Raw genomic sequence first — 55,293 nt, forward strand, 5'->3', positions numbered from 1 at the left:
CACAAGCCGATCGGCGATGTCTCGGCGCTGCCTTAGCCAGCCAGTTTCGGCGCGCGTAAGCGCAGCTCCGAGGAGCAGCATTTCCGCTTCCCAGCTCGTGTAGAAGCCCCGCCGCCTTTCACGCCATTGGACGTACCAGTCCCAAACAGCAGGGAAGAGAAGCATGCCGAACGTCAGGTCGGCCGCAGGAAGGCCCAAGCCCCGAATGTCGCCCTCAGGGGCGGCTGCAAGCGCTCCAAAAAGGAGGCCGAAGTGTTCAGTCCTCTGAGCCGCCGTGGCTTCGTTCCAGACCCCGCTGCGCTTGAAGCCAGCCCTGGTGAGGGTGGAGCTTTTGAAGGCGGCGAGGTCCTTCATTTCCTCGTCTAGCTGCGGAGGCGCGTCGAGGTCGTTCTGCCTCCTGCTCGTGTCAAACCTCATCCCGAAGCGCTGCTTGACCGTCTCGCTGTGATATCGGCGATAGTCGGTGCTTCCCGAGATGATGACCCGGCGAACCCATTCGAGGATCTTCGCTCGCTCCGCTGCCGGCCGAGAGGCGAAGTCGTCAGGCAGGTGCCAAGCCAGTCGCCGAGACTCTGACGCGCTGAGCTCGGGGGTTTTTCCAGCGCTCGCCCGTGGCCGTGGCCCGAGCTTCTCCTGGAAGTATCCCTCCGGAAGTTGGTAGCGCTGCTCAATTCGATTGAGCAGCGCGAGACTTTCGACGGCTTGAGGCTGCTTCTGCCCCCGCCGCCAGGTTCGCAGCGTGCCTTTGTCGAGAAGGTCGTCGGGGCCGGTGATCGCAGCATGAAGTGTCCAACTGCTGTCTCCGTGGCGGCTCATTTCATGATTGAGCGCACGAGCGAAGGCTCCGGCCCCCCGTGGCAACGCCGATCGGCTGCGGCCGACTTCCTTGGCCGTAGCAGGAGGGATTGAGGAGGTCGCTGGCCTGGGCTGCTCAGTCAACGCGCGCTCATGTGCAGCGAGGAGCGGAACAATCATGTCCCTCCCAGCGAGGATCCGCTCATGGGAGACGCCCGACTTCCGGGCCAAATCAACCCAGTCGTAGCCGCGGCCACGCCGAGTCGGTCCCTCGGCTCGGTTCCATGCGCGGACTAGGTGGTCCTGAAGGCTTCGAGCCTCTTCGATCGTGAAAGCTCGAGGCAATCGAACGCGGCAGTACCGCGAGATAGCGAGAGCGAAGTCGCCCGGTTCAGTGTCCATGCCGGCCTCTCAAAACGCACACGGAAAGCGGACACGGTCGATAGTCGACAGGCACACAACGTGGCAGTGAACTGGGCTAGACGCTTGTGATCGTTGATCACCCTGAACGGCGCTCGGGCGTGGGGAGGTTTTGCCGTTCGGCACCCCGGAGGTTTGGACTTTTCAAGCGTAGCTGTACTGTTTTGCGCCTGCGCCAGCAGGGGGGGAACCGATGGCTAGTTCCGCGTACCTTGTGCGTACTGTTTCTGGACGATTCAAAACCCTCGCACTGGCAGTCGCATGTCTAGGTCTGGCCGAAACGGCGCGGGCTGATCCTTGCCACGCGATCCCGGACAACGGAGCCCTGCCTGGGTACCTCGCACCAGGCGTGAGCTTCTCTGGACCGGTCGTGTACGTCGGCGATGGCGACAGCCTCTGTGTAGATGTTGGGCCCACCGGATCGGAATGGGTTGAGGTTCGCCTGGCCGACTTCTTTGCGCCGGAACTCAGTTCCCCTGAAGGACCAGCGGCGAAGAGGGCGCTCGAGGGGCTTGCGATGCGCCGGGAGGTCGCCTGTGTCGCCGAGCATCAAAGCTACGATCGCATCGTAGCCCGTTGTGAACTCAATGGACGATCGCTTGGAGACCTGCTGCGCAGCGACGGTGGCCCTGAGGGCGGCAGAGGGTACTCGGGTGTTACCGCGTCCTCCTACTCCCGAAGCCCAATCGCGCCGTCCCTTGGTTCTGTCAGCCTTGGCAAGCAGACGGACGGCTGGATGATTCCTGCGGCCGCGTTCAGCGCGGCGGCGGCGGTGGGTGTCCTCTATGTTGGCTTCAAACCGCATCGACGTCGGCGAGGGCGCGCCCGTTGGGGCGGCGAGGAGAAGCGCTGGCGGCGACGGTGAGCCGGACCTAGTTCCAGGACTCTTCCGGCACCGAACTGTTGCGGTGACCTAAGCGCCCCGGTGGCCCGTGGCTAACACTCGAAAACCGGTCTGAGGACGGCGATCTACTGTGGCCACGCGCCCCCCACTCGCGCGGGTTGGCTGGACTTTCGGGGGCCGCCGACTTACACACTCTCTTACACACTCCCGGCAATTTTGAAAAATTGTCGAGAAAAATCAATGTGTTGGTGTTTCGATGCCGGACTCAAAATCCGGTTCCGAAAGGAGTGTCGGTTCGAGCCCGACCGCCCGCACCATCCTCTCAAAGCACTGGATCTCGGCCTGACGGCGCTCAGTCGCCGTCGGACGGCGGGTAGAGCAGAGTCATGATCTGGCAGAGCAGGTCGACCGCCTGATCGATGCTCTCGTCGTCCTGGCTGTAGAGCGCCTCGATCGAAAGCCCGCGCGCGGCGGCGACGACCAGGCGGTGAATCGCCGGGCCGCCGAGCGGCGAGGCGGCGACGCCGCTCTCGTTGCGGAACGCTTCGACCCGTTTTCGGGCGTTCTCGTCGATCCTGCTCTGTTGGTCCCGCAACCGTTCGGCCATGGCCGGGTCGGAGCGCGAGGCCATCATGATCTCGGTCACCGCCACCGCGGGCGGGCGGCTCAGCACCGTCCAGGTCCTGCGAGGGAAGTCGAAGAACGCCTGGCGCGACCGGCCGCCGCCGCTCAGCGCCTCATAGTCCTCGATCTCGCGGTCGTAGACCGTGGCGACCACCGCCTCCATCAGATCGACCTTGCTGGGAAACTGGTGGGTCATCGCCCCCCGGCTGACCCCGGCGCGCTCGACCACCATGCTGGTGGTGGTGGCCGCGTAGCCGACCTCGAACAGGCATTGGATCGCCGCGTCGATCACCGTCGACCGTGTCTCGGCGCTGCGCTCGGCCTGGGAGCGGCGACGGCCCTTCGGCCGACCTGCTTCAGTCATCTGCTTGTTTTCCGTGGCCGCGCGGACGCCCTGCGCGGCGGTGGTCGATTGTCGGTCTGATTCCACAAGGCCTTCCAGTTCCCCTGCCGCAGCGGCGCAACACCTGATGCGAAAAGGATGTAATCGATATTTACAGACAGAACGTTCTGTTTATTAGTACGCCGACCGTGATGAGTCCCGCAACGGGGCCGGCGGGGCAACCCAGGGGGGAACACGCGTAGGATTTGGGCAGCTTCGGCGAGCGTGATCGCTATCGCCGTCAGCGCGGGCGCCGCGCAGGCGGCCGAGCCGGTGGCGCTGGAAGAGGTCATCGTCACGGCGCAGAAGCGTGAGCAGCGTCTGCTCGACGTCCCGGTTGCGGTGACGGTGGTGGGCGCGGCCCAGATCGACCGCGGTGCGATCACCAATGTCGGCGAGCTGCAGTACGCCGTCCCGACCCTCAGCTTCAACGCCGGCCCCTCGACCTCGTATTCGATCCGCGGCGTCGGCACGAACACCTACACCCGCTCGGCCGAAAACGGCGTGGCCGTGGTGGTCGACGGCGTGGTTCAGGGGCAACTCGTGCCGCCCTCCGGCGCTCTGTTCGACGTCCAGCGCGTCGAAGTGCTGAGCGGCCCGCAGGGCATGCTGTTCGGCAAGAACGCCTCGGCCGGCGTCATCAACATCGTCACCGCCGAACCGCGTATGGGCCTGACCGAGTTCAGCGGCCGCGTCGACCTGGGTGAAGCCAACCTGCAGACCTATCGCGGCGTCGCCAACCTGCCGATCGGCGACAGCGCCGCCCTGCGGATCAGCGCCTTCAGCGACAGCCAGGACGGTCGCACCCGCAACCTCTACAAGGGCGGCGGCACGGTCGGCGACTACACCAACCTCGGCGTCCGCGCCCGCCTGCTCTGGGACGCGACCGAGAACATCAGCGTCAACCTGATCGCCGACTACGAAAAGGATCACGGCGGCAATTCCGTCTGGACCTCGCTCTCGGCCGGCGGCCTGACCCCGCTGCTGACGGCGTGCGGCGTCACGCCCGGACCGGAGAACACCAAGCTCTGCATCGACGGCGGTTTCGGGCGGCGGATTGAGAGCTACGGCGTCTCGGCCCAGGTCGACTGGAGCATCGGCGACTACACGGTGACCTCGATCACCGCCGACCGCCAGTTCTCGCGCTACAGCAACAACGACTCCGACGCGCTGCCGATCAACGCGCTCAACGTCAACATCTCGACCGACTTCGACAACCAGTTCAGCCAGGAGCTGCGTCTGGCCTCGCCGGCCGGCGGGCGGTTCGAGTACGTGCTCGGCGCCTACTACTACAACTACAACTACAAGGCCCGGACCAATCAGGCCGGTCAGCTCGGCAACGCCACCCTCATGGCGCTGGGCTTGAAGGCGAACCGGACCAACCTGTCGGTCGTCAACCAGATCAGCTACGCGCTGTTCGGCCAGGCGACGCTGAACCTCACCGACCAGTTCGCAATCGTTGCCGGCGCGCGCGAGACCTACGACCTGCTGCGCACCAACAACACCATCGGCGTCGATCCCAGCCAGGGGATCGCCATTCCGGGCTTCACCCAGCCGCTGGGCAAGAAGCCGACCGTGCGGGTCGCCGACGACAACTTCTCCTACCGGATCGGTCTGCAGTACAAGCCGAACACCGACACCCTGATCTTCGCGACCTATGCGAAGGGCTATAAGGGCGCGGCGACCAACACCGGCGAGACCAACGGCTCGCCGGTCATCAAGCCGGAAATTCCGATCAGCATCGACGTCGGCCTGAAGACCTCGCTGTTCGACCGACGCCTGATGCTCGACATCACCGCCTACGACCAGGACTTCCAGGACTTCCAGGCCCAGTTCTACCAACGGGTGGACGGCTTCACGACCTTCGTCTTCGGCAACGCCAGCCACCTCTATGTGCGCGGCGTCGAGGTCAACGCCTCGGGCAAGCCGACCGCGAACCTGCGTCTCGACGGCGGCGTGATCTACAACGACGCCACCTACGGCTCGTTCCTGGTGCCGTGCGTCGCCGGCGCTCCGGCGATCTGCGACGTCGATGGCAACCAGCTGGCCAACGCCCCGAAGTGGAAGTTCGTGCTGTCGGGCGAATACACCTGGGACGTCTCCTCGGACGTGCAGGGCTACGTCCAGTTCGCCGCAAACTACCGGACCGACATGCAAGCCTCATCCTCGCCGGATCCGAAGCTGCAGATGGACGGCTACGGCCTGCTGGACGGCCGGATCGGCTTCCGCGGCGCCGGCGATCGTTGGGGCGCGTCGGTGTTCGTGAAGAACCTGTTCGACGAGCGCTTCCCGGCCCTGGTGTTCGGCGATCCGCTGATCCCCGGCAACTACGACCAGGCGTTCTCGCCCAACTCGTTCCGGACGATCGGCGTCTCCCTGGAAGGCCGCTTCTAAGCGGTACGGAGTGGCGGAGGGGCCTGGCCCCTCCGCCGGCCTCGCTAGCCGGCGAAGGCCTTCTCGTAGACATAGGCCCCGGGCTCGGCGATCGAGCCCTCGGCGAAGCCACGTGCGTCGAGCAGGGTGCGCAGGTCGGCCAGCATCGGTGGGCCGCCGCAGACCATGATCCGGTCGTTCGAGGGATCCAGCGGCGGCAGGTCGAGGTCGGCGCTCATCTTCCCAGACTCGATCAGCTCGGTGATCCGCCCCTGGGTCCTGAACGCGCCGCGGGTGATCGTCGGATAGTAGCTCAGCCGCTCGCCGACGAACTCGCCCAGCTCAGGATGGGCGTGCAAGGTCTCCAGCATCTCGCGGTAGCCGAGGTCAGCCTCGGCGCGACAGGTGTGGGTGACCACCACCCGCTCGAAGCGGTCATAGACTTCCGGATCGCGCGTCAGGCTGAGGAACGGCGCGAGGCCCGTGCCGGTCGATAGCAGATAGAGCGTACGGCCCGGCAGCAGGGCGTCCAGCACCAGCGTCCCGGTCGGCTTGCGGCCGACCAGCACCTCGTCGCCGACCTGGATGTTCTGCAGCCGCGAGGTCAGCGGGCCGCCGGCGACCTTGATCGAATAGAACTCCAGCTCCTCGGCATAATGCGGGCTGGCGATCGAATAGGCGCGGACCAGCGGCTTGTCCTCGACCTGCAGTCCGATCATCACGAACTGGCCGCTCTGGAAGCGCAGGGCCGGCGAGCGGGTCGTGCGGAACGTGAACAGCTGGTCCGTCCAGTGATGGACGTGGGTGACGCGCTCGACGTTGAAGGCGGCGTTGGTCTTGGGCGCGGCGGTGACGGCGCTCATCGCGGGGACTCCTACTTGACCGACAGCAACAGGGCGCTGGCCAGCAGCATCGCGCCGACGAAGGCCGCGCCGGCGCCGGCCTGGGCGGCCTGCCGGGGGCGATAGGGCGCGACCAGGGTCAGGGTCAGCGCGGCCAGCGAGATCGCCCCGACCCACTCGACCGAACCGAACTTCCAGCCGTCGGCCAGCACCGCGCAGGCGTAGGCGGCGGCGAGGGCTGCAGCTCCGCCCCAGCGCACCTGGCGCTGGCGAACGGGCTCGAGCTTGGCGCCCAGCAGCTCAGGCTGATGCTTGGCCATCGAGGCGCAGATGCCGACGAAGCCGGCATAGGCGAACAGCAGCATGGCGAGGTGGGTCATGCGGCCTCCGAGGCGATGGCGGTGGCGCGGGCCTTGCGCTTGGGCTTGGCTGCCGGCTTGTAGCGGGCCGCTTTCCAGCCGCAGAAGGCCAGCAGCGCGCCCAGCGCCACCAGGGTCAGGTCGAAGGCGACCATCGCCCAGTCGCCGCGCATGGCGTTGGCGAAGAGGTTGCGTTGCGGCGTGGTGACGGCGCTGACGATCGGCAACGCCGCGACCATGACCGCGGCTAGGCCCAGGGTCTCCATCCAGGCTTTCTTGCTGGGCCGCAGGCAGGCGTAGAGGATCATCCCGCCCCAGAGGATGAACATGCTGTGCACCTCCCAGGGCGAGCGATTGGCCATCTCGGCCGGCAGCAGGCGGTTGGCCCACAGCATGGCGGCCATGCCGGCCGGGACCCCGGCGATCGTCCCGATGTTCAGCTTCTCGACCAGGCGGAAGCCGAAGTGCGGGCGTTCGGGATCGGGCAGCTTCTGGCGGCGGGCCACCGACCACAGCACCAGGCCCGTGCCGACCATGGCGCAGCCGGCCAGGCTGCAGAGGAAGTAGACCCAGCGCAGCACCGGCTCGGCGAAGCGGCCCATGTGCAGCCCGTACATCGCCCCGGCCGTGACGTTGGCCGGACCTGGCTCCGGCGAGCGCGACAGCAGCTTGCCGTTGGCGTCGAAGGTCAGCGAGCCGCCGCGGTACGACAGCTTGTCGCCTGAGTGCCGGGTCACCTCGATACGGGCCGACGCGTCGCCGGGATTGCTGACATTGATGATCCAGGGCCGGCCGCCGCCCCAAGCCTTGGAGGCTTCGTCGAGCACCTTGGGCAGGGGCGCAAGCGGGGAGGGCACGCCGCTGCGCTCGACCTCCTCGGCGCGCGGGAACACGGCTTTGAAGTAGGCGTCGTCGGAGGTGTAGTTCGCGAGCACGCCCCAGGGCATGTAGAGCGCCATCAGCGTGACCAACCCCGTGTAGGTGATCATCGCGTGGAACGGCAGCGCCAGCACCGCGGTCATGTTGTGGGCGTCCAGCCACGAGCGCTGCGCCGCCTTGGTCGGCCGAAACGTGAAGAAGTCTTTGAAAATGCGCTTGTGGGTGATCACCCCGGAGACGATCGCCACCAGCATGAACATCGCGCAGAGGCCGGCGAACCAGCGGCCCCAGATGACCGGCAGGTAGTGCATCTGGAAATGGAAGCGGTAGAAGAACTCGCCGCCGCGGGTGTCGCGCGGCTTGACCACCTCGCCGGTGACCGCGTCTAGGGTCGCCTGGGTGTCGCGGTTGCGGCCGCGGCGGCGCGGCTTTTCCTCTTCGCCCGGCTTGGGTTGCGGCTGCCAGGATACGTTCGCCGTCGCCTGGCGCTCGTTGGGCAGGGTGATCGACCAGCTCTTGGCGTCCGGCGCGACCTTCGACAGGTACGCCGCCGCGCCGGCCGCGGCGATGTGATAGTCCGCCGGCATGCCGGTTTCCGGCTCCATCCAGCGGGTGATCTCGGGGCGGAAGTAGGTCGCCGTTCCGGTCAGGAACATCGCCAGCAGCACCCAGCCGACCAGCAGGCCGCTCCAGGTGTGCAGCCAGGCCATCGATTGGCGGAAGGACCCGTTCATAGCCGCGGCTCCACGATCAGCGAGATCCACAGGACCGCGCCCAGCGCCGCGCAGCCGGCAGCCAGGCCCAGCCACACGCGCCAGGTCTTCGGGTCGGCGAAGGCCCAGACGACCACGGTGGTGTAGACGGCGAACGACAGCAGGGTGGCGGCGATGGTCGCTTCCTCCGGCCCGCCCGGCAGCAACCGGGCGAGCACGGCGGTCGAGAGCGCCGCGAAGACGTAGCCGACGACGATGGCCGCGACGGCTCTGGCGGCCACGTCCAGCCGCTGGCGCACGGTGGGGCCCTTCGGCCCCTTGCGCTTGGCCGCCGCCGGCGGCGCGGTCTGCGCGACGCTCATGCTCAGAACGCCGCCCGCAGGGTCAGCGTCACCTTGCGCGGCTCGCCGTAGTAGCCGCCGTTGTAGAAGCCGACACGGCGGTAGTAGGTCTCGTCGAACAGGTTATCGACATTGAGCGTGGCGCTGAGCTTCTCGTTGAAGCGGTAGCGGGCCATCAGGCTGGCGAGGATGTACGAACCCTGCGAGACGTTGGTCCGCAGCAGCGGCGGGTTGGTCCCCGGCGCGCTGGTGTTGCCCGGAACCGGGATGCTGGCGAGGGTGTAGATCTCGCTCTGCCAGTTCAGGCCGCCGCCGATCGTCAGTCCTTCGAACCGGCCGGACAGGTCGTAGCTGGTCTGGATGCGGGCGATGTTGCGCGGGTTGAGGGTGTTGATCCGCACCTTCGCCGCGCTCTCGGTGTAGGCGTAGGTGTAGCCGCCGGCCACGCGCCAGCGCGGGGTCAGCTGGCCGGTGATCTCGGCCTCGAAGCCGCGGGTCTCGGCGCCCGTCACCGCGCGGTAGGCGGTGCTGCCGTCCGGCAGCAGGAAGCCGTCGGGCACGGTCGGATCGACCTCGGCCAGATTGTCCTGCTGGACGTAGAAGCCGACCACGGCGGCGTAGAGCTGGCCGTCGAAGAACTCGCCCTTCAGGCCGCCTTCGTAGTTGGCGCCGATGACCGGCGGCAACTGGTCGTTGTTCTTGTCCTTGTTGCTCTGCGGCTTGAACAGGTCCGAGTAGCTGACATAGGCCGAGATCTGCGAGGTGATGTCGAAGATCGCCCCGAAGTACGGGGTGACCTTGTCCTCGGAGTAGGCGTTGGCCGTCCGGTCGTAGACGCCGGACAGCTTGTAGCGGTCGCTCTGGGTCTCGTACTGGCTGCTGCGGGCGCCGACGATGATCTTCAGCCGGTCGGTCGGGTTGAGGCGCACCGCGCCGTAGACGCCGGTCTCCTTGATGCGGTCGATCTGGGCCGGGGTGCCGTAGCGCAGCAGCACCGGCTCGGGAATGCGGCCATCCCAGGTGAAGATGTTCGGGATGGTCATCGCATAGGGGCGCTTCGAGGCGTCGATCGAGTCGTTCAGCGTCGTGCCGTCGCGGTCGTAGCCGTTGGCGCCGATGACCAGCTCATGCTTGCGGCCGAACAGCTCGAGCGGGCCGCTGGCGTAAACGTCGAACGCGGTCTCTTCCTGCTCGTAGACATTGAAGTAGTCGGCGACGGTCAGGCCGCTGCCGTTGTTCGGGTCCGGATAGCCGCCGAAGCCGTAGTAGAGCTTGGCCGTGGAATCGCTGTCGCGCTTGTTGTAGGCGGCGCGGAACTTCCAATCGCCCGGCAGGTCCTGTTCCAGCACCGCATAGTAGTTGGTGCTGTTGCGGTCCCAGGTGCTCCAGCGCGCGGCGGCGTTGTAGGAGCGGTCGAAGCTGGTCGGCGAACCGTCACGGTAATAGAGCGGCGTGGTGCCCCAGGTCGTGCCCTTCGGCGTCACCTCGGTGTAGTCGACGCCGACCCGCACCAGGGTGCTGTCGGTGATGTCAGCTTCGATCACCGCCAGGCCGATCTTCTTCTTCTCCTCGTAGAAGTCGATGTACGATTCCCGGTCCTCGAAGGCGCCGGCGATGCGCGCGCGCACCCGGCCGTCGGCGAAGATCGGGCCCGAGACGTCGGCCTCGATGCGGCCTCGGTTCCAGCTGCCGGCCACGGCGGCGACCGAGGCGGCGAAGTCGTGGGTCGGGGCTTTGCGCAGCAGGTTGACCGTCGCCGACGGGTCGCCCGAGCCGGTGACCAGACCGGTGGCGCCGCGCACGACCTCGACGCGGTCATAGAGGACGGTGTCGCCCATCACGCTGTTGCCCGACGAATAGGCCGTCGGCACGCCGTCGAGCTGGAAGTTGGAGATCGAGAAGCCGCGCGAGGTGAAGTTCACGCGGTTGGAGTCGTTCTCCTGCACCGTGATGCCGGTGGTCTGTTCCAGCACGTTGGCCACGGTGACCAACCCGAAGTCGTCCATGCGTTCGCGGGTGATGACGGTCACCGACTGCGGCGTCTCGCGCAGCGACAGCGGCAGCTTGGCGGCCGACTCGGTGATCTTGGCCCCATAGCCCTCCTTGACGCCGGCGACGACCACGCCCTCGACGGTGGCGTCGGCGGTCGCATCGTCGGCGAACGCAGGCGTGGTCAGGGCGGTGCCCGACAACAGGACCATGGCCAAGGCGGCCGGGCGGAACTTGGAACGCGTACTGGACAACGACTACCCCCGTTACTGGCCGCTCAAGGCGGCGGCTGTTTTCGGGGGGCGGCGTAAGCGCCCACGCTTCTAGTTGCAAGCGATTCTTAGTTTCATTCGCAATCTTGGGTCGGCGGCTCAGCCGGACCGGGTCGCCGAAAGCCCGTACATCAGCGGAATCCGCGGCATGTGATCGGGCGGCGCGAGCCGCCCGCCGCCGAGGTCGCGCATGCCCGCGAACCCGGCCCAACCGTTGGCGTAGGGGTACTCCTCGAGCCGCTCGATGGTCAGTCCGGCCTCGACCAGGGCGCTGACCACCTGGCCGATCCCCCAATAGAATTCGAAGGCCGGGTTCGGATTGCGGAAGTTCTCGACGCCGCGATGATAGGCGTCCAGCGCCAGGGTCTCGCGGGAATCGGCCACATAGTCGCCGACCCCGTCCGGTTCAGGGATCGCGCCGTCGACGAAGTAGTCGTGGCGTGGCGCCCACCGCGGGTCGAACACCATGGCGAAGGGGTGGAACTCGACCATGGCGAACCGTCCGCCCGGCGCCAGGACGCCGGCGACGCCGCGGGCCCAGGCCTTGAGGTCTGACAGCCAGCAGATCGTGCCATAGGAGGTGAACACCCGCTCGAACCTGCGTCCATCGGCCTGCGCCGCATCGAACCAGTCGAGCAGGTCGCTGCGCTCGAAATTCGCCGGCAGGCCGCTTTCGGCTGACAGCCGCTGGGCGAAGTTGATGGCCTCGTCGGAGATGTCGACCCCGGTCACCTGCGCGCCCAGCCGCGCCAGGCTGACGCTGTCCTGGCCGGAATTGCACTGCAGGTGCAGCAGGCTGCGCCCGGCGATGTCGCCGAGCATGTCGAGCTCTTCCGGATAGAGCGTCGAGCCGCCGGCGCGGAAGTACGCCGCCTGGTCGCCCTTATGGCTGTTGTGGGCGCGGGTGGCCTCGTTCCAGGAGAGGCGATTGGCTTCGTGCAGGTCGCGTTGCATGGTGTATTTCTCCACCGCCTCGGTGCAGCTTCGATGGAGGCCGCGTTCAGCCTCGTCGGGTCGACAGATACGCGCAGTAGCCCAGCGCTTGGTAGAGCCGGATCGGCTCGTCGAAACCCGCCGCGTCCAGCAGCTCGCTCAGCCTGGGCTCGTTGATCGGATGGAACTCGGCGGCCATGCGCTGCTCGGCCTTCGCCAACAGAGCAGGATCGAGCCCGGCCCCGGCGAGCCAGGCGCGATAGACCCCATGTGGTGCGACCTGGACCATCAGGTCGGCGCAGGCCAGCAGCCCACCAATCTTCAGCCGTGCGCTCACGTCGGCCAGGAAGCCGAGCCGCGCGCCGTCGTCGGGAAGGAAGTGGCCCACCAGCACTGCGGTCGCTGCGTCGAAGCCATCTTGAGATCGGCGGCGTAGCCGACATGAAACCGCACCCGCGATTCAACTCCCGCCGCCCGCGCCCGGCCGCGGGCCAGCGCGATCATGTCAGGCTCCGGGTCCAGCGCCGTGAACATCCAGCCTGGCGCGGCGCGCGCCAGGGCCAGCAGGTCCTCGCCGTCGCCGGCGCCGACTACCAGCACCTTGGCCGCGGACGGCAAGCTGGCCAGCAGGGCTGCGGCGATCACCTCGTGCATCGCCTCATAGCCGGGAACGCGCGTGCGGATCTTGGCGGCGTAGGCCTGCGCCTCAGGCCCCGTGAACATGCGCCCTCCGAGCCTTCGGCCTTGGCTCGGACGGCAGCGCGCCCTGGGTCAGGTCGGCCAGGATCGGGCAGTCGGGCCGGTCGTCACCGGCGCAGCAGTGCGACAGGTGGCGCAGGGTGTCGGCCATGGCCTGCATCTCGGCGATGCGGGCGTCGAGGTCGGCCAGGTGCCGGTCGGCGATCGCCTTGACCTCGCGGCTGGGCCGCCCGCGGTCGCGCCACAGCGACAGCAGTTGGGTGATCTCCGGCATCGAGAAGCCGAGCGAGCGGGCGCGGCGGATGAAGCGCAGCTCGTTGATCTCGCGCTCGTCGTACTCGCGGTAGTTGGCGTCGGTGCGCGCCGAGGGCCGCACCAACCCGATCTCGTCGTAGTAACGGATCATCTTGGTGCTCACGCCGGACGCCTTGGAGGCCTGGCCGATGTTCATGGGGATCTCCCTTATGCCGCGACCGGAGGCCGGAAGGCCTTCAGCCGCAGGGCGTTGGTGAGGACGCTGACGCTCGACAGCGCCATGGCGCCGGCCGCCACCATCGGCGACAGCAACAGGCCGAAGGTCGGGAAGAGCACGCCGGCCGCCACCGGGATCAGGATGACGTTGTAGCCGAACGCCCAGACCAGGTTTTGCTGGATGTTGCTCATCACCGCCCGGCTCAGCGACGCAGCGGTCGCCACCGCCCGCAGATCGCTGCGCATCAGCACCACGTCGGCGCTTTCGATGGCGACGTCGGTGCCCGCGCCCATCGCGATCCCGACGTCGGCCGCGGCCAGGGCCGGGGCGTCGTTGACCCCGTCGCCGACGAAGGCGATGGCCCCGAACCGCTCCCGCAGCGCCTTGATGGCCGCGACCTTGCCGTCGGGCAGCACCTCGGCCTCGACCTCGTCCAGGCCGAGCTTGGCGGCCGCCGCGCGGGCGGTGTGGGCGTTGTCGCCGGTGATCATCGCCACCTTCAGCCCCATGGCGTGCAGGGCGGCCAGCGCCTCCGGCGTCGTCGGCTTGATCGGGTCGGCCACCGCCAGCACCGCGGCGAGCTTGCCGTCGATGGCGACATAGAGCGGGCTCTTGGCCTCCGACCCCAGCCGCGCGGCGGTGTCGCTGAACACGCCGACGTCGAGGCCGAGCTTGGTCATGAAGCGGTCCGCTCCGACCTGCACCAGCTTGCCGCCAGCGCGGGCTTGGGCCCCGAAGCCGGGAACGGCCTCGAACGCCTGCGGGTCGGCGACGCTCAGCCCCTTGGTCTTGGCCGCCTCGACGATGGCCTCGGCGATCGGGTGCTCCGAACGGCTCTCCACCGCGGCGGTCAGGGCCAGGACTTCGTCCTCGTCGAAGTCGCTCGCGGTCTGCAGGTCGGTGAGGGCAGGGCGGCCCTCGGTCAGAGTGCCGGTCTTGTCGAAGGCCACGACCTTGACGTCGCGCAGCGCCTGCAGCGCCTCGCCGCGCCGGAACAGCACGCCGAGTTCGGCGGCCTTGCCGGTGCCGACCATGATCGAGGTCGGGGTCGCCAGGCCCATGGCGCACGGGCAGGCGATGATCAGGACGGCCACGGCGTTGACCAGGGCGAAGGCGAGCGCCGGGCTCGGCCCGAACACCATCCAGGCGGCGAAGGTCAGCAGTGCTGCGGCGATCACCGCCGGCACGAACCAGGCGGTGACCTTGTCGACCGTCGCCTGGATCGGCAGCTTCGAGCCCTGCGCGGCTTCGACCATGCGCACGATCTGCGCCAGCATGGTTTCGGAGCCGACCTTGGTGGCGCGGAACTGGAAGGCGCCGGTCTTGTTGACGGTGCCGCCGACGACGGTGTCGCCGGCCTTCTTCTCGACCGGGATCGGCTCGCCGGTGATCATCGATTCGTCGACGAAAGAGCCGCCGTCGATGACCTCGCCGTCGACGGCGATGCGCTCGCCCGGACGGACCACGACCGCGTCGCCGGCCACGACCTCGGCGATCGGAACCTCGACCGCCTCGCCGCCGCGCAGCACGCGGGCGGTCTTGGCCTGCAGGGTCATCAGCCGCTTGATCGCCTCGCTGGTGCGGCCCTTGGCCTGGGCCTCGAACAGCCGGCCCAGCAGGATCAGGGTCACGATGACCGCGGCGGCTTCGTAGTAGACGTGGTCGGCGCCGGCCGGCAGCAGGGACGGGACGAAGGTCGCCACCGCCGAATAGGCGAAGGCGGCGCTGGTTCCCAGCACCACCAGCGAGTTCATGTCCGGCGTGCGGCGGATCAGGTTCGGCACGCCCTTGCGGAAGAACCGCAGGCCCGGCCCGAACAACACGATCGCGGCCAGCACGAAGCTGATCAGCCGCCAGGGCTGCTCGCCGATGCTCGCCGCCAGCCAGTGGTGGACGCCGGGAATGAAGTGGCGGCCCATCTCGATCACGAACAGCGGCAGAGTGCCGGCCGCGGCGACCGCGACGGCGCGCTTCAGCCCGGTGATCTCGGTCTCGCGGGCCTCGCGTTCGCGGTCGGCCAGGTCCGGGGCGGCGGCCGGGTCGATCTCCTGGGCGCCATAGCCGATGGCCTCGACGGCGGCGATCATCTGGGCGGTTTCGGCGCCGCCGGCCAGGGCGCGGACCTGCGCTCGCTCGGTCGCCAGGTTCACCTGCGCGTCCAGCACGCCGGGCACCGACTTCAGCGCCTTCTCGACCTTGGCCACGCAGGACGCGCAGGTCATGCCCTCGATCTTGAGGTCGACGGTGCGGTCGAGCGGTTCGTAGCCGGCCTTGCGGATCGCCTCGACCACGGCGGCGGTGTCGCCCTCCGGGGTCAGCTCCACATGCGCCCGCTCGGCGGCGAGATTGACGCTGGCGGCGGCGACGCCCGGCACGGCGGCGATGGCTTTTTCCACGCGCCCGACGCACGAGGCGCAGGTCATCCCCAGCACGGGGATCTCCAGCGGCTTCAGGATGGTCTGCGACATGACGGGCTCCTCGAACTTCGATGCCCGCCGTTCATGAACTCTCCCATCATGGGAGGGTCAAGCGACGATTTTCGCGTTGACCTTCCCGTCGTGGGAAGGTGCAGAACCGCTCCAGAGTGATCCCCGAGGAGCAAATCCGATGATGAATTTCCAGGTTGAAGGCATGTCCTGCGGCCACTGCGTGCAGTCGGTGACCAAGGCCGTGCACGCCGTTGAACCCAAGGCCAAGGTCGCCGTCGACCTCGCGAGCGGCCGCGTCACCGTCGAAGGCGGCGAGCGCGAGGCCGTGGCGCAGGCGATCAAGGACGCCGGCTACAGCGTCGCGGCGGCCTGACCGTCAGTTGCGGCGGCTGCCGTCTTCCCAATAGTACCGGCGGGCGCCGGGGTCGTAGTAATAGTACCGCCCCGCGCGCTCGTCATAATACTGGCGGCGGTTGACGTTGTCGTTGTGCTTGGGCGTGGTCACGGCGCCCAGCGCCGCGCCCGCCGCGCCGCCGACCAGGGCGCCCGTCCAGGAGCTGTCGACAGCGGCGCCAAGCGCCGCCCCGGCCAGGCCGCCGGTCGCCGCGCGTTCGGTGGTGGTGGTGCCGCAGGCGGCCAGAAGCAGGACCGAGCCGACCGCGGCGGTCTTCAGACTGAGTGTCATCGCGAACCTCTCTGGGTTACGCCGTCCCGCTGGATCGAACGGGCGCGCCCCTGGGGAGTTCCCTAGTCCGGCCGGGCCCAGGCCTTGCCGGCGATCGCGTTGTCCTCGCCCAGCTTGAACAACCTGCGCATGCTTTCGGGTTCGAAGTTCAGGCTGCCGCTCTCGGCGTCGCGCGGCACCTCGGCGATCTCGAACTCCATGTTGTTGCGCGCGGCGAAGGCCCGGTTGGCGGCGATGTGGGCGCGCAGGTTGGTCTTCATCATGGTGTCGAAGGCGCGGCCTAGGATGGTCGGAGCGCGCCCGCGCACGACGGCGAAGCTGGGGTCCAGCTTGCCGTTGACCAGCACGAAGATACGGCCCGGCATCGTCGTCTGGCCTTCCGGGGCCTCCCAGAAGTAGAGGCCCTCCGGGATCGAGACGAACGGCGCGGTCACCCCGCCGTCGACGTGCATCTCGTCGATCTGGCGGCCGTCGGCGTCGCCGATCGGGATGATCACGGGCGGGAAAACCCCAGGGATGGCGGCGGACGCGACCAGCACGTCGCGGAACAGCTTCAGCGCGTCAGGGCCGCCGCGCGAAGCGATGGCCCCCATGTCCCAGACCACGGTCTGCTGGCTGTCGAGATTGGTGGTGGCGATCAGCAGCCGCCGGCCCTTGGCGTGCTCCTGGGCGACTTCGTGCAGCATCACCGAGGTGCAGTAGGTCTCGACCAGAGCGCGCAAGTACTCGGGGCTGTAGAGGCTCGATGAGAACAATACGCCCAGGCCCTGGCCCTTCAGCACCTGGCTGGCCTTGCCGCCGGCATAGGCCTCGAACAGCGTCTTGTCCCAGTGCGGGCCGAGGAAGGCGAACGGCGCGATCAGCGCCCCGGTGCTGACCCCGGTGACCACCTCGAAGCTCGGCCGCGTGCCGGCCTTGGTCCAGCCGACCATCACCCCGGCCCCATAGGCGCCGTCGGCGCCGCCGCCGGAGATCGCCAGCACGTCGACCCGCCGGTCGCCGGCGGCGGCCAGCTGGCGCTGGGTGCGGTTGGTGAAGGCCAGCGCCGAGGCCTGGTCCGAGGCGTCGAAGCGGATGTCGGCGGCGGTCGGCGGCAAGGCGCGATAGGCCTCGTCGGCGGTGAAGTCCTCGCGCGAGAACGAGGCGCAGCCGGCCAGCGGCGCGGCGAGCAGCGCCAGGGCGAACACGACCAGTACTGAACGACGCGACATCGACGCTCCTTGCCGCACGCCCTGCGTGCGGCGTCAAGCGCCCCTTCGTCCTAAGGCAGCAGGATCGCCTGGGCGATCATGCCGAGGCCGACGATGCTGACCAGCCAGACCAGCGAGCGGATCTGGCGCACGCCCCAGGCGTAGAGCGGCACATAGGCGACCCGCGCCCAGAAGTAGATCTGCGAGCCGAGGGCGGTGATCTCGCTCTCCTTGCCGGCGACGTGGGCGATCAGCACCGCGCCGAGAAACAGCGGCAGGGTCTCGAACAGGTTGTCCTGGGCGCGCTTGAGCCGCTGGGCCCGGTCGCTGAGCGGCGGCATCTCGCCATCGCGCGGGCCGGTGTTCCACTTCAGGCCGTACTGAGCGGTCCTGGCGATGTCGAAAAGCAGGATCTGCGCGAAGGCCAGGACCAGCGTCCAGGCCGCCATCATCAAACCGATCGTCATGCCGAATCTCCCCGAGTTTGACCCCCACTGTGGGGCCTGTGGCCCGTGGCGGCGAGTCGCAAGCGCCTCTGAGGGGGCCGGCGGCTATGGCGCTGGGCGGGCGGGGCCTCTATGCACGGCGGTTCCAAGGAGAGACCAGTGCCCGCCGACGCCCCGTCCCACGCCGTCACGCAGAGCAACGGCGCGGGGATCGCCCTGCGCGTCGCGGCGATGGCCTGCATGGCGGTGCTCGCGGCCCTGGTGAAGGCCTGCGCCGAGCGCGGCGCTCCGGTGCTGGAGATCATTTTCTTCCGCAACGCCTTCGCCTTCGTGCCGGTGCTGCTCTACGTCTCGCGCACGACCGGGTTTTCGGTGCTGAAGACCAACCGGCTGGGCGGTCACGCCACCCGCGCGGCGGTGGGTTTGGTCGGCATGGTCTGCGGCTTCACCGCGGTCTCGATGCTGCCGCTGACCGAGTCGACGGCGCTGTCCTTCGCCTCGCCGCTGTTCATGACGGCGCTGTCGGCGCTGATCCTCAAGGAGGTGGTCGGCGTCCACCGCTGGGCCGCCGTCGCCATCGGCTTCGTCGGCGTGCTGATCATGGTGCGACCCGATCCTGGGCACATGGCCAATCTGGGCACCGCCTTCGCGCTGCTGGGCGCGCTGGGGGCGGCCGGGGCGATGATCGCCATCCGCGAGATCGGCCGCACCGAGCCTGGCCCGACTATCGTCTTCTACTTCACCCTGGCCGGGATGCTGCTTGGCCTCTCCAGCCTGCCGTTCGGCGGCTGGACGATCCCCGACATGACCACCCTCGTCATGCTGGTCAGCGCCGGCCTGGTCGGCGGCACGGGGCAACTCCTGCTGACCGAGGCGCTGCGCCGCGCGCCGGTCGCGGTGGTCGCGCCGTTCGACTACAGCCAGCTGATCTGGGCCGGGATCATCGGCTATCTCGTCTGGGACGAGATCCCACGCGCCGCCACCATCGCCGGCGCGTTCGTCGTCGCCGGCAGCGGCGTCTATATCCTGTTCCGCGAGACCCGCCGCCTGCGTCGCGGCGTCTGAGCAAACCCACGCCTTCACATTGACAGACCCGCGTTACGGGAGGACTCTTTCCCCGTGCCGGCCGAACGCGTGTCGGGCCTTTCCCCGCCTGACCCGGCCGTCGCGGACGCAGGGAGGCCGAATATGCTCAAGGGGGTCCTGCTGGCGGTGATCGCGCTGGCGATGCTGGCGGTGGCGACTACGGCGGAAGGGGCGGTGACCGTGCTCGGCGGCGGGCTGGCCCAGGAGTGCGCCGACGCCGCCATCCGCGGCGAGGACGACCCGCAGTATCAGGACAGCTGCACCCTGGCGCTGGAGACCGAGCTGCTCGATCCGCGCGACCGGGCCGGCACCTTCGTCAACCGCGGGGTGCTCAAGCTGCGCCGCGCGGCCTATGCCGACGCTTCCCGCGACTTCGATTCCGCCGTCCGTCTGCAGCCCGAGATGGGCGAGGCCTACGTCAACCGCGGCGCCGCCTCGATCGGCCGCAAGCGCTATGCCGAGGGCCTCAGCGACATCAACCGCAGCATCGAGCTGGGCGTCAGCGAACCTGAAAAGGCCTACTACAACCGCGCCCTGGCGCACGAGGGGCTCGACGACCCGAAGTCGGCCTATTTTGACTACCAGAAGGCGTTGGAACTGGCCCCCGAATGGGCCGCTCCGCGCGAGCAATTGAGCCGCTTCACGGTTTCGCGTCGCTGATGCGGAGCCTTGCAGCCTATTGGAGCGTTCCATGTTTATGCGACCGATGCTCCTCGCCCTGGCCGTCTTCGCCGCGTCGGCTTCGCCGGCCCCGGCCCAGGCGCCGCGTGACCCCGTCGCCCGCGACCTGACGATCCGCAACCAGGAGCTCCAGGCCCAGCAGATGATCGACCGGCAGCGGTCGGTGGCGCTGGAGAACGATCTCAACAGCCTGGACGCGCGCGTGCAAAGCCAGGAGCGACTGCAGGGCCTGCAAGACCAGCGCGGCCCGACCCTGGCGCCGCTCGCTTCGGAGGTGAAGCCGCCGCCGCTCAACATGGGCAGCTACGCCTCGATTCCTGACGCCGCTCTGGCCGCTTCCAACGCCCGCGTGCGCGAGGCCTCGCAAAACAGGCGCTGACAGTCGCGCCGATAGGTCGCATCCTCCGACCGGGCTGGGGCGTTGAGGCGTCACTGGAAGGATCAGGACATGCGTTGGCAGGGCGGCCGTCGGGGCGGTAACATCGAGGATCGCCGCGGAATGAGCGCGGCTGGGGTCGGCGGCATCGGGCTGGGCGGTTTGGCCCTGGCGTTGATCGGCTACTTCGTGTTCGGCATCGATCCCTCGACGACCATGTCGGTGGTGCAGGGCGGCGGCGGCCAGGCCGAGCAGCAGGAGGGTGTACGCGGCACGACCCAGGACACCGGCGGCCAGTTCGTCGACGTCATCGAACAGTCGACCACCGATGTCTGGAGCCAGATCTTCGCCGCCGAGGGCCAGCGCTATCGCCGCCCGGCCGCGGTGGTGATCTATGACCAGGCGACCGGCACCGGGTGCGGCATGGGCCAGTCGGCCATGGGGCCGTTCTATTGCCCGGCCGACCAGAAGATCTATCTCGACCTGGCGTTCTGGAACGAGCTGGAGAGCCGCTTCGGCGCCAAGGGCGAGGCGGCCCGCGCCTATGTCATCGCCCATGAGGTCGGCCATCACGTCCAGAACCTGACCGGCGCCACCAACAATGTTGAGCGCGGATCGCGCGGCGCCGACTCCTCGGCCGTGCGGCTCGAACTGCAGGCCGACTGCTATGCCGGGGTCTGGGTCGCGCACGCGCCGGCCGCGTCCGGCGGCCAGGTGGCGCTCGATCCGGCCGACATCGAGGACGGCATCGCCGCCGCCGCGGCGGTCGGCGACGACGCCATCCAGAAGCAGTCCCAGGGCCGCGTCATGCCCGACGCCTTCACCCACGGCTCCAGCGAGCAGCGCATGCGCTGGTTCCGCATCGGCGTGGAAAAGGGCGACCCGGCCGCCTGCGACACGTTCCGCGCTGGGCGGCTCTGACGCCGCCTCAGTCGGGCGCCTTCAGAAACTCGACATAGAAGCGCACGGGGCCGGTCAGTGCGACATGGTGCTTGATCTCAGGTTCGACGACGCCGGGCGGTTCGTCCGGCGTCAGCAGGCGCTCGACCGCCTGTCGTCGAGGATCGGTGACGCGATAGAGCAGGGCGCCTTCGATCACCTGGATACGCCCCCAGACACCGGCCTTGGTGTTGTGCTCGCCGAGCAGACCGGGCGGAGTCGTGTCGGCGTCGAACTCCGGCGTGCGGCGGTAGGCGACCACGTCGTCAGGGAAGTCGTCGGCTGGCCTAGTCATGGCTTGATCCGTCTGCTTGCTCCGCTGAGACTGACATGACTTCCAGCCGGGCGCAGTGATCGTCGTCAATGGCGCGGGGGGCGAAGGGGGATCCATGAGCGTGTCGCGTCTTCGATCCTTCGGGCCCGAGATCTGGCTCGCGGACGGCGGTCAGGCGCAGGTCGCCGGGTTTCGCTATCCGACGCGGATGGCGGTGATGCGGCTGACGGGCGGCGGCCTGCTGGTCTGGTCGCCGGTGGCGCTCGGCGACGAGCTGGCCGCAGAGCTCGCGGCGCTGGGCGGGGTCCGTCTCCTGGTCGCGCCGAATTCGCTGCATGACCTGCATCTGACGCAGTGGCGCGCGGCGTTTCCGACAGCTCGGCTCTACGCAGCGCCGGGTCTGGCGACCAAGCGGCCGGACCTTCGCATCGATGTCGAACTGGGCGACGCCCCGCCGAGCGACTGGCCGGCCGACCTCGACTACGTGCTGATGCGCGGCAACGCGATCACCACCGAGGCGGTGTTCTTCCACCGTCCCAGCCGCACGGTGCTGTTCACCGACCTGCTGCAGCAGTTTCCGCCCGGCTGGTTCACCGGCTGGCGGGCGCTGGTCGCGCGGCTGGATCTGATGACGCAGCCGCAGCCCGCCGTACCCCGCAAGTTCCGGGTCGCGTTCACCGATCGCCGCGCGGGCAGGGCGGCGCTGGCGCGTGTTCTCGACTGGCCGAGCGACAAAGTGGTCATGGCCCACGGAACCCCGGTGGAGCGCGACGGCCGCGCCTTCATCGCCAGCGCGTTCCGCTGGCTCGGGGGCTCAAGGGCGAGCTAGGCCGCTCAGGTCCACCAGCAGGATGCCCAGGGCCATCACAAGGCCATAGACCAGCCCGAGGCTGCAGAAGACGAGCGTCGAAAGCTCCACAACCACAGCTCCCCGGGCGTCAGCGGATGTGAACGGGAACAACGGCCTCGGCCGGCCGCGCAGGCGCGCGTACACGGCACGGGTCGCAAACGCCGTCCCCAGGGCGCAGGGAACCACGAACAGTCCCGTCATCAGCAGGGCGATGAACAGCTTGACGCCTGCCGGGTCCATTTCGTGGATTGCGATGGGAGCAACAGAGACGGCCCCGAACATCAGGTCTGCTTGTTGCTTCGCTGTGCGAACAGGCCGTCCAGCATGACGTCCAGCAGCTGCGTCCCCGGCGACCAGCGGTGCTCGCTGACGGTGATCAGGTTGTGCGCCACGCCGATCATCATGCAGAGCAGCGCTTCGCCCTTGGCGGTCTTGTCGCCGGCGGCGATCTCGCCCGCCGCCTGGCATTCTGCGATGGCTTCCGAGAACACTGCATGGCGGCGCGCGGTATCGGGCAGGTGCGCGTAGAACACCTCGCCGTCCTCCACCCTGTCGTCGTTCAGATAGACCAGCCGATACTGGTCGGGATGCGCCAGCCAATAGGCGAGGTAGGCCTGGCACATGGCCCTTAGGCGCTGTTGCGGGCTCGCCGCCTGGGCGGCCGCCTCGTCGACCGAGGCGAACAGCGGGTCGAAGAACTGCTCCCAGATGTGGCGCAGCAACTCGTTCTTGTTGCGGAAGTAGCCATAGAGCGCCATCGGCGAGCAGCCGGCCTCGGCCGCGACCTTGCGCATCGAGACGCTCTGGAAGCCGTCGGCCGCGAACAGGGCGCGCGCGGTGGCGATGATGCGCTCGCGCATGGCGTCCACCTGCTCCGGCGAGCGCCGGGGCCGTCCCCTCCGAACCTGCGTCATCCATCCTCCGTGACCGAAAGAACCCTATTGCACGATCGCCGTTCCGCCATTTATTTATACGCGTATAATTAAATAATCGGAGGCGAGGATGCAGAACCAACCTGACCGGCGTGCGGTGCTCACGGCATCGATGGCCGGGGCGATGGCGGTCGGCGGATCGGCGGGGGCTTCGACGCCGGCGGCCCAGACCGCTGACGTGATCGTGGTCGGCGGCGGCTTTTCGGGCCTGGCCGCGGCCCGGGCGCTCAAGGCGGCCGGTCGCCGGGTGGTGGTGCTCGAGGCGCGCGACCGTGTCGGCGGACGGGTCAAGCCGGGCCGCATCGCCGGGGTGACCATCGACCTGGGCGGCATGTGGCTGGGCCCGACCCAGACCAAGTTGGCGGAGCTGGCCAAGGGCTATGGCGTCGCCACCTATCCGACCTTTCTGGAGGGCAAGAACCTCTTCGAGGTGAACGGCGTGCGCGGGACCGGGCGCGGCGAGGACTCGTTTTCCGCCCTGCCGCCCGACGCCCTGGCCGACTTCGCCGCCATGGTCGGCGAACTGGAGCAGTTGGCCGGCAAGCTTCCGGCCCAGGGGCCCTGGGCCTTGCCGGACGCTGAGCGGCTCGACGCGATCACCTTCGCCACCTGGCTCGACGGCCATGCCAAGACCAAGGGCGGGCGCGGCGTCTTCGAGATGCTGATCCCGGCTCTGCTCTGCGCCCAGCCGCACGACGTCTCGCTGCTGTTCGTCCTCTTCTATCTGCAGTCGGCCGGCGACCTCTCGACCCTGATCTCCTCGGGGCCCGGCGGGGCGCAGAACTTCCTGTTCGTCGGCGGGCTGCATCAGGTGGCCGCCAAGATGGCCGCCGATCTCGGTCCGGCGGTGAAGCTGAACACCGCCGTGCGCACGATCCGCCAGAACGCCACCGGCGTGGAGGTGATCTGCGAGGACGGGCGCTACACGGCCCCGCGGGTGATCGTCGCCCTGCCGCCGCCGCTCGCCGGCCGCATCGACTACGAGCCGCTGATGCCGCATGCGCGCGACGCCCTGACCCAGCGGATGCCGATGGGCTCGTGCATCAAGGTCTGGGTGGCCTACGAGACGCCGTTCTGGCGCAAGGAGGGCCTGAACGGTTCGCTGTTCAGCGACGCCTTTGCTTTCGGTCCGGCCTTCGACGTCAGTCCGCCCGGTCAGCCGCACGGCCTGATCGCCGGCTTCTTCGACGGCGCGCACGCCCGCGAGTGGAGCCCGCGTTCGCCGGCCGAGCGGCGCGCCGAGGTCCTGCGTCTGCTGGTCGAGGGGCTCGGCCCCAGGGCGGCGACGCCGATCGACTATGTCGAGCAGGACTGGTCGACGGAGCGCTGGTCGCGCGGTTGCTACGGGGCCTTCGCGCCGCCAGGCGTACTGTCGGCGCACGGCGCTTCGCTGCGCGCGCCGGTCGGGCGGGTGCATTGGGCGGGCACCGAGACCGCGGAGACCTGGACCGGCTATGTCGAAGGCGCGATCCGCGCCGGCGAACGCGCCGCCGCCGAGGCGGCCGCCGCGAGCTAGAGCGCGGGGACCGGTTCGAGGCCCAGGCAGACCGCCACGCAGCGGCGCGCCAGGGCTTCGCCGGCGTCGATGAAGGGCAGGCGGATGTCGTCGGCCCCCAGCACCAGCGGAACCTCGGTGCAGCCGGCGATGATCGCCTCGGCCCCGCCGGCCGCAAGGTCGGCGGTCAGGGCGGCCATGGCCTCGCGCACCTCCGGCCCGCGCTCGCCGCGCTTGATCCGATAGATCAGCGCCATGAACGCCTCCTGGCGCTCCGGCTCCAGGGTGACCATGCCCATGCCCTGGGCGGCCAGGTACTCGCGATAGAGCTTCAGCGCGTCGCGGGTGCCCAGCACCCCGGCCCGCCGCGCGCCGCTGTCGCGGGCGGCGGCCGAGGCCGTGCCGATCATGTCGATCAGCGGCAGGCCGCTCGCGCGGGTGATCACGTCGGCATAGGCGTGGGCGGTGTTGCAGGCGATGGCCAGCACGTCGGCGCCCGCTCCGTGCAAGGCGCCGGCCATCTCGGCCAAGACCGGGCCGGGCTTGTTCAGCGGATCGTTGCGGTCGGGCACCTGCGGGTTGATGTCGACCAGGGTGCGGATGTGGTCCTGGTCGCGCTCGGCGGGGGTCAGAGCCTGCAGCTTGGCGAGGAAGTCCAGCGTCGCCGCCGGCCCCATCCCGCCCAGCACGCCCAGGACCAGGCTCACGTCAGCGATCCTTCGAGTTCGCCGTGATAGCCGAACAGGCCCTGCGCGCCGCCGGTGTGCAGCAGCACCACTGTCTCGTCCTTGAAGGTCCCCTTGCGGGCCAGGTCGATCAGGCCCTTGACGGCCTTGCCGGTGTAGACCGGGTCGAACAGCAGCCCTTCGGTCCGCGCGGCCAGCTTCAGGGCGTCGATCACGCCCTCGTCGATCAGGCCGTAGCCGGCGCCGACATAGTCGCAATTGGCCACCGTCATCTCGCGGGTGACGCGATCGCCGTGGCCGAGCAGGGTCGCGGTCTCGACCGCCAGTTTGTGAACGTTGGCTTCCTGGACATCTTTCGGCGCCCGGACCCCGATGCCCAGAATCGGGATGTCGGCCCCCAGCAGGGCAAGGCCCGCGACCAGTCCGGCGTGCGTACCGGCGCTGCCGGTCGCCGTGACGATACGGTCGATGGTCAGGTTTTCGGCGTCGGCTTGGCGCACCAGCTCGAGCGCGCAGTCGACGTAGCCGAGGGCCCCGATCGGGTTCGAACCCCCGCCTGGAATAACGTACGGCTTGCCGCCGCGCTCGCGCACGGCCTGGGCCGACTTTTCGAGCTCGGCGTTCATGTCGGTCCCGCCCGGCACGTTCCTGATGGACGCGCCTAACAACCTGTCGAGAAGCACGTTGCCCGAGCCGTTGTAGTCGACCGCGTTCGACCCGGTGCGCTCCTCCAGGATGACCTCGCAGGCCAGGCCGAACCTGGCCGCGGCGGCCGCCGTCTGGCGCACGTGGTTGGACTGAACGGCGCCTTGGGTGATCAGCGTATCGGCGCCTTTCGCCAGCGCGTCGCCGACCAGGAATTCCAGCTTGCGGGTCTTGTTGCCGCCGCCGGCCAGGCCCGTGCAGTCGTCGCGCTTCACGTAGAGGCGCTTGATCCCCAGTTCGGCCGCCAGCCGCGGGGCCGGCTCCAGCGGGGTGGGGAGGTGCGCGAACCGCGCGCGCGGGAACTTGGCAAGCTGCATGGGGGTACTCCTTGGCCGCCTGCCTAGCACGCGGCCAAGGTCGCTCGCGAGCCCAGATTCTCTGCCGCGGCTAGGGCTTGATCTTGGGCGGCAGCGCGGCGGCCTGCTCGGGCGTCAGCTTCGTTATGTCCTTGATGATGCAAGGAGAAAGCATCCCTGGGCTGGTGTGGACCTTGAGGTCCAGGTCCAGCGGGCGGCAGATCAGGTCGACGCCCGCAGTCGGCGCCATGACCAGGGCGTCGTTGGAACTGGCTCCGGCCAGACAGTTGCCGGACATGTCCAGGCGATAGACGTCACGATGGCGCACCGAGAGGTAGACGGTCTGGTCGTCGCCCTTGGTGTGGTTGTCGATCTGGCTCATCCGGAAGCACTGATTGGACGCCGCGGCCGGTTTGGCGGGCTCCTGGGCGAGGGCCGGCGCAGCGAGCGCGGCGGTCAGGACGGCGGCGAGGACAAGGCGTTGCATGGCGATCCTCCTGAGAAGGCCAGTCTAGGCGCCAGATTGCGGCTGGACGGCGGCGCTTTCAATCGGCGGCGTTCGCGCCTATGACTGGCGCTTGTCCTCGGGGGGCCGCGCTTAGGCGGCTGAGAGGCGGGTGAGCCCGCGACCCGTAGAACCTGATCCGGGTCATGCCGGCGAAGGGAAGGCGTTCCGAGCATGCGCATGCCCGGATTCCCGGTCGCCGGCAGGCCTTCTGGCCGCATAGGAGCTTGCCGGTGAACATCCAGACGCCCGTCAAAGACGCCATTCCCACCGGTGAGCGCCCCGGCTCGCGCAAGGTCTATCAGCCTGGCGTGCTATGGCCCGACATCCGCGTGCCGTTCCGCGAGGTGGCGGTGCATCCCTCGGCCAACGAGCCGCCGGTGACCATCTACGATCCCTCCGGCCCCTACACCGATCCGAAGGTGAAGATCGACATCGATCAGGGCCTGGCGCGCGTGCGCGAGCCTTGGGTCGTTTCCCGCGGCGACATCGAAGTGGTTGAAAATCCTCGCGAAGTGAAGCCTGAGGACAACGGCTTCGCCAAGGGCGAGCACTTGGCCCCGCAGTTCTCCGCGCCGCGACGCGTCTATCGCGCCAAGGGTGGGGCGGCGGTCACGCAGCTGGAGTACGCGCGCCGCGGGATCATCACCCCGGAGATGGAATACGTCGCCATCCGCGAGAACCTGCGTCGCCAGGAGAACGACGGCGCGATCCGCGACGGCGAGGACTTCGGCGCCTCAATCCCCGACTTCGTGACGCCCGAGTTCGTCCGTGACGAGGTCGCCCGCGGCCGGGCGATCATCCCGGCCAACATCAACCACACCGAACTCGAGCCGATGGCCATCGGCCGAAACTTTCTGGTGAAGATCAACGCCAACATCGGCAACTCCGCCGTGCTGTCGACCGTCGCCGACGAGGTCGACAAGATGGTCTGGGCGATCCGCTGGGGCGCCGACACGGTCATGGACCTGTCTACCGGCAGGAACATCCACAACATCCGCGACTGGATCATCCGCAACAGCCCGGTCCCGATCGGCACGGTTCCGATCTACCAGGCGCTGGAAAAGGTGAACGGCGTCGCCGAGGACCTGAACTGGGAAGTCTTCCGCGACACCCTGATCGAGCAGGCCGAGCAGGGCGTCGACTATTTCACGATCCACGCAGGGGTGCGGCTGCCGTTCATTCCGCTGACCGCCAAGCGCGTCACCGGCATCGTCAGCCGCGGCGGTTCGATCATGGCCAAGTGGTGCCTGGCGCACCACAAGGAGAACTTCCTCTACGAGCACTTCGAAGAGATCTGCGAGATCATGCGGGCCTATGACGTCTCGTTCTCGCTGGGCGACGGCCTGCGTCCCGGCTCGATCGCCGACGCCAACGACGCGGCCCAGTTCGCGGAACTGGAGACCCTGGGCGAGCTGACGCCGATCGCCTGGAAGCATGGCGTGCAGGTGATGATCGAGGGGCCGGGCCACGTGGCCATGCACAAGATCAAAGCCAACATGGACAAGCAGTTGAAGGCCTGCGGCGAGGCGCCGTTCTATACCCTCGGCCCGCTAACCACCGACATCGCGCCAGGCTACGACCACATCACCAGCGCCATCGGCGCGGCGATGATCGGCTGGTTTGGCACCGCCATGCTCTGCTACGTCACGCCTAAGGAACACCTGGGCCTGCCGGACCGTGAGGACGTCAAGGAAGGCGTGATCACCTACAAGATCGCCGCCCACGCCGCCGACCTCGCCAAGGGCCATCCGTCGGCGCGGATGTGGGACGACGCGCTCAGCCGCGCGCGGTTCGAGTTCCGCTGGGAAGACCAGTTCAATCTCGGCCTGGATCCGGAAACCGCGCGCCAGTACCACGACGAGACTCTGCCCAAGGAAGCGATGAAGACCGCGCACTTCTGCTCGATGTGCGGTCCGAAGTTCTGCTCGATGAAGATCAGCCAGGACATCCGCGACGCCGCCGCCAAGCAGAACGACGTCGCCGCCGGCATGGAGCAGATGAGCGAGAAGTTCCGCGCCGAGGGCGGGGAGATCTACGTCAAGTCGGAGTGAGCTAGTCCACCGCTCATCCCGGCGAAAGCCGGGACCCATGCGGCCTTACCGCTTGCGACCGATTTCGACGTGAGTAGGTCATAGTCAGCTTGGGCCCCGGCTTTCGCCGGGGTGAGCGGAGGATGGGCATGCAGTTGAAGCCGGGCGCGAAGTTCGCCGAGCAGGACCTGTCGGATCTCGACTTCACCGACGCTGACCTGACGGATGCAGTGTTCGAGGGCTGCACGCTCAAGGACGGCCAAGTGCAGGGCGCGGTGCTGCAGAACGCGCGGTTCGTCGGCTGCCGATTGATCCGCTGCCGGTTCACCCATTCCGACCTGCGCGAGGTCCTGTTCGAGGGCTGCAGCTTCGCCGACGACGACGGCCACGTCGGCGCGGTCTTCGCCTTCTGCCGGCTGGAGGAGGCGCGGCTGCGCAAGTGCGACCTGTCGTTCGCCCGCTTCGAGCGCTCAAGCCTCTGGGGCGTCGAGATGGAGGCTTGCAATCTGCGGGGCTCGGCCTTTGTGCGCGCAGACTTCAGCCGGTCATTTGGCCGTAACGTCGTGCAGTGGGCCGGAGCGTTGAAGGGCTGCAACCTGGAACTCGCCGACCTGACCCAGTTGCGGCTGCCCAAGGGCGACCTCAACCGCTCGAACCTGCGAGAGGCGGTGCTGGTCGACGCCGATCTGGAGGGGGCGGACCTGCGAGAGTGCGACCTATTCCAGGCCCTGACTGTCGGCGCGAAACTGGCCGGCGCCGATCTGCGCGGCGCAGAGGTGAGCGGCCTGAACCTCACGGAACTGGCCACTGTGCAGGGAATGAAGGTCACGCTTGATCAGCAGTATCGCCTGCTGAACGCGATGGGCGTGGACGTCCACGCCGAGTGATCAGTCGCGGTCGGCGCGGGCCTTCACCGGCTCGGCCTTCCAGACGCGGACGGCGACGGCGGCGGTGATCGAGGCCAGGACCGCGGTGATCGCGCCACACCACTGGAGGGTGTTCATGCCCTCGGCGGCGAAACGGCCGACGGCGGCGCTGACGAAGAACACCAGGGCCGCGGTGCCCCACTCGGCGCCCCAGCTCGAAAACAACAGCTTCAGCATAAACAAGACCTCAGGATCGCGACTGCGGGCCGCAAAAGCCACAGCGAACGGCGTTCTGGAATGTGGCAAGGGGTCGCTTGACCGTTAGGCGGCGACGGCCACCGTCTGGCGATCGGCGACCGCCTGCAGCACGCCGAACAGCTTGGCGGCCTCGATCGGCTTGGCCATGTGCAGGTCTGCGCCCGCCGCCAGGCTTGCGGCCTGGTGCGAGGGCAGGGCGTTGGCGGTCAGCATCACGATGGGGGTCTGGCCGAGGCCTCGCAGGCGCTCACGCTCGCGGATGCCGCGCACGGCGGTCAGGCCGTCCATCACCGGCATCTGCATGTCCATCAGCACCAGGTCGAAACGCTGGACGGCGAAGGCCTCGCAGGCCTGCTCGCCGTTCTCGACGCAGACCAAATCGACCGGGAGGTCGGCGAACAGCACCTGCACGACGCGGCGGTTGGTCGGATGGTCGTCGGCCAAAAGCACGCGCAGAGGCCGGTCCGGTGCAGTCTCGGACTCGATTTCAGATTCGATCTGGGCCGGCGCGGCGGCCGGGGTCATCGGCAGTCTGATGGTGAAGGTCGCCCCTTCGCCGGGGGCGCCGGCGGCGTCGATCTCGCCGCCCATCAGCCCGACCAGGTGCTTGGCGATGGTGAGGCCAAGGCCCGCCCCGCCATAGCGGCGCGTGCGCGAGCGGTCGCCCTGCTCAAAGCGTCCGAACAGCCGGTCCTTGTCGGCCGGGTCGAAGCCGACGCCAGTGTCCTGCACGTCGATCCGCCAGCGGCCGGGGCCCTCGGCGCGCACCGCGATGGCGACATAGCCCTCGCTGGTGAACTTCACGGCGTTGGCGACCAGGTTGATGAGCACCTGCTTCACCCGAGTCGCGTCGCCGACAACCACCGTCTCTGCGGCGGGATCCAGATCGAGGATTACGTCGAGAGCCTTTTCCTGCGCCCGCGCGCTGGCCAGGTCCGCCACGGCGCGAATCGCTTCGCCGAGGTGGAACGGCCGGGTCACCACCTCGACGTCGCCGGTTTCGATCTGTGAGAGGTCCAGCACATCGGACAGCAGACGTTCCAAAGACTCCCCCGAGCCTTGAATGATGCCGACCATCTCGGCCTGCGAGGCGGTCAGGGGCGTCTTGCCCAGCGCTGCGGCGATGGCGTTGACGCCATTCAGCGGCGTGCGGATCTCATGGCTCATATTGGCGAGGAACTCGCTCTGCGACCGGTGGCTGACCAGGAACTCCACCGCCGCTTTGCGGATTCGCACGATCATGACCGCGCCGACGAGGCCGAAGGCCAGCAGCACCAGCGCCACCGGGAGGGCAGCGGCTCGCGCCATGGCTGCGCCGGGTTTCTGGGGCGTCCAACTCAGATAAAGCGGCGTCTCGCCGCTGCTTGTCGGAAGCTTGAGTTCGGCGTCGCCGGGGCTGGCGAGCGAGGCGCCGACGCCTGAACGCAGGTTCTGCAGTTGCAGCCGCTCCTGCAGCCTGCCCAGCGACGCCGGATCGATCTTCAGGACCATGACGACGATCGGCGCATAGGCGCGGCGCGGCACGGCGGTGGCGAAGTCGGGCTGCACCAGCGTAGCGGACACCAGGTAGACCGCCCCGTCGTGGGCGATAAAATCGCTGGCCTGAATGGCATGGGAGACGAGCTTGCGTGGGGTGTCGGTGTTGCGACGCCCGATCGGGCCGCGTTCGGCTTCGGCTTCCCGCACGCGGGCGATCAGCGGTTCGGCGCCGTGGAACTGCCGGTAGCTGGACGGCGCGACGGTCTGACGATGCAGGCGCGCATAGAGCGGGCGGTTGTCGCCGTCGAGCACGAACAGATGCTCGAAGTCGATGTTCTGGGCGAAGTAGTCGTTGAGATTGGCGTCCGCCCAGGCGGCGCTGAAGCGGTTGTCGAGATTGACCACCGCCTCGTCCCAGTTGGTCTCCGGCAGGATCGAACGCTCGATCTCGGCGATGCTGGTCAGCACGCCGCGCTCGACCAGTGCGACCTCGCGCTCGCGGACCTCCGCATCCACCTGCCGAGCCCAGATCAGCAGGCTGACCACGAACACGGCCATCGCGCCCAGGGCCAGCGCTATCAGCGGCGCCAGCAACCTAAACTCGGACTCCCGCCGCATCTATTCCGGGCCCCTTACTCGGCACTGTGGATCGCGACAGTGTCGCCAAGGTGGTTAAAGGAGGGTGTGGCTGCGCTTGTTACACGAAAAAGGCGACTCCCTTGCGAGAGCCGCCTTCCTCCGTCGCGCTCGACGTCCTTAGGGCGTCGGCTCCCCAGGGCTCTCCGGAGCCGCCGCCGGGGCCGAGGACGCGGCCGGATCAGGTGTTGCCGGGACGGTCGGCGTCTCCGCTGCGGGCGCCGTGGCTAGCGCTGGGGGCGCGACTGCGGGCGCAGAGGCCGGGGTTTGGGCGATCGCCGAGTAGGGGATCGGCGCTTGCGGCAAGGTGGCGCTGGCGTCGGTCGCCCAGGCTTCCGGGCTGTCGGCGGCCGGTGCGGGGGCCGGGCGAGCGCGGGCGGTGCGAACAGGGGCGGCTTCGCGCGCCACCGGCGGCGGAGCAGCGGCCGGCGCGGCGACCGGGGCCAGCGCTGCAACGCTGGTGGTCGGCGGCGCCACCTCAGGAATAGTTGCGATCTCGGTGACCGGCGCGGCGCCGGTCGGGGCGGTCGCCTCCTGCTCGGCCAGCAGGCCGTCGCGCGGCTGCATCATCAGGAACGCGGCGGCCGCCAACACGCCGGCGGTCATCACGCCGCCGACGATCACCGGGACCGGCAGGCCCTGACGCTTCTTGGCGCGGCGCGCATAGATCGGGGTGTTGGTCTCGGCCTCGGTGCGTTCCGCCGCTTCACGGGCGCGTGGGGCCTCGTAATTCTGTCGGGCGATCGGATCGTAGGTGGTCGTCATTTCTGCTCTCCCAGTCAGGGTTCGAAGAGAGCAACGGTCGGCGGGAGATGGTGTTCCGGTGCTTTGGTTCAGTCGATGCCGTGTCCGGCTATCGAACGTCTGAAATTATCTGAAGAAATAACGAGATAACGCGTGGGCGTATATATGTCTTGGACTTGATGGTGCTGGATATACATCGGGCGAATTCCCGGCGAAATGCAGGCGCCATTGCCGAAATGCGGCCCGGATCCGGCCTTAATCTCGCTTGTTCGGATTGAGTTCGGCGATGGAGCGCACGATCCGGTCCGGCCGGATCGGGCTGCCCGCCGGCAGGCCCTCGCCGAGGTGGTCGTGCCAGATGGCGTAGATACCCAGGCGCTGCGGGGCGGCGACCTCCCATTCGAGATTGTCGCCGACCATCCACGTCTCGTGCGGCTTCACGCCCAGGACCTGCATGGCGTGCACGTAGGCCTGCTCCTCGGGCTTGCCGAAGCCGGCCTCGCCCTCGATCTGCACGTGGTCGAACAGCGGCGCGAGGTTGAAGTGCTCGACCTTCGCTCGCTGTGGCTCGGCCGCGCCGTTGGTGACCAGGGCCAGCTTCACGCCGAGGTCGCGGAACGCCTGGATCGTCTCCAGCGCGCCGGGAAAGAACTTGGCCTGCTGCTCACGATAGACATGGAAGCGTTCGCCGAACGTCCGGGCGAACTCGGCGGTCAGGCCGGGCGCCTGCGGGCGCAGTTCGGCGAAACCTTCTTCGACCGCCAGGATGCGGCCGGCGCCGAGGTCCTTCCGCCAGATGGCGGCGCGGGCCTCGTCGGACCAGAAGCGGCGGAACCCCGCCTCCATCGCGACGCCAGCGTCCTCGGGCGTCACCGGTGCAAAGCGGTCGGCGAACTCCTCGATCACCGCTTGCAGGATCATACGGCGCGAGCCGAAGGAGATGATGGTCTCGTCCAGGTCGAACAGAATCGCTTTGGGCAGGGTGCTCATGGACCGCTGGAATGCCAGTGAAAGGTCAGCGTTTCCAGCCTTCGAGGGCGGCAGGTGAGTCCTTTCCGCCACGCTTGCGTTCGCCTGACACGTGTGTGACCGGGCGCGGCCATGGCCCAGCTTGACCCTCCAGACCGGGCGCCTCCAAGGTGGCGTCACGTCGGAGGGAATGGATGCGACTCAAGGCCCGTCTGGAGCGTGATTGGCGGTTCTTTCGCAATCTCAGGCGCACCCTGAAGAGGGTGAAGACCATTGCGCCGACCTCGCCCAACCTGATCTGCGACGATATTCAGGCGGCGGTCGAGCAGTGGCGAGATCGTCCGGCCCTGACGTTCGAGCACAAGACGATCACCTATGGCGAGATGGACGCCATCGCCAACCGCTTCGCCCACTGGGCCAAGGGGATCGGCGTGCGGCGCGGCCAGACCGTGGCGCTCTTCCTGCCCAACCGGCTGGAATACTTTCCGATCTGGTACGGCCTGACCAAGATCGGCGCCGTGACCGCCCTGATCAACAACCAGCTGGCCGGCGCGCCGCTGGCGCACTGCCTGAACATTTCCGGCGCGGCGCATGTCATCGTCGACAGCGAAACCTCGCCCGCCTTCGAGCAGGCCAAGGGCCTGCTGGAGCGCACGATGCAGCAATGGGTGCTGGGCCAGGCGCACGGCGACCAGCGCGACCTCAGCCAGGCGCTCAAGAGCTGCAGCCAGTTGCCGCCGGATCGCTCCGTGCGGGACGGCATGACGGCCAAGGACACGGCGCTCTACATCTACACCAGCGGGACGACCGGCCTGCCGAAGGCCGCGCGCATCACCCACGTGCGGGCCCAGCTCTACATGCGCGGCTTCGCCGGTTCGACCGGGGCGACCGAGACGGACCGGGTCTACGTCACGCTGCCGCTCTATCACGCGACGGGCGGGCTCTGTGCTCTGGGCGCCGCGCTGCTGAACGGCGGTTCGGTGGTGCTGAAGAAGAAGTTCTCAGCCAGCCATTTCTGGGACGACGTCGTCGCCGAGAACTGCACCATGTTCGTCTATATCGGCGAGCTGTGCCGCTATCTCGTCAATCATGAGGAGGTCGAGGCCGAGCGCCAGCACAAGATCCGCCTGGCCTTCGGCAACGGTCTGCGCCCGGACGTCTGGGCGCAGATGAAGAGCCGCTTCCGCATTCCGGAGATCCTCGAGTTCTACGGGGCGACGGAAGGCAACGTCTCGATGTTCAACTTCGACGGCAAGGTCGGGGCGATCGGGCGGGTGCCGAAGTGGCTGAAGGACCGGTTCAACTTCCGGCTCGTCCAGTTCGATGTCGAGAAGGAAGAAGAGGTCCGCAGCCTCAATGGCCTGTGCGTCGAGGCCGGCCCCGGACAGATCGGCGAGTGCATTGGCAAGATCGGCCACGACGCGCGTAGCGAGTTCACCGGCTATGTCGACAAGGCGGCCTCTGACAAAAAAATCCTGCGCGACGTGTTCGCCAAGGGCGACGCCTGGTTCCGCACCGGCGATCTGATGAAGACCGATGTCGACGGCTACTTCTACTTCGTCGACCGCATCGGCGACACCTTCCGCTGGAAGGGGGAGAACGTCTCGACGGGCGAGGTGGCCGGCCACCTGCAGGCCATTCCCGGCGTCGCCGAGGCCAATGTCTATGGCGTTGAGGTCGAGGGCGCCGATGGCCGCGCCGGCATGGCGGGCCTCGTCGTCGATCCCGACTTCGACATCAAGGTCTTCGAAGAGGTCGTGAACCGCGAACTGCCGTCCTACGCCCAGCCGGTGTTCGTGCGGATCCTGCCGGCGATCGAGACGACCGGCACGTTCAAATACCGCAAAATCGATCTCGTGGCGGAAGGCTTCGACCCGGCCATGTTCAAGGGCGCCGTCTACTACAAGGACCCGACCAAGGGTTATGTGAAGATGACCAAGCCCGGCCACGCCAAGATCCTGGCCGGCGGCGTGAAGCTCTAGCGCGGCGCGCCCTACGCCCGGGCGCGGACTCGCCTATATTGGCGACATGCCGACCGAAGTGACCGCAGACGCGCCCCTGCAGGGTGCAGCCCTGATCAAGGACGAGGTGCGCCGTCTGCCTGACGCGCCCGGCGTCTATCGCATGATGGGCGAGGGGGGCGAGGTCCTCTATGTCGGCAAGGCCCGCTCACTGAAGAAGCGGGTGCTGCAGTACGCCCAGGGGCGGTTCCACACCCAGCGCATCGCCCTGATGGTCGATCTGACGCGGTCGATGGAGTTCGTCACGGTCCGGACCGAGACCGACGCCCTGCTGCTGGAAATCAACCTGATCAAGCAGTTGAAGCCGCGCTTCAACGTGCTGCTGCGCGACGACAAGAGCTTCCCCGAGATCGTCATCCGCCGCGATCACGCCGCCGCCCAGCTGCGCAAGCATCGCGGCGCGCACACGATCAAGGGCGACTATTTCGGGCCGTTCGCCTCGGCCCACTCCGTGACCAAGACGCTGAACACCCTGCAGAAGGCGTTCCTGCTGCGTTCGTGCTCGGACAGCGTCTACGAGAGCCGCACGCGGCCCTGCATGCTGCACCAGATCAAGCGTTGCGCGGCCCCCTGCACCGGGCTGATCAGCCTGGAGGACTATGCGGGCCTGGTCGATCAGGCCGAGGACTTTCTGCGTGGGCGCAGCCGCGCGGTGGTCGGCAAATTGTCGGCCGAGATGCAGGCCGCCTCGGACGACATGGAGTTCGAACGCGCCGCCCGCATCCGCGACCGCATCCGGGCGCTGGCCTCGGTGGCGCAGGAGCAGCAGATCAATCCCGAGACCCTGGAGGAAGCCGACGTCTTCGCCCTGCACGCCGAGGGCGGCCAGGCCTGCGTCCAGGTGTTCTTCTTCCGCGCCGGCCAGAACTGGGGCAACCGCGCCTACTTCCCGCGTGTCGACAGGACCGATGAGGACGTCGACGTCATGTCGGCGTTCCTGGGCCAGTTCTATGACGACAAGCCGATCCCGCGTCTGATCCTGACCAACATCGAGCCCTCGGAGTGTCAGCTGCTCTCCGAAGCCTTCGCGTTGAAGGCCGGGCGCAAGGTTGAGATCAATCAGCCCAAGCGGGGCGAGAAGGCCCAGCTGGTCGATCACGCCCTGACCAACGCCCGCGAGGCCCTGGGGCGCAAGATGGCCGAGAGCTCCGCCCAGTCCAAGTTGCTGGCCGGGGTTTGCGAGGCCTTTGGGCTGGAGGCCAGCCCCGAGCGCATCGAGGTCTACGACAACGCCCACATCTCGGGGACGAACGCGGTCGGTGGCATGATCGTCGCCGGCCCGGAAGGCTTCCAGAAGGGGCAGTACCGCAAGTTCAACATCAAGGGGACGGACCTCACCCCCGGCGACGACTACGGCATGATGAAGGAAGTCATGCGCCGCCGGTTCTCGCGGATGGTCAAGGACGAGGAGGCCGGCGAGAATCCGCCGCGTCCCGACCTGGTGCTGGTGGACGGTGGGGCCGGCCAGTTGGCGGCCGTGCTGGAGATCATGGCCGACCTGGGCGTGGACGACATCGACGTGGTCGGGGTGGCCAAGGGGCCGGATCGCGACGCCGGGCTGGAGCGCTTCTTCATCGAGGGCAAGACGCCCTTCATGCTCGAGCCGAAGTCGCCGGTCCTCTATTACCTTCAGCGCTTGCGCGACGAGGCCCACCGGTTCGCCAACGGCAGCCACCAGACCCGGCGCGCCATGGACATCAAGAAGAACCCCCTCGACGAGATCGACGGCGTCGGGCCGGGCCGTAAGCGCGCCCTGCTGCACGCGTTCGGATCGGCGCGGGGCGTCAGCCGCGCCTCGATCGACGATCTCGCCAAGGTCGACGGGGTCAGCGAGGCCCTAGCGCAGCGGATCTTCGATTTCTTCCGCAAGGGTTGAGCTTGAGGTTAGGCTGCCCGCTCTGGTCCCCGGGGAGACGCCCATGTTCCGCATCGTCGCCGTCGCCTTGTTCGCCGCGCTGATCCCGTCCGTCGGCCAGGCCAGCTCGCCGCAGGCCTGGGAAGAGTTCCGCGCGGACGTCGGCTCCAAGTGCCTGGCCGCGGCCAAGGCGGCGGGAATGAAGGCGCCTGAAGTGCTGGTTCATCCGGTCGGTACGCAGACCTACGGACTTGCCGTGCTACGGGAAGGCGCGGACAAGCGAATCTGCGTCTATGCCAAGCAAACCAAGACGGTCGAGCTGACGCCGGCCACCTAAGGGACAGTTCAGCGTTAAATCCGCCATGAAAGCTCTGCCGAATATTCTGACCTCGCTGCGGCTGGTCCTGACACTCTTCGTCTTCCTGGCCCTGGCGACAGCGGCGGGCGCCGTGCCCTACGTCAGCGAGCATCTGACGCCCGAAGCGCAGTTCTCGCTGCAGCGCTGGGCGTTTTGGTCGTTCGTGATCGCTGCGGTCACCGACTTCTTCGACGGCTGGTTGGCGCGCAAGCTGGACGCAGTCAGCGTCTGGGGCGCGATCCTCGATCCGATCGGCGACAAGGTGCTGGTCTGCGGGGCGATCCTCGGCCTGCTGGCCATGGGCGGCCAGCCGGCGGTGGTGTTGCCGGCCGGGCTGATGCTGTTCCGCGAGTTCACGGTCAGCGCTCTGCGCGAGGTCGGGGCCGGCAAGGGGATCAAGCTGCCGGTCACCATGCTGGCCAAGTGGAAGACGACGCTGCAGCTCACCGCCCTGGCGGCTGAGCTGCTGGTGGCCTCTTGGGGGGCGTTCGGCCTGCCGCCGGAACCGGCTATCGAGCGTCCAGTGACCCTGTTCGCTCACGGTCTCATGTGGCTGGCGACCATCGTCACGCTGATCACTGGCGCCCAGTATTGGGAACAGACCCGCAAGGCGCTGATCGGGAAGTAGGGGCTCGCCCCGGGCGAGCCCCCCGCTGGCGTCAGGCCGGCGCCTTTTCCGCGGCGCGGGCCTTCACGCGCTCGATCCAGGCGGCGATGTTCTTGTTGTCCGGATTGATCGGCTGACCGACCGAGGCGCCGAACTGCAGGAAGCAGAACAGTAGGATGTCGGCCAGGGTGAAGCGGTCGCCCGCCACCCAGGTCTTGCCGGTCATCAGGCCGTCCAGCCAGGTGATCTTCTCCTGAGCCAGTTCCTTCAGGTCGCCGGCGGCGTGCGGGATGGTGCGCAGGCGGCTTTGGAACAGCGGCAGGCCTTCGGCGAACCGGAAGCCGTTGGCCATTGGTTCGCAGATGTTGAGGTCGATGCGGCGCACCCACATGCGGGTGGCGGCGCGCTCTTCGGGGGTCGCGCCGATCAGCGACGGGCCGGCGAGCTTCTCATCGAGGTATTCGCAGATGGCCGTGATTTCGGCGAGATGCGAGCCGTCGTCGAGCTCAAGGCACGGCAGCTGGCCGGCCGGGTTCTTGGCGACGTAGGGCGGCTGGCGGTTTTCGCCGGCCATCAGGTCGACCTTCTCGGTCGGGATCTCCGCGCCCTTCTCGGCCAGGAACATGGCCACGACGGCCGGATTGGGGCCCATCGACGTATAGAGTTTCATGCCGTCCTCCCTGGCAATTTTGTTGGCCGGCACGATGCGCAGGCTTACGCGAGGGTGATCAAGCTCAATCTCGCGGCGCGACCCTCACGGGCAGCCCGCCTTGCGGTCGCAGGCTGACGTCTGCGGTTGGAAACACCGCATGGTCGAGATCTGGCGAGAACCGGAAGCGCGCCAGCCATGTGGCCAGGATCAGCGCGCCCTCGATCATTGCGAATTGGGCGCCGATGCAGACGCGCGGGCCGGCGCCGAACGGGATGTACTGAAAACGGTGGTGACCGGCCTTGACCTGCGGGCCGAAGTTCTCGGGATCGAAGCCGTCGGGGTCTCGCCATAGCGCCGCATGGCGGTGCACGACCCAGGGCCAGATCGACACGACGTCGCCCTTGCGCACCGCGCGGCCGCAGATAACGTCGTCGGCCAACGCCTCGCGCTCGATCCTGTGCACGGGCGGATAAAGCCGCATGGCTTCCTCCAGCACCATGCGGACGTAAGGCAGACGAGCGGCAATCTGGTCCGCGCTGCTCCCCGAGGCGAGGGCGGCCTTAGCTTCGGTCGCGGCGCGCTCCTGGACCGCAGGCGAACGGCTCAGCAGGTAAAGGCTCCAGGTGATCGCATTGGCGGTCGTCTCGTGCCCGGCGACCAGGAAGGTCACGGCATTGTCGAGGGACAGCTTGGCCGCCTGCTCGGGTGAACGTGTCTTGGCGAAGGCGGCGATGATCCGGCTCATGAAGTCCGCTGGCGGGGCGGGGTCGGCTTGGCGCGCGCGAATGAACTCGGTCAGCCGGGCGAGCAGGTACTTCTGGCCGGCCCGACCGCGGCGCGCCGTCGGCGAGCGGTCCAGCCAGGGCGCGCCGAAGAGAACGCCCGGGCGATACTCGGCCAAGCCCGCCAGCGCCGAATGGATGTGAACCGAGGCCTCGTCGGAGGTCAGGGCGGTTTCGCCCGAAAACAGCGCCTGGCCAATCACGTCGAAGGTCGCGCGCACGGCCTCGGCCGAGGCGTCGATGCGGCCGTCCGGCTGCTGGGGCCACTGATCCGCCGAGCGTTTCGCCACGTCCAGGAAGATCGGCGCGAATTCGGCGATTGCGCCAGGAGTGAACACAGGCGCCATCAGGCGGCGCTGGTCCTTCCAGGAATCTCCGTCGGCCAGGAAGAGACCCTCGCCGATCATCGACCCGAACAGCCGCTTGACGATCCGGGGCTTGGCGTAGCTCGCGGCGTTGGTCAGCAGCACGTGGCCGATGGCGTCCGGATCGCTGACCAGATGGTAGCGCAGCGTCGCGATGCGTCGGAACCAGTATGGCTGCTCGAACGCCTCTTGCGGCCAGTTCAGCAACGGGTTGCGCCGCATCTCGCCGACAAACTGCCGCCAGACGGGAAGCTGGCGTTCCAGGCGGGGCGGATAGACCGGCTTGAAGTCGAGCGTCTGGTTCACTCTGGGCCCTCCAGAAGGCGACAAAGGCTCCGCGACACTGCGATCCTTGTCACACGACTTCTGCGTCGAGGGCCCGTGAGCTCAGCTCACTAGAGGGGGCTGGGCTCCGGCGGCGGCTCGGGCAGGGGGATGAACTCCTGGTCGTCGGCGTCCGGCAGCTTCATGCGCCCAGCGCGCCAGTCGGCCTTGGCCTGCTCCAGGCGGTCCTTGGACGAGGAGACGAAGTTCCACTCGATCAGGCGCGGGCCGATGGGCTCGCCGCCCAGCAGCATGACGATGGCGTCGGTCACAGCCTTGAAGCGGACGGTCTGTCCAGGCTCGAAGACCATCATCTGGCCCTCATGGAACTGTCGGCCGTCCACCTCGACCAATCCCTGGGCGACATAGGCCGCGCGCTCCGGGTACTCGGCCGGCAGGTCGGCCTCGGCGCCCGGCTTCAGCTGCCAGTGGACATAGAACATCGGCGAGTGCGTGCGCACCGGGGAGGTCGCGCCATAGGCCTGTCCGGCGATCAGCCGCGCCCACAGGCCGTTGCTTTCGTAAGTCGGCAGGGTGTCGGCGCCATAGTGGTCGAAGGCCGGATCGGTCTCCTCGTCCTCGACGGGCAGGGCGATCCAGGCTTGGATGCCGTTCATGCGCCCACCGTGCTCGCGCAGGGCTTCGAAGCGTTCGGAGTGGGTGATGCCGCGGCCGGCGGTCATCCAGTTGACCTCGCCGGGGCGGATCGGCTGCACGGCGCCCACCGAGTCACGGTGGGTCATCTCGCCTTCGAACAGATAGGACAGGGTCGACAGCCCAATATGCGGATGTGGCCGCACGTCGACCTCGCGCCCGAAGCCGGGCTCGAAGGCGGCCGGGCCCATGTGATCGAAGAAGATGAAGGGACCGATCATCCGCCGCTTGGCGAACGGCAGGACGCGACCGACCTCGAACCCGCCGAGGTCTTTGCGACGTTGGTCAATGACAAGTTCGATCATGTTCCGGCTCCCTACGCAGGTTCCTGCGAGGGAGCGCAGGAACGAGGCTAGCCTTGCGCGCTCACGTAAGGGCTGACAAGGCCGAGGGGCGCGGCGGTGGTGTTCTTCACCGAGCGGATCACGATGCGGCTCTCGATGTTCGAAACCAGGCCCAGCGACAGGATCTTCTCGCGCAGGAAATCGTCGAACGCATGCATGTCGCGGGTGACGACGCGCAGCTCGTAGTCGGCCGAGCCGGTGACCGTGGCGCACTGCACCACTTCGGGCAGCTTGGTGATCGCGGTCTCGAAGGCGTCGAGGTTGTCCTTGGTCGGCAAGCTGAGCTTGACGGTGCAATAGACCTCGAAGCCCAGGCCCAGCAGGTCGCGGTCCAGGATGGTCACCCGGCGCTGAATGACGCCGGTGTCTTCCAGCCGCTTGATCCGCCGCCAGCAGGGGCTGGAGGACAATCCGACCCGTTCAGCGATCTCGGCGACCGACAAACCGGCGTCGTGCTGGATGAGATCCAGAATCTTGGCATCGACCGCGTCGAGGGCCTCGGACAATTTTTCCTCCATCAAACCGCAGAATTTGGCGTCAATCTTGCCCCGAAACGACCTTACGGGGGCACGCCTTTGGCAAGCAATTCCATCGAACTTATATGATCTTCTATTGGCATTAGGGAGCCGAAAAGGAAAGATATTGCTATGCGGCACGCTGACGTGACGCTCGACGACAAATTCCTGCTCACGGAAGGTCGAGTTTTCATCACGGGCGTCCAGGCGCTGCTCCGGGTGATGCTGGATCAGCACCGTCTGGACAAGGCTGCGGGGCTCCACACCGCCGGATTCGTCTCTGGCTATCGCGGCTCGCCGCTTGGCGGGCTGGACCAGCAGGCGCACCGGGCCGGTAAGTTCCTCAAGGAGGCCGAGGTCGTCTTCAAGGAGGGCCTCAACGAGGACCTCGCCGCGACCGCCGTCTGGGGCAGCCAGCAGGCCAACCTGTTCCCCGGCGCCAAGTTCGATGGCGTGACCGGCATGTGGTACGGCAAGGCGCCGGGCGTCGACCGCACCGGCGACGCCTTCAAGCACGCCAACTTCGCCGGCACTTGGGCCAAGGGCGGCGTGCTGGCCGTGGCCGGCGACGACCACAACTGCAAATCCTCCACCCTGCCGTCGCAGTCGGAATTCGCGTTCCAGGACTTCGAGATGCCGGTGCTGTCGCCGGCCGACGTGCAGGAGGTGCTCGACTTCGGCCTGATGGGCATCGCCATGTCGCGGTTCTCGGGCCTGTGGGTCGGGCTGATCGCGCTGGCCGACACCATGGACTCCGGCGTCACCATCGACGTCTCGGTCAACCGCCACCAGATCTCGGTTCCGACCAACTTCAACATGCCGGCCGGCGGCCTGGGCATCCGCCTCAAGGACCAGCCGCTGGAGAAGGAGCGCCGGCTCCGCAATTTCAAGATTCCGGCCGCCCTGGCCTTCGCCCGCGCCAACCGGCTCGACCGGGTGATGCTTGGCTCCTCGCGCCCGCGGCTCGGCATCGTCTGCCAGGGCCAGGCCTACAAGGACGTTATCGAGGCCCTCGCGGCCATGGGCATCTCGGCCAAGGAAGCCTCCGATCTCGGCGTCGCCATCTACAAGGTCGGCATGCCCTGGCCGCTGGAGCCGACCGGGCTGCGCGCCTTCGCGGCCGGTCTCGAAACCCTGATGGTCGTCGAGCACAAGCGCCCGCTGATCGAGACCCAGGCCCGCGCCGCGCTCTACGACCTGCCGGCCCACGCCCGCCCGAAGATCGTCGGCAAGGTCGACGAACAGGGCCATCCTCTACTCTCGGAGCTCGGCTCGCTGTCGGTGGCTGAGGTCGCGCTGGCGATCGCCGACCGACTTCCGCCCGGCCCGCACATGGAGCGGGTCCACGACTACCTCTCGCGCGTGTCGGCCGCTTCGGTCGCCGCCGTCACCCTGGCCGCCGAGCAGCAGCGCAAGCCGTTCTTCTGCTCGGGCTGCCCGCACAACACCTCGACCCGGCTGCCGGAAGGGACCCGTGCCCTGGCCGGGATCGGCTGCCACTACATGGCCAGCTTCTCGGACCCGCAGACCGATCTGAACAGCCACATGGGCGGCGAAGGGCTGACCTGGGTCGGCTCGGCCCCGTTCACCACCGAACCGCATGTGTTCGTGAACCTGGGTGACGGCACCTACAACCACTCAGGTTCTCTGGCGATCCGCGCCTCGATCGCCGCGAATTCGCACGTCACCTACAAGCTGCTGTTCAACGACGCCGTCGCCATGACCGGCGGCCAGGCGGCGGAAAGCGGCTTCACCCCCGCCCAGATCACCCGCCAGCTGGCCTCCGAAGGCGTGATCAAGACCGTCATCGTCGCCGACGACCCCAGTCGCTACGAGGGCGTCAACGACCTGGCGCCCGGCGTCGAGGTCAAGCCGCGGTCCGAACTGATGGACGTGCAGAAGCTGCTGCGCGAGACGCCCGGCGTCACGGTGCTGCTCTACGATCAGGTCTGCGCCACCGAAAAGCGCCGCCGCCGCAAGCGCGGTTCGATGGACGTCGCCACCAAGCGCGTGTTCATCAATCCGCTGGTCTGCGAAGGCTGTGGTGACTGCTCGAAGAAGTCGAACTGTGTCTCCGTCGAGCCGCTGAACACCGAGTTCGGCCGCAAGCGTAAGATCAACCAGTCGAGCTGCAACACCGACTACTCGTGCCTGAACGGCTTCTGCCCGTCGTTCATCACCATCGAGGGCGGCGAGAACGCCCAGGCCAAGACCCTGCCGGCGCTGACCGCCGACTCCACGCCGCTGCCGACGTTCGAGCCGCTGGAAGGCGTGCGCAACATCGTCTTCACCGGCATCGGAGGCACCGGCGTCACAACCGTGGCCTCGATCCTGGCCATGGCCGCCCACGTCGACGGCCGCGCCTCGTCGGTGGTGGACATGACCGGCCTGGCCCAAAAGGGCGGGGCGGTGTTCTCCCACGTGCGTATCGGCGAGACCGAGGAGACCGTCGTCGGCGGCCGCGTGCCGGCCGCTTCGGCCCACGTGCTGATCGCCTGTGACATCCTCTCGGCGGCCGGCGCCGACGCCCTGGCGCTCTACGCCAAGGATCGCACCGCCGCCGTGGCCAACGAGGACTTCGCTCCGACGGCCGACTTCGTCACCGATCGCGACGTGCGTTTCGACAGCGGTTCAATGTCCCGCCGGATCAAGGCGGCGGCCAAGACCTTCGCCGAATGCCCGGCTCACCATCTGGCCGAGACCAACTTCGGCGACGCCATCTACGCCAACATGATCATGGTCGGGTTCGCCTGGCAGAAGGGGCTGATCCCGCTCTCCAGCCGCGCCGTCTACCGCGCCATCCGCCTCAACGGCGTGCAGGCCGACGCCAACCTCCAGGCGTTCGAGCTCGGTCGCCGCGTGGCCGACGACCCGAGCCTGGCCGCGGCCGCCGAGGACCATACCCCGACGCCCGAAACCATGCCGCTGGGCGAGCTGATCGCTCACCGCACCCGCGAGCTGACCGCCTACCAGAACGCGGCCTACGCCAAGCGTTACGCCGATCAGGTCGCCAAGGTCGCGGCCGCCGAGGCGCCGCTCGGCGGCGAGGCGTTGACCCGGGCCGTGGCCGTGAACCTCTACAAGCTGATGGCCTACAAGGACGAGTACGAGGTCGCGCGCCTCTACACCGACGGCCGGTTTGCGCAGGAGCGCGCCCAGACCTTCAAGGGCGGCAAGACCAAGATCCTGCTCTCGCCGCCGCTGATCGCGCCCAAGGGCCCGGACGGCAAGCCGAAGAAGATCGAGTTCGGCGGCTGGATGCTGGAGACGGCGTTCCCGATCATGGCCAAGATGAAGGGCCTGCGCGGCGGCCCGCTCGACATCTTCGGCCGGACCGAGGAGCGCCGCATGGAGCGGGGCCTGATCGCCGATTACGAGGCCGGCCTCGCCAAGTTGCTGGCCGGTCTCGACGCCGAGCATCTGCCGCTGGCGACCAAGATCGCCGCCGTACCGCAGGCCATCCGCGGCTTTGGCCACATCAAGGAAGCCTCGGTGAAGGTCGCCAAGGCCGACGAGGCCAAGCTCTGGGCGCAGTGGGAGGCGGCCTAGCGCCGCCTCTCAGCGGATGTCATCCCGGTTTCGGCGCAGCCGAAGACCGGGACCCATTGCCGCCTGAGCGCGAAGAATCCATCCGGTGTTCATAGGTCCCGGACAAACGCTGCGCGCTTTCCGGGATGACACCTTGAGCGCTACTTCGCCGCCGCACGCACGGCCTGGGCGAAGGCCATCTGCGCCTGCCAGAGTTCGTCCTTCGACGCCGCCGGCCAGGCGGAGTTGATCGCGATGACCAGCTTCTCGGCCGGATAGATGAAGATCTGCTGGCCGAAGATGCCTTCGGCTGCATAGCCATCGGGGACGATCCACCAGAAGTAGCCATAGCCGGTTTCCACGCCGCCCGGCGGGAAGGATTGGTGGGCGCGGGTGGCGTCGGCGACCCAGCCGGCCGGCAGCACGTCCTGGCCGTTCACCTTGCCGTCTTCCAGCATGAACTGACCAAGGCGCGCATAGTCGCGGGCGGTCATCGACATGCAGCAGCCGCCCCGCTCGTGGCCGGCCGCGTCGTTCACCCAGATGGCGTCCTGCTCCATGCCGTAGGGCGCCCAGATCTTTTCGGACAGGTAGGCCGATAGCGGCTTACCGACCGCATTGGAGACCAGGATGCCAGCCAGGTCGGTCTCGCCGGTCTTGTAGACGAACTTGGCGCCGGGCGCGGCTTCGCGCGGCAGCTTGCGCATGTAGCTGACGATCGGGTTCATGCCCGGCTCGCCCGGCGTCGTTCCGGCCTTGGCGACGTCGGAATTGAGATCGGTATAGTCCTCGTTCCACTTCACGCCGGAGGTCATGGTCAGCAGTTGGCGGACCGTCACGCCTTCGTACGCGCCGCCCTTGAGCTCGGGGATGTAGTTGGTGACGACGTCGTCGAGGCTCTTGATCTTGCCGTCCTTGATCGCCGCCCCGACCAGGGTGGCGGTGACCGACTTGGCGACCGAGAACGAGGTCCAGCGCTCGTTTGGCTGACGATCCAGGCCGTAGCGCTCGAGCACGATCTGGCCGTCCTTCAGCACGACGACGCCGGAGGTGTTCATCGCCGCCATATAGCTGTCGACGGTCTGCGGTTGGCCGCTCCAGGTCCACTTCGGGTCGATCTGGCGGGCGGCGAGCGGCAGTTCGCGCACATGCGCGCCGCGCGGCACCACCTGGACCGGAGTCACCTTCTCCATATTGCGATAGCCGTAGCGCTGCTGATCAGGCGTCCAGGCCAGGATCGAGCCGCCGGCGGGCGGCGGCGGCGGATCTGCCGCCAGCGCCGCGCTGTGCAGGCCGGCGGCCGCCGCCAGGGCCATCAGTGTAAGTCTGCTCGCGTGCATGGGCGCCCTCCCGCTCTATTTGTAATTGGCGGCCAAGCTAGAGAGGCCTGGGCGGTTTGCATACCGCCGTGCTTCGGCTAGGCCTTGGCTATGGCGGATTTCGATTTCGATGCGGTCGTGGTGGGCGCCGGGGCCGTGGGCCTGGCCTGCGGTTATGCGCTCAGCAGGCGCGGTCTGGTGGCGGCGGTGCTCGAGGCCGGGCCGATCATCGGCGAGGGCGTGTCGGCGCGGAATTCCGAGGTCATCCACGGCGGGCTCTACTATCCGACCGGCTCGCTGAAGGCGCGGCTCTGCGTGCAGGGACGCCGCGCGCTCTACGCCTTCCTTGATGCGCACAAGGTCGCCTACGACCGTTGCGGCAAGCTGGTGGTCGCCACCAACGCCGAGGAGGTCGGCCGGCTCGACGGCATCCTCGAGCAGGCTCAGACCAACGACGTCGAGGGCATGGCGCGGCTGACCAAGGCGCAGGCCTTGGCGCTCGAACCGCAGCTGAACTGCGAGGCGGCGCTGATCTCGCCGGAAAGCGGCGTCTTCGACAGCCACGGCTACATGCTGGCCCTGCAGGGCGAGATCGAAGCCGCCGGCGGGGCGGTGGTCACGTCGACGCCGTTCGAAGGTGCGACCCCGCTAGATGGCGGCGGCTATTCGATCCGGGCGGGCGGCGCTGAGCCGACCGCCCTGACCGCACGGCTGCTGGTCACCGCGCCGGGCCTCTCAGCCCAGGCCGTCGCTGGCGAGATTGAGGGCTTTCCGAAGGCGAGCATCCCGCCGCTACACTATGGCAAGGGCGTCTACTTCCGGCTCAGCGGCAAGGCGCCGTTCGCGCGGCTGATCTATCCGCCGCCGATCCCCGGTGCGCTCGGCACCCACTATCGCCGCGACCTTGGCGGCCAGGCGGTGTTCGGCCCCGACCTGCACTATGTCGACGAGCTGGACTACAGCGTCGATCCGGCGCTGGGCGACGAGTTCTACGCCTACATCCGCAAGTTCTGGCCCAGCCTGCCGGACGGCGCCTTGGCCCCCGACTATGCCGGCATCCGACCCAAGCTGCACGGCCCCGGCGAGCCGCAGCCCGACTTCCGCATCGACGGACCGGAGGCGCACGGCCTGACCGGGCTCGTGACCCTGTTCGGCATCGAGAGCCCGGGCCTGACCTCCTCGCTGGCGATCGGCGAAGAGGTCGCCGGGCGGCTGGGCCTCTAGCCCTTCGGCGTGACCTTCAGCACCCGGCCGTTCTTGCTGTCGGTGGCCAGGTAGAGCGCGCCGTCAGGGCCGACGATCACGTCGCGGATGCGCTCGTTGAGGTCGGTCAGCAGGCGCTCCTCGCCGACCACCTTGCCGTCCTGCATGACCAGCCGCACCACGGCCTTGCTGGCCAAGCCGCCGATCAGGATGTTGCCTTTCCAGGCCGGAAACAGGTCGGCATCGTAGAAGGCCATGCCGGCCGGTGCGATCACCGGGTCCCAGTAGTAGACCGGCTGCTCCATCCCTTCCCTGGCGGTGACGCCGGCGCCGATCGGCTTTCCGGAATATTCCAAGCCGTAGGTGATGGTCGGCCAGCCATAGTCCTTGCCGGCCTGCGGCTGGTTCAGCTCGTCGCCGCCGCGCGCGCCGTGCTCGACTTCCCACAGCTTGCCGGTCTTCGGGTCGATCGCCGCCGATAGGATGTTGCGGTGGCCGTAGGACCAGATTTCCGGCTTCACGCCGGCCTTGCCGACGAACGGATTGTCCTTGGGGATCGAGCCGTCGGAATTGATCCGGACCACCTTGCCCAGGGTGCCGTCCAGGCGCTGAGCCTGGGCGCGGCCTTCGAGGATCGAGCGCTCGCCGGTGGTCACGAACAGCGTGCCGTCCGGCGCAAACACCAGCCGCCCGCCATAGTGCTTAGTCGAGTTCAGCGACGGGGTCTGGCGGAAGATCACCTGAACGTTCTCGACGCGGTCACCGGTCAGCTTGCCGCGCGCCACGGCGGTGTTGTTGGTCCCGTCGGCCGCTGGCTCCGCGTAAGCCCAGTAGATCAGACCGTTCTCGGAAAACTTCGGATCGACGGCCAGGCCCAGCATTCCGCCCTGGTCGTCGCCGACCACGGCCGGCAAGCCGAGCACCGGGCCCGACAGCTTGCCGTCCGTGCCGAGGATGCGCAGCTGACCGATGTGCTTTTCGGTGATCAGCAGGCGGCCGTCGGGCAGGAAGGCCAGGGCCCAGGGCATCTCCAGGCCCTCGGCCACGGTCGTCACCTGGACCGCGACGTTCGACTTCACCTCTGGGGCGCGGGTCTGGCCGGCGAAGGCAGGCTTCTGGTCCGGTGCGTTGGCGGGCTTGGAGGCGACCGGCGCGCCGGTGGCGTTGGACTGCGCCTGGCCTTCGGTTCCGCCGCAGGCGGCGACCAGGCCGGCGATGGCGGTGGTGAGCAGAAGACGGCGCATGAGGAACTCCTGGGGTTATGGGCGTCCGGCGACGGCGGCCAGCGCATCGGCCGGCGCGGCGCCTTCGAGGTGGATCAGCGACCAGACTGCAAAGAACAGCAGCGGCCAGCGCCCGGTCGCCTGCGCATTAAAGGCTGCGCCGGCATCGGGACCGAGAACGCGGCGCACCGCTTCGACCTCGCCGATCCGGCCGGCGATCTCGCCGGCCCGCGGTGCGATCCAAGCGTCGACCGGTACGGTGAAGCCCTTCTTGCGGCCCCAGGGATCGGCGGCAGGGCAGGCTTGCTCCAGCCACTTGCGCAGCAGCCACTTTCCATAGCGGCCACGCACCTTCATGCGGTCGGGCAGGGGGAAGGCGAAGTCAGCCACCTGCGGGTCCAGGAACGGCGTGCGCCCCTCCAGCCCATGCGCCATTAGGCAACGGTCCAGCTTCAGCAACAGATCGTTCGGCAGCCAGGTGGCGATGTCGGCCCACTGCGCCCGCTGCAGTCCCGTCAGCGCCTTGGGCGCTTGCGCTGCGGCGCGCCAGCGCTCGACGACGCCCTTGTCGTCGTGGCGCGGCTCGGCCGGGCGCCCGCCCAGCCAGGCGGGACGCAGGGCGCGGCGATAGCGGCCATAGCCGCCGAACAGCTCGTCGCCGCCTTCGCCGGTCAGCACCACGGTCAGCGTGCCCTTGGCGGCCTCAGCCAGCTTGTAGGTCGGCAGGGTCGCGTAGTCGGCGGTCGGATCATCCATCGCCCAGGCGACCTGCGGCAAGATCCGCCAGAAGTCCTCTTCGCCGAAGCTGGTCTCGCGCCAGTCGAGATTGAGCGCCGCGGCCACCCGCTCCGCTTGTCCGCGCTCGTCCCGCGCGCCGGGCGCATCGAAGCCACAGGTAAAGGCGGTGACCGGCCGCGCGTTCAGCCGCGCCATCAGCGTGGCGATGGTCGCGGAGTCGATGCCGCCGGAGAGGAACAGGCCGTAGGGCACGTCGGAACGCTGGTGCACCCGCACGCTGTCTTCCAGCACCGCATCCAGCTTGGCGATTAGCGCCGCCTCGTCGCCGCCCCGGGCCGGCGGCCGGGCGGCGACCGCTGGGCGCACGTCGCGCGGCACGATCTTGCCGTCCACGACCTCGACGATCTCGCCCGGCGCCATCCGTCGCAGGCCCTTGAAGATCGTCTCGCCGGTGAGGGTGTAGTTGAAGGCTAGCAGCTCGCGGGCGCGATCGTCCGACAGCTCGGCGCCGATCAGCCCGGCGGCCAGGAAGGCCCGCGGCTCCGAGGCGAAGGCCACGGAGCCCTCGTGTTCCAGGAGGTAGAGCGGCTTGATCCCGAACGGGTCGCGCACCAGCCAGGTCCGTCCATCGTTCCCGACCAGGCAGAAGGCGTACATGCCGCGCAGGCGATGAAAGGCGGCGGGGCCCTCCCGGGCATAGATGTGCAGCAGCGGTTCGAAGTCCGAGCCGGTGCCCATCTGGCCCTCAAGGCCGAACTCCTGCGCCAGTTCGACGTAGTTGTAGATCTCGCCATTGCCGATGACCGTGCTGCCGGCGCCGTGCAGCGGCTGCCAGCCGCCTTCGAGGTCGATGATCGACAGCCGTGCGTGGGCGAGCGAGCGGCCCTCCGCCTCTTCGACGAACACGCCGTCCGGCCCGCGATGTGTCAGGGCCTCGATCATCGGTCGGGCCGAGCCGCCCGCGCCGAGGATCCCCGCAATGCCGCACATCAGCCGGCCCCGTAGTCGGCGAACAACTGCCGCCACTGGGCGACCACCGCTCCGGCCGAAAACTCAGCTTCCACCCTTTCGGATCCGCTCTGCACCAGACGGATGCACAGCATCGGGTCGGCGATCATGCGGTTGACGGCTTCTGCCAGCGCGCCGGCGTCGTCGATCGGGACCAGCAGGCCGTCTTCTTCGTTGCGGATTAGCGCCGACGGGCCCTGACTCGCGGCGGCGACCACCGGCAGACCGTGCGCCCAGGACTGGATCACTACATTGCCGAGCGGCTCGTAGCGCGAGGGAAAGACGCAGATGTCCGCCGCCCGATAGAGCGCCGAGGGATCGTTGCGCCAGCCCAGGAAACGCACCCGCGACGACACGCCGAGCGCCTCGGCCATGGCCCGCAGCTTGGTTTCCAACGCCCCGGCCCCGGCGATCCAAAGGTAGGCCTCTGGGATCTTCACCAGCGCCTCGAGCGCGACGTCGTGAGCCTTGGCCTCGTGCAGCCGGCCCATAGCCAGCAGCAGCGGCACATCTTCGGGCGTCTGTAGTTCGGCCCGGTCGGCCGGCGCGGTGTCGGGCGGGGCCAGCGCGAAATTGGGGATGTAGCGCACCTTGCCCGCCGGCCAGCCCTGGCCCACCACCCACTCGGCGATGTCCTCGGTGTTGGCGACCAGCTCCTCGAAGCCCTTGTAATACTTCAGGCTGTAGTAGCCGCCGAGGCGGCCGATCCGGGCCCAGGGGCCGGCCGGGGTGTGTCGCGCGGCCCGGTTCATCCAGGCCAGCGCCAGCTTGACGTCGTTCCGGCCGGCGAACGCCTTGAGCTTGGGCCGGGTCAGCAGATCGAGGGGGCCGCCGAATCCGAACACGCCGGTCGGCACGTTCAGGCGCCGCAGGGCCGATTCGCGATTCGGATTGGCGCGGATGGCGACGGCCTGCTTGACCCCGTCGTCGGCCAGGGCCGCGATCAGATCGAGGAAATAGGTCTCCGCGCCGCCTTCGCCGGCCGTTCCCAGAAGATGAAGGACGCTCATGCCGGGGCGACCCTAGTGTGGGCCGCGCGAAAACGGAATCCGCTTTTGGTCGAGAGGTCGCATCCAACCCGCTTGAAGATGCGAAAAACCCAATCTATAACCCGCGCCTCGTCGATAAGGCTCGGCGGCTGGGTAGCTCAGATGGTTAGAGCGGTGGATTCATAACCCACAGGTCGGCGGTTCGATCCCGCCCCCCGCCACCACTTTTCAAACGTGCGATTTCAGGTCCCTGCGGGACGCGCCTTCAGTTGATCCCAAATACCTATGCGGTCGCCCACGATCGTGCGGTAGCGCGCGATCCGCCGGTGCTGGCGGCTGCGCCAGCACCGGCAAGAAGGCGGGACGAGTGGCCTGCGCTCGCCCCTGGGAAGGCCCCTAGACCGGCGGGGCGGTGAACAGGGGCGCCAGGGCGCTGTCCGGATCGCCCGAGATCGTGAAGCGCCGCGGGGTCAGCGAGTACGAGCCGTAATTGCCGCGGTTCGGAATGCCGCCGTTCCACTCGGACAGCGGTCCGGCGAAGTAGAGCTGGTTCTGGCCCCAGGGACCCGCGCCGTTCGCGCCCCAATCGGCGTTGTGGGCGAACTCAGAGCCCGTGAAATCGGCCGGGAGCGGCAGGGTCTCGTCGCCCCAGCCGATGTTGATCTCCTTGATGGAGCCGTGGAAGGGATCGCCTCCCGAGCCGCCGCTGGCGAAGGCGAACAGCCCTTGGAGCAGGATTGCGTTGATGTCGCCCGTCCAGGTGCCGTCCAGCGTGCCGGTGGAGGCGCTGACGTCCAGATTGTTGTTGCCGCCGCCGCTCCAGACGACAGCCAGCTTCTTGGCCGTGCTCTGGGTCGACTGCGTGCCGTCAAAGTAGAAGTGCATCGTGATCAGCGTGTCCGTTGGCAGGTCGGACAGGACCGTCAGCGCACGAATGCTCTGGTTCGCTGACCCGCCAATCAAGATGCGCAGCGCCGACGAGGTGGCCGCATATACCTTGAACGAGTTCGTGCTCCCGTTGAACGACGCCAATAGAGCCTCATTGGCCGCCAACGTGCTCTTCAGCATGAAGCGCACGGAAGCCCGCATCCGCCGGATAGTTTGCGGGCGCAGGATAGGACCGCCGACATACTGACGGGGCAGGGTGTTGGAGCCGGAGTAGGCGAGATCCTTCGATGACGGCCCGGCGGGGAGCTGACCGGTGTAGTTCGCTGCCGCCCCCACGGCCACGGACGGCAGGCCCACGCCGCCCAGATTGCGGACGTAGCCGGAGCCCGGCGCCGTATAGCCGATGGTCACCGCCTGGGCGTCAGAGGTCAGCGGCGTCGGCAGCACCGCCACCATCGCCCGATCATAGACCATGACGTTCTCGAAGGTGACCGGCTGGGCGCTGAACGAGGCGAGCGGAACCGTTGTCGAGATGCCGACGACCGTCCCAGTGACGCTGGTCACGAACGTGTCAGGACGCAGCTTCGGGCAGACGACGCGCTGGCCGATCCGGATCCCCGCTGCGCTGGCCACCGTGATCACCGGTTGCGCCATGTTGGTCGAGCCGGTCGAGAACGCGCCTGAGGCCGTGGTCGAAACGGGCGCGAGCGATACGGCCGATCCGCCCACCGTGACCGTGAGGTCGGCGGCGGCGGGCTGGGAGGCCAAGGTGAAGTTCTCATCGAACTCCATCCACGCGTATCGCGCATGGGCCACCCGACGGACCAGGGTCGGCGCCGACGTCTTGCTGAACACCGGACCGTAGGCCGCGTAGTAGTCCTGAACCATGGAGCGGTTATAGGGGTAAAGATACGCGTCGGTGGGTTGGGTCTTCAGGGTCCACTTGTCGTAGAAGGTGTCGCAATACTCGAAGAACTTCGAGTTGTTCCACATGGCCTCTGCGCCGAGCAGCCGCGCGACCAGCACCTGCGAGAGCCAGGGATACGCATTGATCGTGCGATACGCGAGTTCGTACGCAAGACCGCTGCTGGTGAGGTTGCTGGGCTTGGAGAGCCAGTCGACGCTGTTCTCGCTCCAGTCGGGGTAGCCGGAGGGGCCCAGTCGGGTGTTGATCGGCTCGAACGGCGTGCTTTCGATCATCTCGCGGGTGATCGAGAAGGTGCACATGTCCTCGGCGAAAATGCGGGCGCTCGTGCCGTCGCACCATGCCGCAAGCTTGTTGCGTTCGGTGACGTTGGCCGCGTTGCGCAGGAGCCGGGCCGCGTAGACCATCAGGATCTTCAGCCACTGGTGCGCGCCGCCGAAGCTGAACGTGGGGCTGGACCAGCGCCGGCCGGCCTCGGTGGCGTCATAGACGTCGAGCCCGGCTTGGATCAGCCGATACGCCACGGCGTTGCGATCGGCGACGCTCGTCCCCGTGGTCATGGTGAACAGCATCGCCTGGGTGATGTCGTTCGCGATGTCTGCCCCGTACGCCGACTGCGCCAGGTAGGGGGCGATGCCCCGCGCGTACAGTTGCTGGTTCATATAGGTTTGTAGCGGGCCAAGCTTGGCGATCAGGCTCGCGGCCGTGAGCGTCGTCGCAGCAGCGGGCTTGGCGATGCTCGGCAGGACGGTCCAGTCGACGTCCGAGGCGAAGAAGATCGGCGTCTTAGTGGCGCAGCCGGCCCATCGCCGGAAGCTGCCGTTCGGCGGCGCGGCGTCCAGGATGGTCAGCAGCGATACGTTCTCCAGCTTCGACCGGCTCGACGCATCCACCCCGTCCAGAATGGACGTCGTTTTGACCAGCGACTTGACGCCGCTGATGCTCAGCCCGGTCGCGCCGGGGTCCAGATTGAGCACGTGGTCGTAGGCGAACTCGGTCACCGACGAAGCGTAGGCCGGCGATTTTTGCAGGCTGTCGAAGCCCTGCGGCGTGGTGCTCGGGTTCGCGCCGGTGCCGCCCTCGCTGCCCGGATTGACCATCAGCCCATGGACCCACCGGCCGGTGTAGGCCTGCGCGTCGTTGTAGACGCCGTCGTCCTGGACGCTTGCCGGGCTGGTGCTGGCTACGACGCCGCCGACGACGAAATAGTCACCGCTGACGAACTTGCCCACCGGCGCCGCCGCGGCGAGGTTCCAGGTGATGCCGCGCTCGGCGAACGTCGCGAGGTTTTCGGTCGGCGTCAGCGCCGGCGGCTCGGCGAGGTTCGCGACCAGGGCGGCATGGCCCGTAGCGATCATGTCTAGGGCCTCTTGGTTCGGGATCGTCACTGCCATCAATGGTCCTTTCAAGACAGCCGACCGCGGCCGCGCCGCGATGGCGGCTGGCTTTGGCGGCAAGGTGAGGAGAAGCGCAGGGGCGCTGGGCGGCGCGTGGCCGC

The 55,293-nt window shown here is 68.1% G+C and carries 50 protein-coding genes, 1 tRNA gene and 1 riboswitch (1 of these 52 cut by a window edge); of the genes, 17 read left to right on the forward strand and 34 right to left on the reverse strand.

The window, feature by feature from the left end:
- Nucleotides 1-816, reverse strand: partial view of a hypothetical protein gene (locus C0481_RS15625; protein WP_293405439.1) — the beginning only. It extends 921 nt beyond the left edge of the window; 816 of the gene's 1,737 nt are visible here — the first part of the coding sequence; the start codon lies at nucleotides 814-816; its stop codon lies off the left edge, out of view.
- A 1,595-nt stretch (nucleotides 817-2,411) separates the two neighbouring features.
- Complete coding sequence (locus C0481_RS15630) at nucleotides 2,412-3,113, reverse strand: TetR/AcrR family transcriptional regulator (RefSeq protein WP_293405441.1); 702 nt, start codon at nucleotides 3,111-3,113, stop codon at nucleotides 2,412-2,414.
- A 177-nt stretch (nucleotides 3,114-3,290) separates the two neighbouring features.
- On the opposite strand from C0481_RS15630, the gene C0481_RS15635 reads away from it, so the two are divergent.
- Nucleotides 3,291-5,459: a TonB-dependent receptor gene (locus C0481_RS15635; RefSeq protein WP_293405443.1), complete on the forward strand. Its 2,169-nt coding sequence runs from the start codon at nucleotides 3,291-3,293 to the stop codon at nucleotides 5,457-5,459.
- Between the two features lie 44 nt (nucleotides 5,460-5,503).
- Here the strand turns inward: C0481_RS15635 and C0481_RS15640 are convergent, their stop codons facing one another.
- From C0481_RS15640 to C0481_RS15685, 10 genes are all read right to left on the reverse strand, one after another.
- The gene (locus tag C0481_RS15640) at nucleotides 5,504-6,301 is read right to left on the reverse strand and encodes a ferredoxin--NADP reductase (RefSeq protein WP_293405445.1); all 798 of its coding nucleotides are present in this window, start codon (nucleotides 6,299-6,301) and stop codon (nucleotides 5,504-5,506) included.
- Nucleotides 6,302-6,312: 11 nt separating this feature from the next.
- Nucleotides 6,313-6,660, reverse strand: coding sequence for a DUF3325 domain-containing protein (locus C0481_RS15645; RefSeq protein WP_293405447.1), 348 nt, complete (start codon nucleotides 6,658-6,660; stop codon nucleotides 6,313-6,315).
- Nucleotides 6,657-8,252 carry a PepSY-associated TM helix domain-containing protein gene (locus C0481_RS15650; RefSeq protein ID WP_293405449.1) on the reverse strand — a complete coding sequence of 532 codons (1,596 nt, stop codon included), beginning with the start codon at nucleotides 8,250-8,252 and terminating at the stop codon, nucleotides 6,657-6,659. Before C0481_RS15650 ends, C0481_RS15645 begins: the two co-directional genes overlap by 4 nt.
- Nucleotides 8,249-8,593, reverse strand: a complete 345-nt coding sequence (locus C0481_RS15655; protein WP_293405451.1) for a hypothetical protein — start codon at nucleotides 8,591-8,593, stop codon at nucleotides 8,249-8,251. Before C0481_RS15655 ends, C0481_RS15650 begins: the two co-directional genes overlap by 4 nt.
- A 2-nt stretch (nucleotides 8,594-8,595) precedes the next feature.
- The gene (locus tag C0481_RS15660) at nucleotides 8,596-10,815 is read right to left on the reverse strand and encodes a TonB-dependent siderophore receptor (protein ID WP_293405453.1); all 2,220 of its coding nucleotides are present in this window, start codon (nucleotides 10,813-10,815) and stop codon (nucleotides 8,596-8,598) included.
- A gap of 117 nt (nucleotides 10,816-10,932) precedes the next feature.
- Nucleotides 10,933-11,787, reverse strand: coding sequence for a class I SAM-dependent methyltransferase (locus C0481_RS15665; protein WP_293405455.1), 855 nt, complete (start codon nucleotides 11,785-11,787; stop codon nucleotides 10,933-10,935).
- 46 nt (nucleotides 11,788-11,833) lie between these two features.
- The gene (locus tag C0481_RS15670; RefSeq protein WP_293405457.1) at nucleotides 11,834-12,154 is read right to left on the reverse strand and encodes a hypothetical protein; all 321 of its coding nucleotides are present in this window, start codon (nucleotides 12,152-12,154) and stop codon (nucleotides 11,834-11,836) included.
- Nucleotides 12,100-12,489 (reverse strand): class I SAM-dependent methyltransferase, encoded by a 390-nt coding sequence (locus tag C0481_RS15675; protein ID WP_293405459.1) that lies wholly within the window; start codon nucleotides 12,487-12,489, stop codon nucleotides 12,100-12,102. The genes C0481_RS15670 and C0481_RS15675 overlap by 55 nt, the downstream gene beginning before the upstream one ends.
- Entirely contained in the window at nucleotides 12,473-12,916 is a 444-nt protein-coding gene (gene cueR, locus C0481_RS15680; RefSeq protein ID WP_293405462.1) for a Cu(I)-responsive transcriptional regulator, read from the reverse strand. The genes C0481_RS15675 and cueR overlap by 17 nt, the downstream gene beginning before the upstream one ends.
- Before the next feature lie 11 nt (nucleotides 12,917-12,927).
- On the reverse strand, nucleotides 12,928-15,405 hold the full coding sequence (locus C0481_RS15685) for a heavy metal translocating P-type ATPase (protein WP_293405464.1): 2,478 nt from the start codon (nucleotides 15,403-15,405) through the stop codon (nucleotides 12,928-12,930).
- A gap of 139 nt (nucleotides 15,406-15,544) precedes the next feature.
- Here C0481_RS15685 and C0481_RS15690 point away from each other — a divergent pair, with 139 nt between their 5' ends.
- On the forward strand, nucleotides 15,545-15,739 hold the full coding sequence (locus C0481_RS15690; RefSeq protein WP_293405466.1) for a heavy-metal-associated domain-containing protein: 195 nt from the start codon (nucleotides 15,545-15,547) through the stop codon (nucleotides 15,737-15,739).
- 3 nt (nucleotides 15,740-15,742) lie between these two features.
- On the opposite strand, the gene C0481_RS15695 is transcribed toward C0481_RS15690, so the two are convergent.
- The 3 genes from C0481_RS15695 to C0481_RS15705 form a co-directional block, all read right to left on the reverse strand.
- Entirely contained in the window at nucleotides 15,743-16,051 is a 309-nt protein-coding gene (locus C0481_RS15695; RefSeq protein ID WP_293405469.1) for a glycine zipper domain-containing protein, read from the reverse strand.
- 62 nt (nucleotides 16,052-16,113) lie between these two features.
- The gene (locus C0481_RS15700) at nucleotides 16,114-17,262 is read right to left on the reverse strand and encodes a patatin-like phospholipase family protein (RefSeq protein WP_293405470.1); all 1,149 of its coding nucleotides are present in this window, start codon (nucleotides 17,260-17,262) and stop codon (nucleotides 16,114-16,116) included.
- A gap of 50 nt (nucleotides 17,263-17,312) precedes the next feature.
- Nucleotides 17,313-17,708, reverse strand: a complete 396-nt coding sequence (locus C0481_RS15705) for an MAPEG family protein (RefSeq protein ID WP_293405471.1) — start codon at nucleotides 17,706-17,708, stop codon at nucleotides 17,313-17,315.
- Between the two features lie 138 nt (nucleotides 17,709-17,846).
- On the opposite strand from C0481_RS15705, the gene C0481_RS15710 reads away from it, so the two are divergent.
- The 4 genes from C0481_RS15710 (at nucleotide 17,847) to C0481_RS15725 (ending at nucleotide 20,751) form a co-directional block, all read left to right on the forward strand.
- Nucleotides 17,847-18,752, forward strand: coding sequence for a DMT family transporter (locus C0481_RS15710; protein WP_293405472.1), 906 nt, complete (start codon nucleotides 17,847-17,849; stop codon nucleotides 18,750-18,752).
- A 123-nt stretch (nucleotides 18,753-18,875) separates the two neighbouring features.
- Nucleotides 18,876-19,433: a tetratricopeptide repeat protein gene (locus tag C0481_RS15715; protein WP_293405474.1), complete on the forward strand. Its 558-nt coding sequence runs from the start codon at nucleotides 18,876-18,878 to the stop codon at nucleotides 19,431-19,433.
- 31 nt (nucleotides 19,434-19,464) lie between these two features.
- Nucleotides 19,465-19,833, forward strand: a complete 369-nt coding sequence (locus C0481_RS15720) for a hypothetical protein (RefSeq protein ID WP_293405477.1) — start codon at nucleotides 19,465-19,467, stop codon at nucleotides 19,831-19,833.
- Nucleotides 19,834-19,902: 69 nt separating this feature from the next.
- On the forward strand, nucleotides 19,903-20,751 hold the full coding sequence (locus C0481_RS15725) for a neutral zinc metallopeptidase (protein ID WP_293405479.1): 849 nt from the start codon (nucleotides 19,903-19,905) through the stop codon (nucleotides 20,749-20,751).
- 7 nt (nucleotides 20,752-20,758) lie between these two features.
- Here the strand turns inward: C0481_RS15725 and C0481_RS15730 are convergent, their stop codons facing one another.
- Nucleotides 20,759-21,064 carry a DUF1971 domain-containing protein gene (locus C0481_RS15730; protein WP_293405481.1) on the reverse strand — a complete coding sequence of 102 codons (306 nt, stop codon included), beginning with the start codon at nucleotides 21,062-21,064 and terminating at the stop codon, nucleotides 20,759-20,761.
- 94 nt (nucleotides 21,065-21,158) lie between these two features.
- Between C0481_RS15730 and C0481_RS15735 the strand changes: the two genes are divergently transcribed.
- A complete protein-coding gene (locus tag C0481_RS15735; RefSeq protein ID WP_293405484.1) occupies nucleotides 21,159-21,872 on the forward strand; it encodes a DUF4336 domain-containing protein in 714 nt (237 codons plus the stop codon).
- Here the strand turns inward: C0481_RS15735 and C0481_RS15740 are convergent.
- On the reverse strand, nucleotides 21,858-22,175 hold the full coding sequence (locus C0481_RS15740; protein ID WP_293405486.1) for a hypothetical protein: 318 nt from the start codon (nucleotides 22,173-22,175) through the stop codon (nucleotides 21,858-21,860). The two genes, C0481_RS15735 and C0481_RS15740, sit on opposite strands and share 15 nt — an antisense overlap.
- Nucleotides 22,175-22,753: a TetR/AcrR family transcriptional regulator gene (locus C0481_RS15745; protein ID WP_293405489.1), complete on the reverse strand. Its 579-nt coding sequence runs from the start codon at nucleotides 22,751-22,753 to the stop codon at nucleotides 22,175-22,177. The genes C0481_RS15740 and C0481_RS15745 overlap by 1 nt, the downstream gene beginning before the upstream one ends.
- Before the next feature lie 142 nt (nucleotides 22,754-22,895).
- Here C0481_RS15745 and C0481_RS15750 point away from each other — a divergent pair, with 142 nt between their 5' ends.
- Nucleotides 22,896-24,341 (forward strand): FAD-dependent oxidoreductase, encoded by a 1,446-nt coding sequence (locus C0481_RS15750; RefSeq protein WP_293405491.1) that lies wholly within the window; start codon nucleotides 22,896-22,898, stop codon nucleotides 24,339-24,341.
- Here C0481_RS15750 and C0481_RS15755 read toward each other — a convergent pair.
- The 3 genes from C0481_RS15755 to C0481_RS15765 all read right to left on the reverse strand — a co-directional run bounded on the left by C0481_RS15755 (nucleotide 24,338) and on the right by C0481_RS15765 (nucleotide 26,494).
- On the reverse strand, nucleotides 24,338-25,027 hold the full coding sequence (locus C0481_RS15755) for an amino acid racemase (protein ID WP_293405493.1): 690 nt from the start codon (nucleotides 25,025-25,027) through the stop codon (nucleotides 24,338-24,340). The genes C0481_RS15750 and C0481_RS15755 overlap by 4 nt on opposite strands.
- Nucleotides 25,024-26,028, reverse strand: coding sequence for a D-cysteine desulfhydrase (locus tag C0481_RS15760; RefSeq protein ID WP_293405495.1), 1,005 nt, complete (start codon nucleotides 26,026-26,028; stop codon nucleotides 25,024-25,026). The genes C0481_RS15755 and C0481_RS15760 overlap by 4 nt, the downstream gene beginning before the upstream one ends.
- 70 nt (nucleotides 26,029-26,098) lie before the next feature.
- The gene (locus C0481_RS15765; protein WP_293405497.1) at nucleotides 26,099-26,494 is read right to left on the reverse strand and encodes a DUF6491 family protein; all 396 of its coding nucleotides are present in this window, start codon (nucleotides 26,492-26,494) and stop codon (nucleotides 26,099-26,101) included.
- Nucleotides 26,495-26,582: 88 nt separating this feature from the next.
- Nucleotides 26,583-26,690: riboswitch (TPP riboswitch) on the forward strand.
- A 55-nt stretch (nucleotides 26,691-26,745) separates the two neighbouring features.
- On the opposite strand from C0481_RS15765, the gene thiC reads away from it, so the two are divergent.
- Complete coding sequence (gene thiC, locus C0481_RS15770) at nucleotides 26,746-28,566, forward strand: phosphomethylpyrimidine synthase ThiC (RefSeq protein WP_293405499.1); 1,821 nt, start codon at nucleotides 26,746-26,748, stop codon at nucleotides 28,564-28,566.
- A gap of 128 nt (nucleotides 28,567-28,694) precedes the next feature.
- Nucleotides 28,695-29,432 (forward strand): pentapeptide repeat-containing protein, encoded by a 738-nt coding sequence (locus C0481_RS15775; protein ID WP_293405501.1) that lies wholly within the window; start codon nucleotides 28,695-28,697, stop codon nucleotides 29,430-29,432.
- Here C0481_RS15775 and C0481_RS15780 read toward each other — a convergent pair whose 3' ends face one another.
- From C0481_RS15780 to C0481_RS15795, 4 genes are all read right to left on the reverse strand, one after another.
- Nucleotides 29,433-29,648 carry a hypothetical protein gene (locus C0481_RS15780; RefSeq protein ID WP_293405503.1) on the reverse strand — a complete coding sequence of 72 codons (216 nt, stop codon included), beginning with the start codon at nucleotides 29,646-29,648 and terminating at the stop codon, nucleotides 29,433-29,435. It abuts the gene before it with no gap.
- An 84-nt stretch (nucleotides 29,649-29,732) separates the two neighbouring features.
- A complete protein-coding gene (locus tag C0481_RS15785; RefSeq protein ID WP_293405505.1) occupies nucleotides 29,733-31,766 on the reverse strand; it encodes an ATP-binding protein in 2,034 nt (677 codons plus the stop codon).
- A 138-nt stretch (nucleotides 31,767-31,904) separates the two neighbouring features.
- Nucleotides 31,905-32,549 (reverse strand): hypothetical protein, encoded by a 645-nt coding sequence (locus tag C0481_RS15790; protein ID WP_293405507.1) that lies wholly within the window; start codon nucleotides 32,547-32,549, stop codon nucleotides 31,905-31,907.
- Between the two features lie 234 nt (nucleotides 32,550-32,783).
- Nucleotides 32,784-33,518 (reverse strand): HAD family hydrolase, encoded by a 735-nt coding sequence (locus tag C0481_RS15795; protein WP_293405509.1) that lies wholly within the window; start codon nucleotides 33,516-33,518, stop codon nucleotides 32,784-32,786.
- A 149-nt stretch (nucleotides 33,519-33,667) separates the two neighbouring features.
- On the opposite strand from C0481_RS15795, the gene C0481_RS15800 reads away from it, so the two are divergent.
- Genes C0481_RS15800 through pgsA form a run of 4 tightly spaced genes read left to right on the forward strand, consistent with a single transcriptional unit; the run spans nucleotide 33,668 to nucleotide 38,359 of the window.
- On the forward strand, nucleotides 33,668-35,479 hold the full coding sequence (locus tag C0481_RS15800; RefSeq protein ID WP_293405512.1) for a long-chain-acyl-CoA synthetase: 1,812 nt from the start codon (nucleotides 33,668-33,670) through the stop codon (nucleotides 35,477-35,479).
- Between the two features lie 46 nt (nucleotides 35,480-35,525).
- Nucleotides 35,526-37,394, forward strand: a complete 1,869-nt coding sequence (gene uvrC / locus C0481_RS15805; protein ID WP_293405514.1) for an excinuclease ABC subunit UvrC — start codon at nucleotides 35,526-35,528, stop codon at nucleotides 37,392-37,394.
- 43 nt (nucleotides 37,395-37,437) lie between these two features.
- On the forward strand, nucleotides 37,438-37,710 hold the full coding sequence (locus C0481_RS15810; RefSeq protein ID WP_293405516.1) for a hypothetical protein: 273 nt from the start codon (nucleotides 37,438-37,440) through the stop codon (nucleotides 37,708-37,710).
- A gap of 25 nt (nucleotides 37,711-37,735) precedes the next feature.
- Complete coding sequence (gene pgsA, locus C0481_RS15815; RefSeq protein ID WP_293405518.1) at nucleotides 37,736-38,359, forward strand: CDP-diacylglycerol--glycerol-3-phosphate 3-phosphatidyltransferase; 624 nt, start codon at nucleotides 37,736-37,738, stop codon at nucleotides 38,357-38,359.
- Between the two features lie 31 nt (nucleotides 38,360-38,390).
- Here pgsA and C0481_RS15820 read toward each other — a convergent pair whose 3' ends face one another.
- The 4 genes from C0481_RS15820 to C0481_RS15835 all read right to left on the reverse strand — a co-directional run bounded on the left by C0481_RS15820 (nucleotide 38,391) and on the right by C0481_RS15835 (nucleotide 41,965).
- Nucleotides 38,391-39,008, reverse strand: a complete 618-nt coding sequence (locus C0481_RS15820) for a glutathione S-transferase family protein (protein WP_293405520.1) — start codon at nucleotides 39,006-39,008, stop codon at nucleotides 38,391-38,393.
- A gap of 64 nt (nucleotides 39,009-39,072) precedes the next feature.
- Nucleotides 39,073-40,443: a cytochrome P450 gene (locus tag C0481_RS15825; protein WP_293405522.1), complete on the reverse strand. Its 1,371-nt coding sequence runs from the start codon at nucleotides 40,441-40,443 to the stop codon at nucleotides 39,073-39,075.
- A gap of 89 nt (nucleotides 40,444-40,532) precedes the next feature.
- Complete coding sequence (locus C0481_RS15830; RefSeq protein ID WP_293405524.1) at nucleotides 40,533-41,420, reverse strand: pirin family protein; 888 nt, start codon at nucleotides 41,418-41,420, stop codon at nucleotides 40,533-40,535.
- Nucleotides 41,421-41,467: 47 nt separating this feature from the next.
- A complete protein-coding gene (locus tag C0481_RS15835) occupies nucleotides 41,468-41,965 on the reverse strand; it encodes an Lrp/AsnC family transcriptional regulator (protein ID WP_293405526.1) in 498 nt (165 codons plus the stop codon).
- A 141-nt stretch (nucleotides 41,966-42,106) separates the two neighbouring features.
- Here C0481_RS15835 and C0481_RS15840 point away from each other — a divergent pair, with 141 nt between their 5' ends.
- On the forward strand, nucleotides 42,107-45,523 hold the full coding sequence (locus tag C0481_RS15840) for an indolepyruvate ferredoxin oxidoreductase family protein (protein ID WP_293405528.1): 3,417 nt from the start codon (nucleotides 42,107-42,109) through the stop codon (nucleotides 45,521-45,523).
- A 140-nt stretch (nucleotides 45,524-45,663) separates the two neighbouring features.
- On the opposite strand, the gene C0481_RS15845 is transcribed toward C0481_RS15840, so the two are convergent.
- On the reverse strand, nucleotides 45,664-46,842 hold the full coding sequence (locus tag C0481_RS15845; RefSeq protein WP_293405530.1) for a serine hydrolase: 1,179 nt from the start codon (nucleotides 46,840-46,842) through the stop codon (nucleotides 45,664-45,666).
- Nucleotides 46,843-46,932: 90 nt separating this feature from the next.
- Here C0481_RS15845 and C0481_RS15850 point away from each other — a divergent pair, with 90 nt between their 5' ends.
- Nucleotides 46,933-48,045, forward strand: coding sequence for an NAD(P)/FAD-dependent oxidoreductase (locus C0481_RS15850; RefSeq protein ID WP_293405532.1), 1,113 nt, complete (start codon nucleotides 46,933-46,935; stop codon nucleotides 48,043-48,045).
- On the opposite strand, the gene C0481_RS15855 is transcribed toward C0481_RS15850, so the two are convergent.
- Genes C0481_RS15855 through C0481_RS15865 form a run of 3 tightly spaced genes read right to left on the reverse strand, consistent with a single transcriptional unit; the run spans nucleotide 48,042 to nucleotide 52,003 of the window.
- Nucleotides 48,042-49,268 (reverse strand): PQQ-dependent sugar dehydrogenase, encoded by a 1,227-nt coding sequence (locus C0481_RS15855; RefSeq protein WP_293405534.1) that lies wholly within the window; start codon nucleotides 49,266-49,268, stop codon nucleotides 48,042-48,044. The genes C0481_RS15850 and C0481_RS15855 overlap by 4 nt on opposite strands.
- A gap of 15 nt (nucleotides 49,269-49,283) precedes the next feature.
- On the reverse strand, nucleotides 49,284-50,975 hold the full coding sequence (asnB, locus tag C0481_RS15860) for an asparagine synthase (glutamine-hydrolyzing) (protein ID WP_293405536.1): 1,692 nt from the start codon (nucleotides 50,973-50,975) through the stop codon (nucleotides 49,284-49,286).
- Nucleotides 50,975-52,003: a glycosyltransferase gene (locus C0481_RS15865; RefSeq protein ID WP_293405538.1), complete on the reverse strand. Its 1,029-nt coding sequence runs from the start codon at nucleotides 52,001-52,003 to the stop codon at nucleotides 50,975-50,977. Before C0481_RS15865 ends, asnB begins: the two co-directional genes overlap by 1 nt.
- Nucleotides 52,004-52,129: 126 nt before the next feature.
- Here C0481_RS15865 and C0481_RS15870 point away from each other — a divergent pair.
- Nucleotides 52,130-52,206, forward strand: a tRNA-Met gene (locus C0481_RS15870).
- A 172-nt stretch (nucleotides 52,207-52,378) separates the two neighbouring features.
- On the opposite strand, the gene C0481_RS15875 is transcribed toward C0481_RS15870, so the two are convergent.
- The gene (locus C0481_RS15875; RefSeq protein ID WP_293405540.1) at nucleotides 52,379-55,153 is read right to left on the reverse strand and encodes a hypothetical protein; all 2,775 of its coding nucleotides are present in this window, start codon (nucleotides 55,151-55,153) and stop codon (nucleotides 52,379-52,381) included.
- Between the last annotated feature and the right edge of the window lie 140 nt (nucleotides 55,154-55,293).

It is taken from the genome of Phenylobacterium sp., assembly GCF_013822795.1.
Taxonomy (GTDB): Bacteria; Pseudomonadota; Alphaproteobacteria; order Caulobacterales; family Caulobacteraceae; genus Phenylobacterium.

Excerpts from the sequence above, each read along its gene's own strand:
- C0481_RS15745 (WP_293405489.1), bottom strand. The coding sequence starts at position 22,753 with ATGCGCGAGCGCATCATCGCCACCGCGCGCGCCCTGTTCGCGGCCGAC.
- C0481_RS15725 (WP_293405479.1), top strand. The coding sequence starts at position 19,903 with ATGCGTTGGCAGGGCGGCCGTCGGGGCGGTAACATCGAGGATCGCCGC.
- pgsA (WP_293405518.1), top strand. The coding sequence starts at position 37,736 with ATGAAAGCTCTGCCGAATATTCTGACCTCGCTGCGGCTGGTCCTGACA.
- cueR (WP_293405462.1), bottom strand. The coding sequence starts at position 12,916 with ATGAACATCGGCCAGGCCTCCAAGGCGTCCGGCGTGAGCACCAAGATG.
- C0481_RS15700 (WP_293405470.1), bottom strand. The coding sequence starts at position 17,262 with ATGTCGCGTCGTTCAGTACTGGTCGTGTTCGCCCTGGCGCTGCTCGCC.
- asnB (WP_293405536.1), bottom strand. The coding sequence starts at position 50,975 with ATGTGCGGCATTGCGGGGATCCTCGGCGCGGGCGGCTCGGCCCGACCG.
- C0481_RS15820 (WP_293405520.1), bottom strand. The coding sequence starts at position 39,008 with ATGAAACTCTATACGTCGATGGGCCCCAATCCGGCCGTCGTGGCCATG.
- C0481_RS15775 (WP_293405501.1), top strand. The coding sequence starts at position 28,695 with ATGCAGTTGAAGCCGGGCGCGAAGTTCGCCGAGCAGGACCTGTCGGAT.
- C0481_RS15715 (WP_293405474.1), top strand. The coding sequence starts at position 18,876 with ATGCTCAAGGGGGTCCTGCTGGCGGTGATCGCGCTGGCGATGCTGGCG.
- C0481_RS15655 (WP_293405451.1), bottom strand. The coding sequence starts at position 8,593 with ATGAGCGTCGCGCAGACCGCGCCGCCGGCGGCGGCCAAGCGCAAGGGG.
- C0481_RS15795 (WP_293405509.1), bottom strand. The coding sequence starts at position 33,518 with ATGAGCACCCTGCCCAAAGCGATTCTGTTCGACCTGGACGAGACCATC.
- C0481_RS15810 (WP_293405516.1), top strand. The coding sequence starts at position 37,438 with ATGTTCCGCATCGTCGCCGTCGCCTTGTTCGCCGCGCTGATCCCGTCC.
- C0481_RS15750 (WP_293405491.1), top strand. The coding sequence starts at position 22,896 with ATGCAGAACCAACCTGACCGGCGTGCGGTGCTCACGGCATCGATGGCC.
- C0481_RS15690 (WP_293405466.1), top strand. The coding sequence starts at position 15,545 with ATGATGAATTTCCAGGTTGAAGGCATGTCCTGCGGCCACTGCGTGCAG.
- C0481_RS15780 (WP_293405503.1), bottom strand. The coding sequence starts at position 29,648 with ATGCTGAAGCTGTTGTTTTCGAGCTGGGGCGCCGAGTGGGGCACCGCG.
- C0481_RS15875 (WP_293405540.1), bottom strand. The coding sequence starts at position 55,153 with ATGATCGCTACGGGCCATGCCGCCCTGGTCGCGAACCTCGCCGAGCCG.
- C0481_RS15850 (WP_293405532.1), top strand. The coding sequence starts at position 46,933 with ATGGCGGATTTCGATTTCGATGCGGTCGTGGTGGGCGCCGGGGCCGTG.
- C0481_RS15730 (WP_293405481.1), bottom strand. The coding sequence starts at position 21,064 with ATGACTAGGCCAGCCGACGACTTCCCTGACGACGTGGTCGCCTACCGC.
- C0481_RS15735 (WP_293405484.1), top strand. The coding sequence starts at position 21,159 with ATGAGCGTGTCGCGTCTTCGATCCTTCGGGCCCGAGATCTGGCTCGCG.
- C0481_RS15840 (WP_293405528.1), top strand. The coding sequence starts at position 42,107 with ATGCGGCACGCTGACGTGACGCTCGACGACAAATTCCTGCTCACGGAA.
- C0481_RS15865 (WP_293405538.1), bottom strand. The coding sequence starts at position 52,003 with ATGAGCGTCCTTCATCTTCTGGGAACGGCCGGCGAAGGCGGCGCGGAG.
- C0481_RS15695 (WP_293405469.1), bottom strand. The coding sequence starts at position 16,051 with ATGACACTCAGTCTGAAGACCGCCGCGGTCGGCTCGGTCCTGCTTCTG.
- C0481_RS15640 (WP_293405445.1), bottom strand. The coding sequence starts at position 6,301 with ATGAGCGCCGTCACCGCCGCGCCCAAGACCAACGCCGCCTTCAACGTC.
- uvrC (WP_293405514.1), top strand. The coding sequence starts at position 35,526 with ATGCCGACCGAAGTGACCGCAGACGCGCCCCTGCAGGGTGCAGCCCTG.
- C0481_RS15685 (WP_293405464.1), bottom strand. The coding sequence starts at position 15,405 with ATGTCGCAGACCATCCTGAAGCCGCTGGAGATCCCCGTGCTGGGGATG.
- C0481_RS15740 (WP_293405486.1), bottom strand. The coding sequence starts at position 22,175 with ATGTTCGGGGCCGTCTCTGTTGCTCCCATCGCAATCCACGAAATGGAC.
- C0481_RS15705 (WP_293405471.1), bottom strand. The coding sequence starts at position 17,708 with ATGACGATCGGTTTGATGATGGCGGCCTGGACGCTGGTCCTGGCCTTC.
- C0481_RS15760 (WP_293405495.1), bottom strand. The coding sequence starts at position 26,028 with ATGCAGCTTGCCAAGTTCCCGCGCGCGCGGTTCGCGCACCTCCCCACC.
- C0481_RS15785 (WP_293405505.1), bottom strand. The coding sequence starts at position 31,766 with ATGCGGCGGGAGTCCGAGTTTAGGTTGCTGGCGCCGCTGATAGCGCTG.
- C0481_RS15665 (WP_293405455.1), bottom strand. The coding sequence starts at position 11,787 with ATGCAACGCGACCTGCACGAAGCCAATCGCCTCTCCTGGAACGAGGCC.
- C0481_RS15765 (WP_293405497.1), bottom strand. The coding sequence starts at position 26,494 with ATGCAACGCCTTGTCCTCGCCGCCGTCCTGACCGCCGCGCTCGCTGCG.
- C0481_RS15650 (WP_293405449.1), bottom strand. The coding sequence starts at position 8,252 with ATGAACGGGTCCTTCCGCCAATCGATGGCCTGGCTGCACACCTGGAGC.
- C0481_RS15790 (WP_293405507.1), bottom strand. The coding sequence starts at position 32,549 with ATGACGACCACCTACGATCCGATCGCCCGACAGAATTACGAGGCCCCA.
- C0481_RS15675 (WP_293405459.1), bottom strand. The coding sequence starts at position 12,489 with ATGTTCACGGGGCCTGAGGCGCAGGCCTACGCCGCCAAGATCCGCACG.
- C0481_RS15645 (WP_293405447.1), bottom strand. The coding sequence starts at position 6,660 with ATGACCCACCTCGCCATGCTGCTGTTCGCCTATGCCGGCTTCGTCGGC.
- C0481_RS15855 (WP_293405534.1), bottom strand. The coding sequence starts at position 49,268 with ATGCGCCGTCTTCTGCTCACCACCGCCATCGCCGGCCTGGTCGCCGCC.
- C0481_RS15830 (WP_293405524.1), bottom strand. The coding sequence starts at position 41,420 with ATGATCGAACTTGTCATTGACCAACGTCGCAAAGACCTCGGCGGGTTC.
- C0481_RS15720 (WP_293405477.1), top strand. The coding sequence starts at position 19,465 with ATGTTTATGCGACCGATGCTCCTCGCCCTGGCCGTCTTCGCCGCGTCG.
- C0481_RS15845 (WP_293405530.1), bottom strand. The coding sequence starts at position 46,842 with ATGCACGCGAGCAGACTTACACTGATGGCCCTGGCGGCGGCCGCCGGC.